Genomic DNA, 57,671 nt, shown 5'->3' with positions numbered 1-57,671 from the left:
TCCTTTAATTTCTTGTTTCGTTACGACAGTTGTAATTGCAATTTTACTAAAACTAACAAACGTAAATTCTTTCTCAAACGCATTGACGCTTGGACTTTTGACAGGTGTAGGTTTTGCAACTGCAATTGTATTTACGACAGCAACTATTCCGACAATGAAAAAGCCATTAGTATTTGGAGCAATCACAGGGACAGCGCAAGCATTGGGAATAACTATTATGACGCTAATAATTTACGCAATATCAACATAGACGACAAAAAAGCCAAACTGTAACATCGGTTTGGCAATATGTCGGCTGAAGTGCTAAATTCAAGTTCAGTTCTTCGATTAAACTTTTGTGCAAAATTGAAGATTTGTGCTTCGATTACCCCGAAACCTTCACAGCAATAAAACAATGCATTAATTTGCAAAGTTTTATATTTTCATTTCAAAATTATAGATTAATTTAATGTCACATAGAGTTTATATATACAATGCTAAGAAAGTAGCTGAAGCCCAAAAAACAGATATTATGTTTGTAGAATGGGGTTACGAAGTTCCATTGCTTTTACAGCCTTTACTTTTTGGTGATGCCTTTATTGCAGGTAATATTTACAATACCCATACCGAGCCCGAAAATTATGGAATATATTTCGAGGCAAAATCCGGTTTGTCACAAATTCAACTTTTCTACAATTTTATAGAACAACACCAAGATGAATTGATAGACAATGTAGATGCTTTCCTCAGTACTAAAGAAAAATTATTTGCTTATTTAATAAAACTTAAACACCCCTATTTTCATGTAGATGCTTGGGATGTTTTTAATATGAATGACGAGGGGCATGAAAGTCAGGCAAAACAATTATTGGCTAACATTCAACAAAACAATGATGCAATTAATAAGGCCATAGAAAATGACGATATATCCTTTCTAGATTTTAAATATTTTGACAGAGGGGCAACTTTAGGGTTTAACAGTTTTAAAGAGCTGTTAAACTATCCCGACTATAATTTCGGTTTAGGTCATATTTTCGATTTGGATGAAGAAGATAGCAGCCAATATAACGACGTTGAAATTTATGAAGAAAATAAACTTTGGGGGTTAAAATCTGCTAATGGCGATCTTTTGATGAAACCTTTTTTTGATGAATTCTATGGTTTTGAGTACGGAACTTTAGCTGTAGTTTCCAAAGCTGGTAAATACGGACACATCAACAAAAAAGGTGAAATTGTTATTCCTTTAGTGTATGATGATGCTTACGATTTTGAAGGAGATTATGCTATTATTAAACAAAATGAAAAATATGGTTTAATTACCGCAGATGGTAAAATAAAATTGCCTGCTAAATATGAGAATTTGTCACCGATCGGGTCGCCTGGATCCTTTTATAGTGCAAAGTTAAATGGTAAATTTGGCGTTATAAATTTTGACGACACTTTAATTCTCCCATTCGATTTTGATAACGAATTTGAAGGAGAACGATGGGATGAAATGTACTATGTAAAAGAAAATGGAACAGGTGCTAAATGGATTTATTCTGATAGTTTTAAGTTTTTGGGCAAATTTTCAACCAAATTTATATCTCCAATTTTAGACAATAGTTCGCTGCCAATTCATTATTTAGTAAATCACCATAAGTATCAAAAGACAAATTTGCTGTTGGCAAATACGGGCGAAGTTTTAGTAGATAATTTTGAGAAAGTTATAGTAAACGAAACTAATTTTCTAATCATCAGAAAAAATAAAAAACTAGGCTTGTATCATAGTAAAAATGGATTGGTTTTGGATTTTGAATATGATGAAATTACAGAGATAACGACAATTTTAGACGTATTGCCAAATGTGTTTTTTAAAAATATACATGCGGGAGAAGAGTCAGGGCGCTATTACATTTATAAAATAGTAAAAGATAATTTATGCGGACTTTATTTTTTGATAGCAAATTTCGAAACCTGGATTTGTGCTGTTAAATATCAGGACGTTAAAGCATTAAGTAAAGAATTTTTTGCTGTACAGGAACAAAACAAATGGGGTGTTATAGATTTGACCGGGCAGGAAATAACTAAAGTAGAATTTGATGAAATAATACCCGTAATTTCATACAGCGGTATTGGCTATGGTTTTTTTGGCGATGATGTGTATCTTATTGAAAAAGAAGGAATTGAGTTGGCAGACAAATTGCACCTGAAAGATTATGTAGAGGCAAACGGCGAGTACGGTTACTATTATTTCAGCAATGAAATCCAGAAGAAAATTGAAACATATATCGCTAAAAATTAGATCGTTTTAACTTTTTATTTAATTCGTATATAATTGAAAATTAAAAAAATAAATATTTTAAAGATTGTGTTTTCAGTGATTTTATTGATGCTGATTTTAAACAACTGTTCAAAGAATTCATCATCAGAATTTTGGAAAAATTTTCATGCTGATTTAATTGATAAAAAATCAATTTCTGGAGGCTTATTCAGTGGAAGAAGTGAAATTGACTGGATTAATCTAAATGGAAAATTAAAAAAAAATGACTTTTTCAATTATGCAAATGAAAATGATTGGGTTTTAGTTGATAGTATTGAAATTAATAACAGACGAATTCCAAAAGACGAATTAAACAAACTTGACAAAGTTGCGATAAAAATAATAGGCAATAAAATTATTACTAATTTACCAACGAATAATGCAAAGCTATATATTTTCTCAACTGAACAAACCAAAATACAATCTGGAAATGAAACCAAAATTAAAAAAAATGGTTTTCTAATTGTTGAAAACGGAACTCAAAACTTTAAAATAGTCCATATTTGGGGTGAATAAAAAACTGTAGCTAAAACGGTTTTGCAAAATGGCGAGTAGGGTTACTATTATTTTAGTAAGGAAATCCAGAAAAAAATTAAAGCTTATATTGCTAAAAATTAGATTGCTTTAGCATTTTATTTATTTCGTTTACAATTAATGACATCAATTCATCGGTAGCGTAAACTTCGTGCGTCCAAATGTCAATATTTTCAAACAGATAATATTGGTTATCTACTAGTGTTAATGTAGTTTTTCCTTCTATTCCTATTATACTATCTACAATTTTTGATTTGTATTTTTCTAACAATAATTTAATCACTACATCATAAGCGTAGCGTATCATTTCTTCCTCCCATTCTTTGCCTAATAGATCTGCAAGTTCAAGAGAATTAGTTAAATTTCCTTTTGCTAGATATTCCAGTTTTAAATTGTTCATTTTAGTTTAGTAATTAATGCCACACACATACATTTTAATCATTTAGGCTTTCCATTTACTTTAGCAATATTTTGGCTACCATATCTATAACGCAATGAAAAATAAGATCAGTTGATCAATTATATGATGAGTTACGGATTAGTAATAATAGTGGAACTTATTGTGATTATAGCCTGAATGCATAGCAAAACTGGTTTTAAAGATAAGAAAAAGGAGTTTCATAGCTGTTTATTCGCCAAAAACACTAATTTTAATGATTAGCAAGTAAACTTACAAAGGCTTTTGCACCAGGCGGGTTAACTGCAAAATCAACAGTAGTTTTTCAATTGACTTTTAGTAATGACATAGACTTTTGTGCTTCAATTTCCCGACCGGCATAACCCCCAAAACATTTAGCAGTCATTGTAAGGAACGACAAAAGCATAAAACATAATATTGACAAATATGACAAAGACAGAAATAGCAAAAGCTTTCTCAAACGGAGAATTTGAAAAGACTAACAAGTTCATTTCGGAAAACGCAGTTTGGACGGTTGTCGAAGAAGACACTTTTATAGGTAGGCAAGCAATCATTGATAATTGTGAACAAGTCGGAAATTATTTTCAATCAGTAATTACTGACTTCAAAACGCTGAACATTATTGCTGAAGGAAATAAGGTAGTTATTAGTGGAACTGCCGAATTTTTAAGAGACAAAAAACGAATTTCATTTGTTTCAGCTTGTGATATATACGAGTTTGATGACACCAATCAAATCCAAAGTATTACTTCATATTGTATCCAATCAAAATGAAAAACAAAATTCAGAAAGTAATTGCAAATTTTTTAAACAGCAGTTCTTCAATTGAACTTTAGTAATAATATCGGCTTTTGTGCTTCGATTTCCCGCCCGAACGCAAAGCCCAAAACGTTAGTGACAACCCTAACGACACAATTGCTAACTGAAATAGCCTATCGAAAGTTTGCTACTGTTTGACACAATTTTATAAATTTGCAATCGTTTGAAAAACATTACCACCATACAAGACTATTGCAAGGAAATCAATATTCCAAATCCTAAACATTCGTTTTTTGACATACGGAAGTTTGAGGATAATATGAAAACGGTGAATGCAAAACAACCACCTTTCAGACACGAATTTTATGCACTTGCATTAAGAAATTCGGGCGATAATAAAGAAGTAAACGGTAAATTTCTCGACAGCAATTTGTTCTTTAATTCACCTTACCAAATCATAACGTGGGACATAAAACCTGATTGGAAAGGTTGGTATATCATTTTTGACAAAGCATTTTTGGAATTAAATCCAAGTTGGAAAAACTTTATTATTGACTTTCCTTTTTTCAGGCTCGACAAAGCTTTGCCTATGAATTTACAAACGGAAGATGCAAATTTTGTAAATAATCTCTTTCAACAGATTTTTGAAGAATACCATTCTGAAAACAAAGACAAGTTTCTTTTCATTCAGTCTTACACACAACTTTTGCTTTTGATTACGAAACGTTGCTTTGACAACTTACCGTTAAATAGTGAAGGAAATCAAGACAATCGAACAGCCGATATTCTATTGCTTTCTCGTTTTCAATCTTTAATTGAAACCTTAATGACAAATGAAGATATTAATCCTGAAATTCGACAAGCTTCATTTTATGCAGATAAACTAAATGTGCATCCTAATCATTTGAATGCAATTGTAAAAAGGATTACAGGAAAGACAACCACAAGCATTATTCAAAATCAATTGATTGCTTTGGCAAAGTCTATGCTTCGTCAAACCGACCTTTCTGCAAAGGAAATTTCCTTTAAACTTCACTTTGTAGAACCCACTCATTTTAATTCATTTTTTAAAAAACTAACAGGATTTACACCTCAGCAATATCGGGTAAATCCCATTCTTTGAATTTTGTCATTCTTGCTTTGAATTGCGTTACTACTAATTTTTTACGTGGTTGCATCTTTGTATTGTTAATTAAGAAAACAAAGTACAATGAAAAAGATAATCACAACAGCAGTTATATTCCTTAGTGGATTAAATGCAATTAGTCAAACCAATTCAATAACTAAAAATTCAAATAAAATGGAACAAGAAAAAATTATTCAAACAGTTACAAATCTGTTTAATGGTGCAGACGAACACAATTGGACAAAAGTTGAAAATGCAATGAAAGAAAGTGTTTTGCTTGACTTTTCTTCTATGACGGGCGAAGCTTCATCAATTAAAACAGCAAAACAAATAGCTGAAAATTGGGCAGCATTTCTTCCAGGTTTTGATAAGACACGTCATCAACTTTCTAATTTTCAGGTAACACAGAACGGAAATACAGCAACCGTTCATTACAACGGAAAAGCCGACCACTTTATAGGAAATGATGTTTGGACAGTTGAAGGAACATACGATACAGAACTTTCAAATACAAATAATAATTGGTTTATAACGAAACATAAATTAAATTTTACAAAACAAAGCGGTAATACAAATCTTCCTGCAAAAGCTATTGAAATAATGAAATCCAAATCAATTCGCAAAGTTAAGTTTATTAGTGAAGGACTTATATTAAAAGGCAATCTTCATCTGCCCGCAGAATTTTCTGAAACAAAAACTTATAAAGGAATTATTGTAACAGGAAGTTGGACAACTGTAAAAGAACAAATGCCAGATTTGTATGCCGTTAAATTGGCAGAACAAGGTTTTGTAGCATTAACTTTCGATTTTCGCAACTATGGAGAAAGTGAAGGACAACCTCGTAATTATGAAGTTCCTGAAATGAAAGCACAAGACATTTTAAATGCAACTAATTATTTGCAAACACTTTCCTTTATTGACAAAGAAAATGTTGGAGGTTTAGCCATTTGTGCAAGTTCAGGTTATATGGCATTAGCATTAGCAAATGGTGCAGATTTGAAAGCAGTAAATTTTGTAGCACCGTGGCTTCATAATGCCGAAATTGTAAAACTAATTTATGGAGGAGCTGATGGAGTTAATGAAAAAATCAAAAAGTCGGAAAATGCCAAAACAGCGTTTGCACAAAACGGCAAAATAGAATATGTTCCGGCAAGTAGCACAACTGATAAGGAAGCTGCAATGTTTGGAGACTTCGACTATTATCTTAACCCGAAAAGAGGAGCAATAAAAGAATGGGGAAACCAGTTTGCGGTAATGGCGTGGAAAGGTTGGTTACAGTTTGACCCAATACAATATGCAAGCAAAATAAATATTCCTGTTCAGCTAGTTCACAGTCAATCGGCAGCAGTTCCAATGGGTGCAGAAGAATTTTACAAAAACCTTAACGGACCAAAGAACATTATTTGGGTAGACAAAGCCAGTCAGTTTGACTTTTACGACCAAGAACCTTTTACGACAGATGCTACAAATGATGCTGTAAAATGGTTTAGAAAACAGCTGTAGTAAATATAGAAATTATTTTACGAAAAGGGTTTTGTTGTAAGACAAGACCCTTTTTGACGCCTCAAAATTTTTTGAAAAATATTTTTGCGTGACAGAGAAAAGGGCAGCCGATAACAAGGTATTGCCAAAAGCGGGGCTGAACGGCTTCTATCAAACTTTTTTGATATATTTGATTTGGTATTTACCTTCGGCGGATCTTAGATTTCTATTGAAGTTCGGTGCTAAAAATCCCCGCCTTCGGCAATACTCAATCGCTAGTGGTCATTGTAGAGCCGACCTCTCAAAAACAAACATAATGATAAGAACCGAAACAATAATAGCAGTAAAGAACATTCCTGAAAGTTCTGAATTTTATCAAAACTTATTAGGTTGCAAGAGCGAACACGGAGGAGAAACTTTCGAAATTCTAACAAATGAAAGCGTCGTTATTTTGTGTCTTCATAAATGGGGAGAACACGAACATCCGACTATGGAAAACCCAGAAAAAGAGATTGGAAACGGATTGATTTTATTCTTTCGAGTTGATAATCTAGACCAGATATTTAAAAATGCTAAAAAACTAAACGCAAACATTGAAAGAGAAATTCATTACAATGAAAATTCGCTTAAAAACCAATTTACATTAAGAGACTTAGACAACTATTACTTAATAATATCTGAATAAAACAACGAAATGCCAACAGGCATTTAATCTTCACCTTAAAATTGAGCTTTCAAAAAAAAATTTGGTTCAGATGAATAATTCATTAAACCTTATAACAATATCCTGAAATTTTTATCCGCCCAAAGCATTATAATCGTTAATATGCACATTGCTAATGCATTATAAAAATGACTATATTATTTATGAGCCATATGAGCGGTAAATACACCAATTGCAAAAGGGATCAAGCAAAAAAGTTAGGAGTTATTAAATATTATTTAATTTTGTAGATATGGATACCTATCGCTTCCATTTTAATAACAGCAAGAAAACATCAACTATTCTGTTTTGGTTTTTTGCCACGTTGCTGACTATTTCACTAACAGCCATTATTTTATTTGTGCATCCGCATCAACTTTTCCCGACCTGGCTATTACTGATCTCTTTCCCATTAATGTTAATGGCCATTTACAGGCTGTTTAAAATGGCCTCCGAAAGACGGTCGGCAGAAATTGTTTCGCTAAGTAATGAAGGCATTACCAGTTCCTGTTTCGGTTCTGTTTTGTTTTCGGAAATACACTCCATTAGGGTTCCTGTAAGAGAAATAGGGTTATTGGGAGGAATACAGCTCGACTATTACAAAAAAACAGATATTGATTTTCCTTACCTAGAATTTTCGATCATTGCTCGGGATGGAAAAATGTTAAATTGGATATTGAATGAGTGGGGTGGGCTTTATAACTCAAAAGAAGAATTTTCAATTTTCTTTAACCTTATCACAGCGATAACCGATGAGCTGTATCAACTTTATCACCCTACCGAACCATATAACAGCTATTTAAAAATTCTTGACGAAAAAGGTTTCTGGGAAAAGCGTGGTTAATCTGGAAAAAGGACACGAAGAATTGCAGTTAATTATGAAAACTGTTATGGCTAAATTTACAGATGAAACAACTTTACTAATTCAAGGCGTGAAAGGTAAATTTGATGAACAAGGAAGTATTACAGACATTGAAACACACAAAAGGTTAGACTATTTTATTAATGCTTTTACGAATTTAGTAAACAAAAAACCGTTAGCCACCATTTTAAAGACCAGCAATTAAATAAATCAAAAAAGACCAATCAATGAAAAAATATATTTCATCTACAGACAACGTAAATATTCACTATACAGAAACAGGGGAAGGAAATACTTCCATAGTTTTTGTGCACGGTTGGCTCGGAAATATAAATTGGTGGAACAGTCAAGAGGCTTTCTTAAAGGAAAAGTATAACATTGTTAAAATTGATTTAGGTGGTCACGGAAAATCGGATAAAACAAGACAGAATTGGACTGGCGAGCAATACGCAGACGATATAAAAACGGTTATAAATGAAATTAACACGCCCGAAATTATACTTGTTGGTCATTCAATGTCTGGAGCATATGTGCTTGAAGCATCCCTTAATTTTCCTAAAGTAAAAGCTATCATTTTAGTAGATACTTTAAAAGATTTAGACCAAGATTTTACTCCAGAGCAAGCCGAACAGTTTATGTTTAGTAATTATCGTAAAGATTTCAAATCAGCGGTGGAGCATATTCTACCTCAATATCTTTTTGTGGAAGAAACTCCTGCAATTATAAAAAATCAGCTTCAAAACGAATTTATTCAAAATGATGCTGAATTAGCAATAAATGCTCTTAAACCTTTATATGAAATGGATATTAGAAAAATAGCAAAACACATAGACATTCCCATAAGAGCAATTAATTCTGATGCACAGCCCACAGAAATAGACAACAATCGAAAATATTTTAAAAACTATAATTATAACGTAATTACTGGCACAGGACATTATCCAATGCTGGAAAAACCAGACGAATTTAATACAATATTGAGCGAAGTAATAGAAGAATTAACTGCTGAAAAATAAAAAAATGGTAGTTAAAATCGGCTTGGTAATATGGCAACTTCGTATTTTTATGAGACATTTGTACATTCTACAAACCCTCGAAATCACGACAAAATGAATTTTCAAAGCATCATTCCCGACAAATCTGTTTCGCTTTTTGTGAAGAATATTTGGGTGTTTGAAAGTGAAGAGAAAGATGCAAAAACCAGTTTACCATTTTTTGCAGATGGATTTCCGGGATTGATGTTTCAGCAAACCGAAAATGGATTGATTGTGAAACCACACGATAGAAAAATGCCCGAAATATTTCTTTACGGACAAACTATTAATCCAATTGTGATAGAAATTTCAGGGACATACCTCATCATCATTTTTCAGCTGTATCCATTTGTGCTACGAACTTTTTTTGATGTGCTTCCACAGAGCATTAATGACAATTGCTACTATTTAGACAACACAGATGGCGAGATTTCGAAGCTTAATCTGCAATTGATTTCTTGCAAAACTTTGAATGAAAAGATTGACCTTATTTCCAATTTGCTTTTACATTATTTTGAAAATAAAAAACAAAATCTGGATTTAGAAATACGAAAAATTATTGTAGAAATTATGGCTGCAAAAGGACAGGAAAATATTAGAGCCATTGCAGAAAAACAAAATCTCAATTTGCGAACTTTTGAACGAAGATTTTTAAAAGAAACGGGACTTCCACCCAAACAGTTTGCAAAAATTATACAATTTCAAGCTTCGCTAAAACAATTATCCATAAAGGATTATACCAAAATGACAGACATTGTTTATGAGAATGGATTTGCTGACCAATCTCATTTCATCAAAGTATTCAAAGCCTTTACTGGTAAAACACCAAAGAATTTCAGCAGATAATCTAATTGTCGTTTTTGTTCTATTTTTTAAAATTTACCCATCGCACCTTTGTATCATTAATTTAAAAAATGATACGAAATGAAACTAATTATTTTTGGTGCAACAGGCACCGTTGGAAAAGAACTTGTAAAACACGCAGTAGAAAATGGCTATGACGTTACAGCCTTTGTTCGCCATCCAGAAAAAATGCAAAATACCAATAACCCCAATTTAAAGATTTGCAAAGGAGACGTATTGAATATTGTGGATGTGGAAAATGCTTTAAAAAATCAAGAGGTGGTTTTGTGTGCATTGGGCGATGGCAATGTAGGAAAAATAAGAGCTTTGGGAACAAAAAATATAATAGAAGCAATGCATAAATCAGGACCAAAAAGATTGATTTGCCAAACCACATTAGGAATGGGCGAAAGCTATGGAAACTTAAATTTTATTTGGAAACACATCATGTTTGGAATGTTGCTAAAAAAGGCATTCCGAGACCATCAATTGCAAGAACGATATATTTTAAACTGTAATTTAGATTATACCATCGTGAGACCAAGTGCATTGACAGATGGCGATATTACGAAGCAATATAAAATTGGGTTTGATGGGAATTTCAAAAAACTCAAATTAAAAATCTCTCGGGCAGATGTTGCTGATTTTATGTTACAACAAATTGCAACATCTCAATTTACAAAAAAAGCAGTGAGCATCTCCAATTAATAGACAATGAAATTCACAGACCTTACACTTATTTCAACGGCAATTTTTACTGCTTTAATGGCTGGTTTCTTCTTCTCTTACTCCGTTTCGGTGAGTTTGGGATTAGGAAAATTGGGAAACAAAGAATTCCTAAATGCAATGCGAAACATTAATAGAGAAGTACAAAATCCTCTGTTTTTTATTTGTTTTTTTGGTAGTTTGATAATGCTTTGCTTTTCTACTTTTTACTACAAAAGCAATACATTTTTTTCTTTTTTGCTATGTGCATTTTTAATTTATACGATAGGTGTTTTTTTGGTTACCATTTTAGTTAATGTTCCATTAAACAATAAACTTGACAATTTTGACCTTGCAAATGCAACAGAAATAACTATAACACAAATGAGAAACACCTTTGAAAACAGATGAAATTTTTGGAACAACATAAGAACACTATCATCAATATTGAGTTTACTTTTTGTAATTTTGGCCTGCATTCAAAAAACTAAATGACAAAGAACTACTGCTGATAATTTTAGCAGTAATGCTATGAAAAACACCGTAAATATTGACAAAATGGAAACAATAATAGTTATTTGTGGACTTTATAATATTGCATTTGCACTTTTCCACTTTGGGTTTTGGAAAATGTTTCAGTGGAACAGCGAGTTGAAAAAATTAAGTTTTGCAAATAGAGGAATAATGCAAATTTTAAACATTCAAATTAGTTACTATTTTATATTTACGGCAACGATTTGTTTTATTTTTCCAACAGAACTTTTGACAACCAAATTAGGAAATTGGTTTCTAATAGGAACATCTATATTTTGGCTAATTCGGACAATACAACAGTTCATTTTCTTAAAAGCAAATCATTATAAAATACATATTTTGACATTTATTTTTTTAATAGGAACTATTTTATTTTTATTGCCTACTTTATTAAAACACTAAAATAATTCTTCTAATAAGACCGAATTGACAAACGCATTTCACTAATTATATAGGAAACCAAGTTTCTCTCTAAAAGAAAACACGAGCTAGAGGTTTCTTATTGTTTTAAAAACATTAATTTATAAAATGAATAAAAAATTGAATATTATTAATTACTTACTTTTAACGAAATATAACTTAAAAAAAATGTTGTAAAATGTTTGCTCCAAGTCTCCGCTACACCTGCAAGCTGACAGAAAAACTATTACCAAAAGAAAATTACGACAACGAACAAACTGAAATTTCTTTACCATCAGCATGAGTTTTTCCCCAATCGGAAAGACTTTCTAAAATCGGAACTAAATCTAATCCTTTAGTAGTTAAGATATATTCAATCCCGATAGGAACAGTTTCGGGAATTTCTTTTTTGACAATTATTGCGTGAGTTTCCAATTCTTTAAGCTGACGACCTAAAACTTGTTCAGAAATATTTGGCAATTCCTTTTTCAGTAAATGAAAACGATTGTTTCTTTGTGAAATAGAATAAACAATAGTGGTAATTATAACGAACCAGAAACGACTATGAATACAGAAAAAATATTTGACGAAAATGGACAAGGTTTTACTAGGATTTTTTCTACTGACAAAGTAGAAAAAGTAAATCCTGTTGAATATTATAAATCGTTTGAACTGGAAAAACGTGCAATTTCACTTCGTGATTTACTGAATACTAAAAATCCGTTTTTTACTTCTCTATTGGACGATAAATTCTTTATCAAAAAGGCAGAAGAAACTTTGGTTGGATTTTTTGGACAGTTTGAACAAACAAAAATTCACGGGAATTTTATTGAATTATTAAAAACAACACGAAAAAAAGACCAAATAAGCTTACTTAAAGAGATGTCCTTAAAGACAGACGAACTTATGTCTTTAATTTTTATAGCTCATAATGAATTTGGATATTTATATAGTAAATACCTTTTTGAAAACTTACCAGCTGGTTTAGAAGGGAAAAAACTTCCGAAATTATTTCACATTAAAGAAGATGGCACAATTGAAAAGGTTGGCGAAACAGATTTAACAGATGGCGAGTTAAAAAATGTAATTGAACACAGAAAAGTCATTGTTTCTCATTTTTTTGAGAAAGATGATTTCTGGCATTGTTTCTTTCTGACATACAATAGTATCGGAGGAAAAGAAAATTGGAAAAATGGACAAGCACATTTTCATTATATTTCAAGTTCGTTTGGAATTTCAAAAACTGACTTTGTAGAAAGTATGCGTAATGGAAAATACAAATCAACATCAATCCATATTGACTTATTAGGTTATGGAAATCAAAGCGGAGAATAAAATAACTACGCTAAAAGTGCTTTACATCCATTGGACTGATTGCAAAATTCAACAGTAGTTTTTCAATTAAACTTTAGTATCAACGTTGGGAAGGCTGTTCCGTTTTTACCTCAGATTGTTTTTTCTCTTTTTTCATTTGCAAATACGACCAGATGAAAAGAACACCGATAATAATCAAAGCATAAGCAACCCACTTGCCAATACGTTCTATAAAACGTGTAAATACAGATGCTTCAAAGCTCGAAAAACCTTCTGCACCCATAGCATTACGCCTGTAAAATTTCCTGCGGCTTATCCAATAAACAAGCCCTATCCCGATAACAAGCGGAATAATACCAAGTGCCAATTGAGCAGTAATCGCATCCATACTCATTCAAATTATGTTTCAAGTAAATTTAAGAAAAATTGCCTTTATCCGAAAACCGAAAAGCAAAAAAACCGACTTTACAGGTCGGTTTTTGCCTTAATTTAAGTTACTCTTAATCACTACTATTGAACTCAAAGCTCAACTGCTTTTCGTTCCCAAAGCTGTCCGAAATCCAAACCTCAAAAGATTGTGATACGGCAGATGCCGACGTGTAATACAACCTGAACTCCTCCGTAGGCAATGGGTACAAATCGTTTGGCACATAAGGGGCTTCATCGTAATATCGAAGTGTGCCTTGTCCATCAAATTGGAAATAGCGGATAAAATACTGCGTGTTGCTGTAATTACCGTTTCGTTGTATGGTAAAGCGCATTTCTACGGTCTGTCCATTGGCAACGTCTTTCGGGACAGGCATTACTTTGACCTCAAAAGGAAAATCGTTCTGTATTTCGAGTTCATCATCTTTGCTACGAGATACCAAAGAGACCGAAGCTGTGAAGATTGCCAGCATTACATATATCGGCAATAATCCTATTCTGAATTTGTTAAATATTCCTATCATTTTTTCTGTTTTTTAAAAGTTAAACCTTAATCCCACACCTGCGGACGGACGGAATTGTTTCATATCTGTACTCCACAAAACCTTTGTTCTTCCTGCAAGAACCAACACAAATCGGTCTGACAAATACGTTTCAAAAGTAATTCGTCCGCCAGCTCCGTAGATGAAGTTGTCTTCGCTCAAAATCTTCGCACCATCATACAACATCGGTTCGCTACGGTTGATGCTTTCGTAACCGACTACGCCTGTTATTCCTAAGTTTAGCGTGAAGTTTTTACGAGCATCGCCTAATAGAAATAAACTGTAACCACCTTCGGCAGTAAAGGTTTCTTGCGGAATGCGGATGTCTTTATAATTGTGGTATTGATGCGTATATTCCAATGCCCAAAGTTGGTAATTCCCGTTTTTACCGTTCACAGTCATTCCAATGTTGAGGTAATAATCATTGCCGATTTTATCTTTGGATAACACGCCTGCATTCAGTTCAATTCCTTTTTGCTTTGGGAGCATTCTTTGTGCCTGTGTAACCGTGATGGCCATCAGAAGGAGCATCACGGTATAGATATACTTTTTCATATAATTGCTTTAAAAAGTTATTAAAATTTCAGGTGCATATCGTTTATCAATCGGGCTTTTATTAAATCCGAATTTTCTATTTGAAGCGTTTGATGTCTGCCACCGTTTTTTTCGAAAATCTCAATCAGCAAAATTTTGTCATCATCAATGGTAAATTGGTCTAATAGAAACACATTTTGTTCGGTTGTTTTTCCGCCAATTTCATCCAATGGCTTGTAAATTCTAAGCGGTATCATAGGTCTTTCCTGCACTACGGTGCGTTTTGCCACTTTCTTATCTACGACTTTGAAATTGATAAAATCAATCTGGAAAGGCACATTGGTACGGTTTCTTAATTCTGTATGGAAATAGTATTTGCCGTTATGAATGTAAATTCCTTTCAAAATAAACTGAATGCCGAAACTTTCAGCACCAATATGTTTTACAATGCGTTTGTCATTTTTGTAAATGGTTTCTAAAAGCATACCTGCCAAAGAAGGCGAATTATTGCCCAATTCTTCAAAAAGCACATCGTTTCCGTTGGCTTTATCTACTGCTTTTTGCATTGTTAAAAGGTCATAGCTCAACACTTCGGGATAAGAACTGTAATACACATTGAAGCTGTAAAAACGTCCGTCATTGGTAATTACTGAAAAATTAGTTTCAGGTTCAAAATCCTTTACCGATGCTTTTATACGCAGTACGTTTTCGGCATCTTCTGCTTTCCCTGCAATCAGGTATTCGCTACCCAAGTCCACGTAACGAATGGCAGTTGGGAAAATCAGATGCGAAGTCTTATCGTAAGTAACTTCCATTTTGTAAGGTTCTATCTTGCCCAATGCAAGCGGTGTTCTGATGCTGTCTTGCGCATAAGATTGTACGACAAAGCCGAATATCAGGGCAAATGCCCAAAAGGTTTTTAAATATTTTTTCATTGTTTTATTAATTTTAATTCAACATTATTTTTTAGATACAAGCAAGACTTGATGACCTGCCTTTAGGGTAACTTTTGGCGTTCTTACTTTTTTGGCGAAATAACCCGAAATACCTTGTACCGCACTTTTGCTGAGGTCGGAAGCAATTTGTTGTCCCGTTGAAGAATTCATACTAAAGCTCGAACCTGTGGCACTGCCCATATTGCCCACAATATCCGTAACCGCATTTCTTTCTGGCGAGTACGGAACGAACAATCCTTGTTGTCCGTCCAAATCGTAAATGCTTATTTCAAAAGGAATAATGTTGCCTTCCAATTCTATGGAAGTAACTTTTAATTGTAACCTGCCATTCTGAAATTTGGCATTAGCCGTTACAATAGTTCCTTTCGGAATGGTACGTTGTGGCGTTTGAGCAGGCTCTAACAATCGTAAACGAACATCCGTTTCGCCAATAACCGTTTGAGCTTCGTGTACACAAGCTTTGATGCTGTTTTTTGGTTGTGCCATCTGCTCAACAGAACCAGTGGTATAAAATCCACGGTTTTTTGTTTTGCTCCAATCGGCTAAAAAAGCACTGTCCGTAGGTTCCCGATACAAAGCAGATACGGTGTTCTTTCTTGCAGGCGTAAATGCTACAAAACTCTCTTTTTGGTTAGCACCCGAAACCTCTGTTTTAACATCGGCAGGAGCTGTATTTCCAGTATTCGCATTTTGCGGAAGATATTTTGCTGCCATCTGATAAGATTTCTCCATCAAAGACAATTGGTCATCTACGGTTACAGAGCGAGGCACATCTTTTTCAGCCAGCTTTTCTTTCATATCGTCCAGTTGCCTGCGGAGTTCCATAGTTTCCGAATTATCATTCTGATAAAATGAACCCAATGTACTTTGTGCATTGCGATAACTAATCAATGCAGGATTGCCGTTTTTTCCCAAACTTTTGCCACTGCTATTATTTTCATCTTCTTCAGGAAGCATTTCTTTACTGGTCTGTGTACTGTCCGTATTCCAATAATCTGAAAGTGTTGTAAGTGCATTGCGTTTTTCCTGCTCTTTACTTTCCAGCATATCTTGCTCGTAAGCCCTGCCTTTGTTGGCTGGCATTCCTGCGTCCGTAGCCTGTGGTACGGCATCGTTCAGCCCAATATTCTCCAGTGCATTTTTATCTTCGCCAGGTTTAAATATGAGGTACATACAACCCAAGAAGACAATTCCCATTAAACCGATAATGAGTGGCTTTTTTAGCTTTTCTGCTTTATTCTGTGTGCCATCTTGTGGTACATCAGCGGTTGTTGCCGGGTTTCCTTCCGTTACCCGAACAACCGATTTTTTGTTATCATTTTCTTTCATAAATCTTATTTTTTAGAGTTGTTGATAATGTGTCCTGCAATCTTGCAGGGCTTTCACTTTTTTTGAGGACAGGGTTTTCAATATGCTTAATAACCATATCGTTTTCGGACTTTGAGGTATCATACCAAACTTTGCAGATAACACCTGCGGTAAGTAGCAGATAACCCACAAAGAAGTACAGCGTATATTTGTGCTGTTTCCGCAATGGTAATGCCTGCCAACGTTCATCAAATTTTTCAAAGTATATGTCCAGAGTTGCTCTTAATTTTTTCATAATCTGTGTTTTTAGCGTTCGATGACTTCTATATCCTTGTTTTCAACCACTGCAAACTTTTCAATATTAAAGCCCTGCGGATTGTTGTCTGAACGAACAGAGTTCACGAGATAGCAGGAAGTAACCAGGCTACGTCTGGTTACGTTGCTCGAACGGATGATGAATTGTTTGGCATAGGTTCGTACCGCATAAGGATGGGTGTTGAAGTTGCACACAACACTATCCACCTCGATACGTTGCTGTACATTTCCTGAAATGATACGGTTGTAATACCCTTTTTCCGATAGGTCTTTGTAATAATCAAAGGCACTTTTATCGGCAAGGTTGAATGCCCTGCTCATATTACTTTCGATAGCGTTTTTATCGGGAGCAAGTGTAAAAAACAGCTCGTGAAAACGTCGAACGTGTTCCCTTGCTTCCACAGGACGGTTGATACTTGCATCTTGTGATAAGGCAAGTATCAAAGATTTACCATTATCCAATACATAGATTTTTTGGCGTTGCTCTTCTGCAAAGCGGTAGGACTGCCATACGGAAAATCCTACCACGCCAATGCAGAGAACGGCAAACATAATGGCATACAATCGTATCTGCCGAAAGCTGTTTTCTATATTTCTTAGCGTTTTAAATTCCATTTTTATAAATGATTAATTGTTTATTTATTCATTAGCTTGCCACCAATGTTTCCAATGGTTGAACCAGCCCCAGCTCCGGCAATATTTCCGGTTTTCATTGCAGCTTGATTTACATTTCGGGTAAAGTTTCCTGCTCCGCCTGCCTGTATTACCCAGCCCGCTACCGTTGGGATTGTGAAGTAACCCACGATGCCGATTATCATAAAAATGATATAGACCGTATTGCCCGTATCGGGTATGTAAGTTGGGTCGGCAAGCATTTCAATATCTTTTTCGATAATGAGGGATTGTATTTTGGCAAGCATAGAGCTGAACAAATCAGCTATCGGAAGCCACAAGTAAACGCTTACATATCGGGTAAGCCATTGCGTGAGCGTAGATTGAAAACCATCCCATACGGCAATAGCAAAAGCTATTGGCCCGAGTATGGACAGAACGATGAGAAAAAACGTCCGTATGGTATCAATAACCAAAGCTGATGCCTGAAACAGTACCTCTAACAGATTGCGAAACCAATTCTTTACAGACTGCTCCACACTGTACATACCACGTTCCATATACATCCCGGACATTGTTGCCAAATCGGAAGGCGACCAGCCCAATTCTTCGAGTTTTTTGTCGAACTCTTCATCCGAAATGAGGTAAGCCGTTTCGGGATTTCGTAGCATTGCTTCCCGTTCCAAGAGGTCTTTTTTAGCCTGCAAATCATTAAGGTCAAGCACCTGGTCTTCAAGGATGGCGTGTGTACCCTGTACCACCGGACTTAATACTGCATTGATTGTTCCCAATACGATAGTTGGGAAAAACATAATGCAAATCCCTAAAGCGAACGGACGAAGCAATGGATACATATCAATAGGTTCGGCTCTGCTCAAAGCCTGCCATACTTTTATAGCGACATAGAACAATGCTCCCAAACCTGCTACTCCTTTAGCCACTGCCGCCATATCGGCGGACAGTGGTAACATCTCATCATATAATGAGCGTAGGACTTCGTGAAGATTATCAAATTCCATAATTACCAGTATTTTTGGTTAGGAGTTCCATAGAGGTCAAGCACTCTTTTGGTATTGTTTTGTTTTTTCGCTCTTAAAAAACTCACGGAGATATTTTTATTGGTGTAGTAGCGTACCAAGTTGTGGTATTCTTTTACCTCTTTGTACACACGGTCAATAATATCCATACGTTCTTTATCGTTCAGCGACAAGCTGGAAGTATTTACAATCTGCTTCAATTCTTTCAGCAGTTCGGTACTTTCATTCAGCAATGCCGAGTACCCGTTGGCGATAGCCGTTAGTTCCTGAGCGGAGAAATTCGGGTCATTCATCATTTTACCGAAATTCTGTACATACATTTCTGAAACATCGCCTACCAAGAGTACCGTTTGCTGCACCTTTCGGGCATCCTTTACGAGATTGTTTACCGCTTTGAGCTTGTCGTAATATTCTTTGCCTTGCTCATATACTTTCTTCACTTCGTTGAAGTTCTTAACGACATTACTTACCGTTGAAGAAGTTTGTACGATTTCATTCGCACTGTTGAGAATGCCCGAAGCCAAATTTGTAGGGTCGGTTACTACAAATTGTGCATTTGCTGATGGTGCTACGGCTATCATTAGTGCCGTACATACCAAGTACATTAATTTTTTCATTGTTCTTGAAATTTTAAAATGTTAATTGACTATTGATTTACATTATCACGTCGCTGCATAGCGATGTGCTTGATGGCGAGTTCTACATTGCCATCCAATTCGGAAGCGAGCTGCATCACTTCCAATTTTTCGGTTTCTTCCGTGGTGTATGCGAGATATTCTTCCAAGCTAACTTCGGTGGCATAAACTGCCGAATGCGTACCACCTAAACCTATCCAAACCTCTTTGTACAGTCGGCTTGCATCATTATTCATATTGATGGAAAGCACCTGTCCTTTTTCCTTGTCGGTAAGCCCCAACATCGCCTGTATATCATCGAATTTGTTCATATACTTGCGTTGGTCTAAAAGGATTTTACAGTCGGAATTATTGATGATACTTTCTTTCACAATCGGCGATTGGATAATGTCATCAACCTCTTGTGTCACAACAATCGCCTCTCCGAAGAACTTCCTAACCGTTTTAAACAAATATTTAATGTATTCTGCCATTCCTTCTTTGGCAATAGCTTTCCACGCTTCTTCAATTAGAATAAGTTTTCGGATACCTTTAAGCCTTCTCATTTTATTGATGAAAACTTCCATAATGATGATGGTTACAATCGGAAAGAGGATTTTGTGGTCTTTAATCGCATCAATTTCAAACACGATAAAGCGTTTGGAAAGCAGGTCTAATTGTTTATCAGAATTGAGCAAATAATCATATTCGCCACCTTTGTAATAAGGTTCGAGAACGTTCAGAAAATTGGCAATATCAAAGTCTTTTTCCCTTACTTCTTTTACTTCCAATACCTTGCGGTAGTCGCCTTTTACATACTCATAAAAACCATTGAAAGATGGATAAACATCATTCTGTTTAATGCGTTCAATATATCCGCTTACGGCATTAGAAAGGGCAACTTCTTCCGAACGAGTTGGTGGTTCATCATCACGTTTCCAAAGCGTCAATATCAAAGTTTTGATACTTTCACGTTTCTCGATGTCGAACACACCATCATCGGTGTAGAAAGGATTAAAAGCAATCGGATTGTCTTCGGTGTAGGTAAAGTAAACACCATCTTCGCCTTTGGTTTTACCTTTAATGAGTTCGCATAAACCTTGATAAGAATTTCCAGTGTCCACAAGCAAAACGTGTGCGCCTTGCTCGTAATACTGCCGTACGATATGGTTTGTGAAGAATGATTTTCCGCTTCCCGATGGACCGAGTATAAACTTATTCCGGTTGGTAATAATCCCACGTTTCATCGGCAAATCCGATATATCCAAATGGATAGGTTTTCCGGTCAATCGGTCAGCCATTTTTATCCCGAATGGCGATGGAGAATTGTGGTAATTGGTTTCTTCCGTAAAAAAGCACAAAGCTGGTTCTATGAATGTATAAAAACTTTCCTCACTCGGAAAATCGCCTGCATTGCCCGGCATTCCTGCCCAATACAAAGTGGCTACATCAGTAGTGTTATGACGTGGCTTACATTCCATTAACGCCAATGCACTACCGCAATCATTTTTCAATTGTTTCAGTTCCGCAGGATCTTCCGACCACGCCATAATGTTGAAGTGCGCTCGAATGGAAGACAACCCGAAGCTATGTGCTTCGTTCAGGTATTTTTCTATCCATTCTTTGTTAATCTGATTGGCACGACTGTAACGAGCCAAAGAGTGCATATTCCTTGCGGATTTTTCAAATTTTTGCAAGTTGTCTTCACTGTTATCTAAAAACAAATATTGGTTGTAGATATGGTTACAACTTAACAACAAGCCCACAGGTGCAGCAAACGATAAACGACAGTCGCTTCGGTCGGTTGACAGCTTTTCAAATCGGGTATCTGCCGATACCGTTCCGGGCAAATCGTCCGTATCAGACAAGGTATGCAGGCTCAATCTTTTGTTGCCAATACGGACTTCTTCTGTTCCGAGTGCGATGTCCTGCATTGGCGTTCCTACTTCCCTCGAAAGTGTAAGATACTGTTCCAATAATCCCTGTTTTTCGTCCGTTCCGATGATGTCATCTTCGGTTAGGCGTTGCAGGGTTATAAATCCGCTATCGTTCACAATACGTTCAAACTGTGTAACGGCTTCCATAAATCGGTGTATCGTTTCCTTGTTCCTGATTTCCTTTGGTATCAACGAACCTTTGCAAAGCGAACTGAAGTTGCTTTGCATACGCATTCTTTCCTTAGAGGTTTTGGTAAGAAATAGATAGCAATAATGATTTAGAAACGGTCGCTCGTTGAAGTGACGTTGATAAGATTTAGCCAAAAAACTCTGGTCTTCTTTTGCCAAATCGGGAGCATAATTTTCCTTGATGTACCAATCTTGTTTGTGGATGACCGTAAAATCCGGCAAGGTCTTGATGGCTTTGTGCCAAGCGGAATGAATAGCCTCATATTCCGCAGAAGCTACTGTAAACAATTCCGGTAAACGCACTTCAAAACAGGCGGTAATGTCTGCATCTTTAGAAAGAATGCAGTTATTTTCTACTGCCAGCAAAGGAAATTTGTTTTCCAATGTTGAGGTCTTGGCTACATTTCTCATACGGCATTTTGTTTAGGAGTGAATTTTAGATAGCGGTGTACAGGCTTGCGACAGATGATATGTCGGGGATGTCTTTTTCTTGCCCCGATTTTCATTAATCCGTGTTCTCCATACTTTTTGTTAAGTGAAAAGGTCTGCCACACAATCAGCGTAGCACCGCCTGCTCCGATGAACAAACAGATGTAAGAGTTTACGCCTGTCATATACAGTATCATCACGAGGGTGAGCGTACCGAGCAGTCCACCAGTGAAAATGAACAGATATTGTGCTTTCAGCCCTTTAAATTCTACCGTTCTTCCGATGCCTTTGTTGATATTGTAATTCATAAGGTAAAGGATTAAAGGAAGAATGAACGCAGAACGGTAGCTGCAACAATCAAGAAGATACACGCACCGAACCAGCTTGCCGCCGTTTTACTTGTATCGGGGTCGCCAGAACTGAATTTGTTGTACACCTTAACCCCTCCGATTAACCCGACGACCGCACCGATGGCGTAAATTAATTTGGTTGCGGGGTCGAAATAGGAAGTTACCATTTGGGTAGCCTCGTTGATACCTGCCGTGCCATTTCCCTGTGCGAACACACCAATTCCTGACAGCATTGCCACTGCTGCCAGCAAAACTTTTTTTCTTTGTTTTTCCATAATTGAAACACATTATTTTGTTTAGTTATCCCGCACCTTGCGGAATTCTGGGACAAAGGTGTTTCGGAAATCAAGGCGTTGTAACAAAGTGGTAGTCAGAGGAATTGTTTGGCTTTGGGTGGCGGGATTAAAACAAGAAAAGGGGGCTGTTTCCTATAGAAACAGCCCCCTTTTCATTATGCTTGTTTTTCCTTACTTAATCAACATATTATTAAAAATTAGAAAATAGTACTTAAAAAACTTATTATGACTTAAATAATTCGATAAAATAGGTATGAAGATTTATAATGAATTATTATCTAATTTTCCTTTAACTTGTCTTTCGTAGATTTCTTCAAGATCGCGACTTATTATCTCAATTTTTCCTGGATCTAGGTCTTTTTCTATCATCATTTTTACAGAAGAAGTAATTGTACTCCAAGCCAATTTTGGGTTGCCAAAATCACTAATTGGTTTTGCTTGATATGGTAAAGCTGAAAACCGTTGAAGATTATGCGGATTCTTTCTACCCCAATCGTAGAACTCTAAAATTATTGGAACAATTTTGATGCTCTCACCATTGTCATATCTATCAATAGCAGTTTTAATTTCGTGATCAATTATATATTTAGTGCTGTAAAAATATTCACTAATCATGAAAAATATAATGTCTGCTTCTTGAAATTTATGTTTGATTTTTCCATCCCAATCATCACCAGGATTTAAACTAGTACAGTACCATGGTTCTTCAATTAGTTCGGCATCTACTAAAGGGCGTAAATATCTCTTCAAAGTATGAATCTGTGCTACATCTTTTTTGGAATAAGATATGACTACTTTTTTCTTTTTAACAGGGTTGTCTATAAATTCCATATAATCTTTTAGTTTAAAAAGCTTTTGTTGTTCTGATTTCACAGGTTCAGATAATTTCTTTTCTGAAAAGACATGCTTACCTATTTTGGCATTCTCTTCAAGTAGTTCTTTTGATATATAATCAATCCCATCCAAGGTAATCATTTCTTCTAATTCATAACCTTGATTAACATCTCTAATGAACTTGAGCACGTCATCTCTGAATATAGGCTTCTCTTTTTGAGATAAATCATAAATATCAATACAAGCATTCCCATTTTCATTACCGAGATGAAATCTTATCATTATAATTTCGTCTGTGTTTGGATTCTTTATTATCAATCCGTCTTTCCAATAATAAAAAATATCTATATTCTTATCAGAAGAAAAAAGAGTTCCAAATTTCTGAAATATACTTAAAATAACATTTTTATGAATGAATCCTTTGAACTCAAATCTTCGATATGTAATCTGACTTTCATTAAGAAACAACTTAATTTTTCCATCAGGAATTTTAGGTAGATAAAGTGGCGCAATATATATATCTGAATAAGGGTTTTTGAAAATAATCTTAAACTCCTCCATCATTAACAGTAAATCATCAACTTTACTGTCATCATTACCAAGAATTCTTACAACATAATCTCTTTTAAATTCTCCTTTCTTATCCACAAGTTTTTCAAGGACTTTATGCATATTCTCAATAACCCATTTCTTATCAATGTATATCTTTTCATCCATGTCTTTACTTGTACATAACACAAGTCCAACTTGTTCTAAATATTTAACTAACCTTTTAGCTTGAGAATCATCAATAGGATTTTTAATTATTCCATTGCAATAACTTACAAATTCAAAAAAAGTTAGCACAGGCTCTCCTTTATAAGAATTTATGCTGTTCTTTATTGTCTCATAGAACTTAGGAAGAACAGCTCCAATAATATTCATCTTGTTAAGCATCTCCAAAAACAAACTATCAAAATGATCTAAATTTCTTTTGGGCTTAAGGGAAATATTAATCATATCATAAATAAATGAATAGTCATTTTTGAGAGTTTTATTATCTTGAAATACAATTTCGGAAGCATTGTCAACCTTATTCTGAATTAAGAGTAGTGGGCTGTCATAAGTGACATCTCTTTTAATTTCAAATTCAAAATTATCTGCTTCAACATCTTTGGTATAAAACTTTACAGAATCTAACCAATATCTTATAGGGTAATCTTGAGTTTCAACTTCTATCTCTAAGTTTTTTCTGCTTTTCTGCAGAATTTTTCTTGAATTTAAATTATTAGTTTCTTTATCCCACAATAGGAGATAAATTGTATTGGTACTATAAAACAAATGATGAGTATCATGATAATAGTCGTGTCCTCCAAAATCAAATATGTGTAACAAACACTCTTCTCCGATGGTATTAACCGAATACTTACTGTTTATAATCTTCTCTTCCATCCAAAGAGTAGGAAGATGTTCATCTTCTAGACCATTTTCTTTATCGAGATATTTTACCAAGGTAGATTTACCAACCTCGCTATTACCAACCAGAATAACCTTAATATCTTTATTGACATAACGACCTCTTTTTTCTATATCATCAAGTACACCTAGAACTTCTTCTTTGCCTAATGTTACTATTTCCATTGGTGGTAATTCCAAAGGATTATTTGCTATGTTTAATGTATTTATTTCCCACTTATCATTACTAATCCCAATATTTTGAATGATTTTTATGATTGGTCTGAGATCTCTGATAATATTGTTGTGTAAATCTACTGTCTCAATATTGACTAATCCACTAATAAAATCTACCGTTTTAATCTTGTTATTGCTAAGATATAGCTCTTTAAGATTGCTTAACTCATTTAAAAATTCAACTTTTGATATTTCATTATTATTTAAATGAACGATTTTAAGTAAAGTTAACCTCTTTAGACCTATTATGTTAGTTAGCTCATTATTACTTAGATTTAGGTATTCTAGCTTTTTTAGCTTAGAAATAGAAGTAATAGAAGTAATACCCCACCTGTTCCATTTTTGGTTATTGTAATCGTTCCAATCGCCCCCACAAACTAAGATTTTTAGCTCGGAGAATTTATTCATTGATTCCGGCAAAGATTCAATGTTATTTCTATTCCCTTTGTTTTTACTAGTGAGTTTTCTCCATTTGCCATTTTTATATTCAGCCCATTCATTACTTAAAATCAATACCTCTATATGAGTACACTCGAAAAGTTCAGGTATAATCTCCAAATTTCTTAATCCACAATTCCCTAAATCCAATATTTTTGAATTGGTTTTTAAACATTGCTCAATCAGAAAACTTGCCGTTGATAAGTCGGTATATCTTAGATTATCTTCTAGATAATGATCCTTTGACATGCTCTCATTCCAAATAGGTTTGACAAATGGTAAATAAAGAATACGACTACAAAGGGCGCCGAAGTTTTCAGGGTTTTGGGTTTTTAATCCTAATCTTTTAAAAAAAATCAGTATTGTTTCTTCAAACCTATCATTATAAATTCTATCATGGAAAATATTCTCCAAAACTTTCTTTCTATGATTTTCAGAAAGCATTGTGAGATTATTACTAGGAGATTTCAAGTAAGCAAATGCATTTTTGATACTTGGACTCAGAGAGCTATGCTTATTGGTCAGTTTAAACTTGACAAAATTCAAAAACCAATCATTCTGACGGACTGCAGATTTAGCTAATACACGTTTATCTGGATATCTATTCCATATATTTTTATGATATGCATTAAAATCAATGTAAGCGATTAATTCTCCACAAAGCATCGTGAATTCATGTTGTTCTTTAGATAAATCCGAATTGATGAATTCTTTAAAGGTAATTCCAGAAGACTTAAATTGATTCGCCAATTGCTCATAAAAATTTTTGGGCAATTCATGTTCGATAAACTCATTAAATTTTCTTTCAGCTAATTCATAATAAAACTCTTTATCATACTGAATTCTTTCTACCAATTCATTGACGTGAATATTTGGAATTTCAGCTTCAATAACTAATTGGCCGCTGGGAGTGTCAATATCTAATGTATGATTTCTTACAGAATAAAGTATCTCTTCATCCGGAGTACAAAAAGTTAATCGAATACCTTCTACATTTTTGTTTTCATAAAATGCAGAACGCATAATGTTCAGACTCAGATGTGGTTGAAGTTTACCAGCTCCTGTTCCTAATATTGGACTAGCTATTTCTCTAATATCTTTTAATTCTGTTACTTTTTCTGCCAGCCTTTTTCCTATTAATCTAATTGCATAATAAGCACCATCATATCCATCGACCGTACAAACAAAAGCTATGAATTTTCTCTTTGATTTTTCAGGTAATATTCTAACATCACCAAGTTCATAATCCTTATTCTCCCAAAGATCTGTTGCAATATTCATTTCTTCTAAACCGCTTCTAAAAGAATTAGAAATGGTGCCAACTGTTGAAATTGGTATCAATAATAAATCACAATCGACATCAAAAATATTATCGTTTAAAAAATCATTCATGAAAAACACTTTATAGTTCTAGTTCAACGAATCCTTAATCATTCTAAAATTAGACAAAGCACTTTCAATATTTTCAATAATATCATCAATCAGTACTTCAGGATCGGGCAGATTATCTAAGTCAATCAGATTGTCGTCTTTGAGCCAGAATATATCCAAATTTGTTTTATCCTTTTCAATTATTTCCTCATACGAATATTTACGCCAACGACCAGTTTCATTATCTTGACTCCAAGTTTCTTTTCTTTTTGAAATATTATTTGCATTAAAGCACTTTATGAAATCTTCTAGATGCTCATTCTTTAATGGGTTCTTTTTTGGAGTATGCCTGATATTTGTCCGATAATCATAAATCCAAACCTCTTTAGTTGCTGGTAACTTTAATTTAGATTTTTTTTGAAAGAAAAGTACATTTGATTTTACTCCCTGAGCATAAAAAATCCCTGTAGGTAGTCTAAGAATTGTATGTAAATTTGTGTTTTCAAGAAGCTTTTTCCGAATTGTTTCACCAGCCCCTCCTTCAAAGAGTACATTATCTGGAAGAACGACGGCAGCACGTCCATTTTCATTTAACATTGTTACTATGTGCTGTAAAAAAGCTAGTTGTTTGTTACTTGTCGTTATCCAAAAATCTTTCCTTAGAAAATATCCGTCTTTTTCTGCTTGTTTTCTATCTGTTGTTGGTATATCACTACTACTTACGCCAAACGGAGGATTAGCAAGTACTATGTCAACTTTTTCCGATTCCAACACCTCTCCATTAGCTCTTTTTAAGCTATCTGTAACTTCTATTTCAGGAGTTTCCTTTAAATCTCCAACTCCGTGTAAAAAGAGGTTCATTAAACATAGCCGAGCAGTGGCTTTTTCAATTTCCCACCCTTTGAATGTATGAAACTTCAAAAACTCTTGCTCTGATTTATTAAGCTTAATTTTTCTTAAATGATTAAGCACACCTAAAAAGAAGCCACCTGTACCACAAGAAGGATCTGCAACTTTTTCTTTTGGTTTAGGTTGCACACATTCAACCATAGCAGTAATTACCGATCTCGGTGTGAAATATTGACCCGCTCCACTATTTTCAGCATTCTTTTGCAGTAAGGATTCATAAATCTCTCCCTTAACATCTATTTCATGTGATGTCCAGTCTTCTTCATCTATTAGATTGATTAATCTCTTTAGCTTAACAGAATCATGTATTTTGTTTAATGCTCCAGCAAATATTTTGCTCAGCATTCCACCTGAATTTGAGAGCTTTTTTAATATTGATTCGTAACTTTCAATTATTTGATTTGACGATTTTAATTCTTGCCAGTCACATCCTTCAGGAATTTGATATTGGTTTTTATTTTCGTCCGCCATTTTGAGAAACAGTAAATAAGTTAGCTGTTCTAAGTAATCCCCATAGCCTAAACCATCATCACGCAGGGTATCACAGAATGACCAGATTTTTGCTACTAATATATTTGTTGATGCCATTATTTAAAAATTTATTATACTAATACTCGTTCTACATCTTTTAGCCAGCCATATTCATCGTCCTTAATTTTTTCTTTTACAAAATTTCTTACAATCATAGAATAAGGTTCTGTATATTTTGAGTAATTATGAAGAAGAAGATAGCATTCATCTATTTTTTCATCTCTCCGTACTGGATCATTGATGTTGTTTTTTATGTAATTATGTGCTTTTTTCACTACCATTTCACAATTGGACCAAATCTTACTTCTTCCCCTGCGTAGGGGTGTGTGATCTAAACCATAAAACCTTATAGAAAGGGTAGCTTTTTTATTATATAAAGGATTATCTTCTTGACTGTATGTAGGATATGGATCTCCATTTTGATCAAATGATATCAACGTTACATCTCTTGGTTTTATGGGGTCAATAAGAAGTGGCCTTTCGCAATCACATTCTTCATCATCTGTTTGAGCCAAACCATCTCCATCTAATGGAAAGAAATTTCCTTTACCATAAACCGCATTTCCTGAATCAAATCTATCTTTCCTAAGTTTATTGACTAAGGAGCCTGCAAAACGAAAGTTACTCCAACTATATGAAAGCCACCAATAACCATCTTCAAGAATTACAGCACCATTTTCAGATTTAGATTCTGCTTTAGGTCGGAAGTGCTCAATCTCCCATTCGCCAGAACTTTCTGGAGCTTCAGAATACCAACATTTATGACCCGATAATTCAGATAATGCAGGATACAATTCTGACCAAATATTATTTCTAGACCAATAGTCACTTCTTTGCTTTTTGGTCATTGGACGAATATCCTTTAAACACTTGTCTGCACGTTGAACCCAATCATCAAAACTTCCAGGATGTTTGCCTTCAAGACTATCGAATTTAGCTTTTAAATCAGATAAATTTATCACTCTCATGTTAATTCATCTTTTTGAATTAGTTTTAAAACGCGTTCTGCGGCTTTAGTACTTTGTTCAGACAATAATTTTTTTTCAGATTCTGTTAATTCAGTTTTACCAAAAGCTTCTAGTTTTGACATTTCACCTAAATAAGCTTTAAACCACTTATCTTCAACCTCTTCATAGAATCCATAATCTTCTAATTCTGCCTTTAATTTTTGATACTCATCATATTCAATTTCATTTAATTTTTCTCTCATTAAACGACCTTGTAAATATCTTTTCCTATTCAATTTTTCTTGAGTCTTTTTATCCAATATCGTAGGAAGACCGAACAAAGGACTAGTTAATATCCCTGCTACACCAAGACCTTTTGGGCTTACATCTGGCTCCGTTACTTCGGTTTTATAATTGGCATCTCTTTTAAATACTCTGACCTGCTCTTTTTCCATACCACCTATAACTAATGGGTCATGTGTACAAAAAACAATTTGAGTTTTAGCAGATTTACTCACTACATTTTCCAAAAATTCAAGGTATTTCCATTTCCATAAAGGATTCAAATGAGTATCTGGTTCATCAAGTAAAATAAGTGCTTCATCATCCTTTGTAAATTTAAGTAGACCAAGCACTGTAATTAATTGCTTTTCTCCTTCACTAAGTTCCCCCATAGCTAATTCACCTTCAACATGCTCTTTGAGAACTTTTATCCTGACATCTTGGTCTTCCACTAATTCCGAATAATGAAGACTGCATAAGGCATTAAACAAAGTAATTTTGTTTTCATATTTCATTTCAACAAATGCTCTGATTGCTTCTTTGTCTTTTAAGAAAAGAAAGAGCCTGCTTAATGTTTCTCTTTTGTTTAAGGCTCCTCTTACGGTTTCCTTATAGAACATTGGCACAATCGAGAAATTCCACAAGTCTTCAATGAACCTGCGGACTAAGCCAGCAGTATTCCAAAAGTGATCTGGATCTTTACGAGATTTAGACCAATTGGGTTGCTTCAACATAAAAAGAGCTGAACCAAAATCTACTATGTTAAGTTCTCTTTTCAAAAAATCTATCGTTTCTTTCTCTCTTTCATCAAATAAATAAAAAGCAATTAAAGCAAAACTCGCATGGATTGGCTCTACTAAAAAAATTCTAGGCATTTCTTTAAAGTCTTCATATTTTGATGTTGGATCCATCATTTTCTTAAATTGCTGAAGTTTATGATCTGCATACAAAGATCTTAAGCGTTCGCTTAAACCCGAGTAGTAAACAAAAACATGACTAGGCAAATACTCATTTTTGTTTTTGAAAAACTGTGCTTTTGATTTTAATTTCTCGCCATCAATTGAGAAGGAATATCCTTGTTTGACGGAATAATCTACTTCTATACTTTTATCCCGACAGGTATAAGTAATGTTATATTCAAATGCTTGACCTTGCTTATATAGTATTGGAGCTCTTTCTAAATCTAAATCTCTAAAGATTATAACTAATGCTTCCATAAAGTTAGACTTGCCTGTAGCATTCAGCCCAAGCAATACTGTCTCCATAGAACTTTCTCCAAAATCAAAATAAAAATCCTCTAGATTCTTAAATCTACCCTTTATATGGACGTTATTTATTTTCATCTTTTAAAGTTAAAAGTGATTCTGTTTTTGATTTTAACTCATCTATCTGATAGTAGATTTCTTTTATTTCACTGTAGAATTGTTCTATATCTCCTTCACTTGTAGATTTTTCCCAAAGTTCCTGAGCTGATATTGGTGAATTAGATTCCTTTAAAATTTCAAGGATGGATTTCTTTTCTTCCATTTGTTTCTTTTGTTTTGGTTTACTACGACTCAGTTCTTTTTGATTTTCAAAATATAATATTTTTTCTTCTTTTATGTCTTTTAATAAGTTTTCCACAGATTCATTTGAAGTATAGTTAACCAATCGGCCCTCAAATGCCTTTTTTAAGATAGAATGTTTTAAAGCAATAATTTCATTTAAAACATTTTCAACCGTCTTTTGTAAATTATCAACTAAAGTAAATCTCGACTCTATAATTGCAACTATTTGTCTTTGTTCATCAAATGAGCAATACGGCAACTCGATATTCTTAATAATAGTAGTATTCAAGTTTGGTTGAGTTGCACCCATACTAATATCTCTTAGTTTTTGAGTGTTTAAAAGAAAAAAGTAATATAAATAATAAATACTTCTCTCGTCAAGATCTAAAAATGCTGCAATACCATCATTTATTGTTGAATCAATCATACATATTTTAGGAATGCCTAGTGTAGCGCCACTATTTGATAGAAGTAGAGTTTTTGGTTTTATTTTTCTTGTTTTAATCAAGCCAGCCTCTTTAATTGTATACTCAAATGTAGTTAGGTGTACTTTTGAATCTTTAGTTATGTCTTTTACTTTCAAAAACGGAATATTACCTTCATAATACCTACTGTCTCCTGCTGGTCTTGGAGAACCTCCTCTAACTACATTTGAAAGATCTGAAACTTTGACGATCCTCCAATCGATTGGTAATTTATCTGCTGTTAGATCTTTGTTCGTCAACTTACCAGCAAATGCATTTTTCAACAATGCCTGTTTATATATTCTTAAGTGTTTTTCAGTCTTTTTTAATCCAGACTCCGCTTCATCAAGCTTACTAAAAATTAACTCTATTTGAGATACAATCAACTTTTGTTCGTTTAAAGTGCATAGAGGTAAAGGTAAATTTGAAAAATTTTTTGCAGACAATTCTAAAAATGTAGTTCCGCTCGCTACTTTTTCTGCTTGAAATTTTAATGTGGAAAAATAATAATATATATATTCACTATCAATCTGACTCATCGGGATCAAGTTTTTAAATCCCTGACTGGTAGATAAATCATTTTTAGCTATTACAACATATCCTATAGGAGCTCGTGAAGAAAATAAAATGGAGCCTTTAGATATTAATTTAGCTGAAGAATAATCCAATCCTATCTGAGTTATATTCCTACTTCCTCTTACAATATATTTTTCATTATAATTCGAAAGATCAGCAGGTGTAATCCAAGAAATATCTCCTCCCCAAAACTCTTTATTTTTAGTAGGTGGTGTGCCTCCACTAACTACAATACCAATATCATCAATCGTGACCCAAACCCAACCCTCGGGTAAATCATATTTTTCTTGTTGCTCTTTCATTTTAAATCTTTTCCAAAAGATTTGTTTTTACAAATTCATATACCTCATTTATATCGGATAGCATATTGTTTTGCAATAATCAATCAAAATGGTACTTAGTTAATTTTGTTTTGTTGAATTCAAAAGTTCTTTAATATCCACTTTTAAAAGCTTAGCTATTTGCGCTAATGTTTCTACAGATGGTTGTATTTCATTTGTACACCATCGAGATACCGTACTTTCACTTTTATCCAGTTCTTTGGCTAACCATTTACTAGTCTTATATTGTTCTGCCAATATAATTTTCAATCGATTTATTTTCATATAATGCTATTTAATACGCATTCTATGCGAATTTAATGTTATTAATAACATTAACAAAGGATATAGGGGAGATTTATAAAATTAGGTGCTTAGTGTCGTAAGATTGAGAAGATTAAAAAAGGGAGCTTGCTCACACAAACTCCCCAATGTCAAAATCACTCAAATCACTTTTCCGCAAAGTGGAAGAACTATCCTCAGTTTCAGATGAGAGAGTGCTATCCAAAAGCTCGGCAATCTTTTTTGAAGCACCCTCGATGGAATTTTCCAGTAGGCTGAATAATTCAGTACCCTGCAATCTTTGAACTATCGCTACCGCTGTTTCCTTTTGAGATTGTTCCAAATTTTCTTTTTGGAGCAAAACCCCTATGGAGCTTAGTTCGTCATAGGTAACCCCTTTGGCAAGACTGTCATCGCCACCGGATATTCCGTACCTGTTCCATTCTTCTTCCTCTTCATCCAAATCAGGCATATTTCTGAAAACTTCGTTCAGCTCTTCCTGCGGAATTTGAATACCTACAATTTCATTTTCGTCGTATTCTATGTCTAAATTATCAGGATTTATTTCGTCTTCTTCAATTTTGCTTTCATTGGTAGTATTTGGCACTAAATGGCTTCTTACTGGCTTAGGCTGACCCATAATATCGGGAAGATTTGGATTAATTTTTCCTTGTGTCGGTTTTTGTTCCGACCTTTTTTTGATGATGATTTTATCCTGTACGAGCAAGAAAATTACAATCAGCAAGCATATCACAATTACTATTTCCATAATCAAATGTTTTAAAAAATGGGTTTAAACTTTTCGTTGAAATCATCTGTGATTGCTTTTTCAAACATTTCAAAATGATGCTGCAATATATTATCGAGGTAGGCATAAAGCGGTATCTCATCTTTACCAATGACTTGCACAATTCGGCATAACCGTTCGTGGTATTCCTGCCGGATATAAATGCTTTTATCTCCACGTTTCGTCATCGAATGGGTTTTCAAAAAATGGTCTCCATAACTTCCGTCAAGGCTTTTCTTTAGGCGGTTCCGTTCCCGTTGTACAGGTTTATTTTGTTGTAATTCTTCCTGTTTTACTTCGACTTTTACCATTTCCTTTTCCTGCTCTTCGACGGGAAGCTGTATGCCGTCTTTTTTAATGCCGTCAACCATTAGGTTCATCATCAACTCTTCGTTGATTTCCGGTGTGACTTTTCTTTTATTATCTTTTTCCATACAGCTATAATTGAATGATTTTTAAAAATTCGCTGATGAACAAATCTAACTGACAAGCTTTCATCAAACGTTCATCAGGTGGCATTACGGTAGAACGAAATACGGTTTTGCTGTCCACTTCGCTTTCTTTGCGAAAACGAGTACTGTTCTTCACTTGGCTTTGCATCAGACTTAATCCCAGTTGCTCGATAAGTTGGTTGTACACGCCATACAAAGACGTACTTTCTCTGCCATCTACTTGGTTCCAAAAGAGATTAATGGTTTGTATGGAAGTTTCCCCTTTTTTCATAATCACATCCTGTAAAAGCTGCGTGAAGATGAGCGTACTTTCCATTACCACACGGTCTGCTGTGATTGGCGTAAAAATGTGGTGCATTCCTGCCAACGCTTTCAGAATACCGGGCGTGTTCACAGTTCCTGGCAAGTCAAAAAATACCACATCCACAGGAACGGAAGAAGTATTTACAAATTCGTGAGCTACTTCCAATACACTATCCGCTTTGTGTTGCATAATCGGATAGGCTTTTTTGTTGATGGTGGTAAATTGTTTGTACGCCAGCTTTTTCAATGCTTCATTTTCCATTACCATTGCCAAATCCCTTGTCTTCATTTTCATCAAACTATGCTGCGGAAAATCCGCATCAAATACGGCTACGTTGTAGCCTAATCGATAATGCATCGCACTGGCAATAAGTGCTGTAAATGTACTTTTGCCTACACCGCCTTTTTGAGAAGAAAAGGCAATAAACAGAGGTTTCTTTTTTGTGTCCATATTTTAAAAATTTAAAGTTTCTACTTATTTGCAGTCCTGCGTACAATCAGTCAGGCATTCCTGCTATCGTTCAGGCTTCCTTGAAGGATAACCAACAGGCTTTCTTGACTGAACTCGTGATTTCCTGCTTGTCTGCGATATAGCAGGATGGTACTCATTCCTAAATGCTATCAGGCAGGATAGCCATCATTCTTGCGTTCCTATAATCCTGCATTCAGGAAAGCGACCTTGATTGATTGCAAGCCGTCACGCTATCATTCTTTCATCCTTGCAATTCTACCGTCAGGATTGTTTGCATTCTTGAATGCTGTCAATCTATCATCCCTGACTGAGTTCCTTCCATCTTTCAAATACAAAGAACCAATCAATTGCATTAGATTGTATACCTGTGGCAGTGTTTGGCGGTCAGAGGCAGTGTTTGGCACTGCGGCACTGTACAATGCTTTCGTAAACAGGGCTTTACTTTGTACAATGATTTTTATTAACGGATTTATGCAAAAGTCTTTTGACAAAATGGAGGGTAACAGCAACGGCATCGAGCCGTTTTTCCCTGTTACATTTAATCCGTCCCGCAGGGCGGATTTTTGTGTTCAACAGAACACGGCAAGTTGTGTTTTGAGGCACTCAAAAGTGAGTTAGTGCCTCAAAACAACTTGCCCTGCTGGGAGCTGAAAAAACCACTCCGAAGTCGAGGTTTTGTGTGAATTAAGATGGATTTGTGATGAATGAGAATAATATTAGAAAACAAAATAAGGGCGGACGAAAGGCAAAAACCGACCCAAGTATCCACCGCCACGTTTTCCGTCTTACAGATGAAGAAAATGCCAAACTTTTATCGCTTTTTGAAGTATCGGGAATGCCCAATAAAGCAAAGTTTATCATTTCCCTGCTGTTTGGTAAGGAAATGAAATCGGTCAAAATTGATAAAGGGACAGTTGATTTTTATATGCGATTAACCTCGTTTCACAGTCAATTTCGCTCTGTGGGTGTCAATTATAACCAAATTGTGAAGCTGTTGTACAAGAATTTTTCTGAGAAAAAAGCCGCAGCATTCTTGTATAAATTGGAAAAACAAACGGCTGAAATGGCGGTTTTGTGTCAAAAAATCATTCAGATAAGTGAAGAATTTGAAGCGAAATATCTAAAAAAATAGTTTTAGAAATGATAGCAAAAATCGGAAGAAGCGGTAATTTATACGGCGCATTAGCATACAATCATCTGAAAGTGGAGAATGAAAATGGACAGATTTTGTTCGCTAATAAGATGATTGAAACGGCTAATGGTCATTATTCAGTTGCTCAATTAGCCCAATCTTTTGCGCCTTATCTAATTGCTAATCGTAATACCGAGAAACATACTTTGCATATTTCGCTCAATCCCGACCCGAAAGATGAGGTAAGCAATGACAAGTTCAGGGAAATGGCAGAAGAATATATGCGTGAAATGGGTTACGGCGAACAGCCTTTTGTAGTTTTCAAACATACCGATATTGACCGTAGCCATATTCATATCGTATCGGTTTGTGTGGATGAAGAGGGCAAAAAGATTTCGGATAAATTCGAGAAAATGCGTTCTATGAATGTGTGCCGAGAACTCGAAAGAAAACACGGATTGATACCTGCAACAGATAAGGAGCATCGGAAAAATGACAAGATTTTTAGTCCCGTAAATTACAAAGCTGGCGATGTGAAAAGTCAGATAGCTTCGGTTATTCGTCATTTACCGAACTATTACCAATATCAAACTTTGGGAGAATATAACGCCTTGCTTTCCTTATTCAATATTACAACCGAAAAAGTAGAAGGCGAATTACAGGGGCAGCTGCGACAAGGTTTGTTGTACATTCCTTTAAATGAAAAAGGAGAAAGAGCAGGACATCCGTTCAAGGCTTCCTTGTTTGGGAAAAGCGCAGGACTTCCGGCTTTGGAATTGCATTTTGAGAAGAGCAAAACAGCTTTGAAAAACCATCCAAGCCAAAAAACTTTGCAATCAGCCGTTGCCATTGCGTTGCAATCTACAACTGATGAATTGAGTTTTAAGAAACAGTTAACTGAACAAGGCATAAATGTGGTGGTTCGTAGAAATGATGCAGGGCGAATTTACGGAATAACTTTTATTGACCATAATTCTAAAAGTGTTTGGAATGGTTCACGGTTAAGCAAAGAACTTTCTGCCAATACTTTTAATGACTATTGGAACAACAATATTAAACCGGAAATTAAAGAGCCAGTTCTTCAATCACAAGCAAAAGTGCCACAGTTAAACGATACGGAAGATTTACCTATGGAAAAACCTCATTATTTATTCGACTTTTTAAATACCGAAAAACACGAAGATGGTTTGATAGAAGCATTGGGCGGTTTGCTTCCCGAAGCACAGGGCGAAGATTACGAGGAACAGGATTTTGCCAGTAAAATGAAGAAGAAAAGAAAAGTCCAGAGAGGTCAAAAATAGAAATCAATTAATCACTCTTATAATTAAACGGAAACTACATAAATTAATTTGGAACGATTGGTTTAAATTGTATATTTGCATTATGCCAAGAAATAAAGAATTTGATTATACCGAAAAGTTAGAGGTGGTTCGTAACCTTTTTTGGGAAAGAGGATATAATGCTACTTCTATGCACAATATTGTGGCTTCAATGAAATTGAACAGAAGTAGCATTTACGACACTTATGGCAACAAACACGATTTATTTTTAAAGTGTCTGTCAAATTATGCTTCTCTAAAAGAAAACCAATATTTGAAAGCCTCAACGGTTAAAGATAAAGGTATCGATGCGTTGGAATACGTTATCCGTGATGTTGTCAATCAGACATTAACAGACAATAAGGCTTGTTTAATTGTGAAGACTATTTTTGAAGTAGCACCTGCGGACGAGGACGTGAAAAATCTACTTTTGATAAGAGGTCGTACTTTACAGTCAATTCTGCGAAATCTTGTAGCACAAGCCCAAACAGAGGGAGATATTAAGAGTAAAAGTAACCCTGCCGTTATTGCCCGATATATCCTTTCATCTTTTAGTAGCTATTGGAGCCATTATATTTTGAGCAAGAACAAAAAGGAAGTTCTAGAGATGGTTGATTTTTTAATGGAACAAATAAAGAGATAAAAAAAATTTATCTCATTTTGGAACGATTGGTTTAAAATAATTAAAAATAAATATATGAAACGAACAATCCTAATTGCATCATTAGCTTTCCTATCGGTAGGCAATGCTTTTGCACAACAAAAACAAATTGGTAATGACAATAAAGAAACGACAATGGTAATGATAAATGAAATTCAAAATAAACAAAGAGCCAATGCGGAGCTGTATTTTAGAAAAGTAGATGCTGGCGAATTTGACGGCGGTTACTACAACCTGTTCACGGAAGATGTCGAACTGTATTTTCCAAAGTTTGGGTTTAGCAAAGGTAAAGAGGGCATTAAACAATTTGGTGTAGCAATGTCTGGTTTCCTCCAAGGACTTACACATGATATAGAAAATTTCAACTACATAGTTTCAAACAATACTGTTGTCGTTGAGGGTACTGAAAAAGGCATAACCATTGACGGTAAGCCATGGCCGGACAATGTTACTACGTTTGGTAAATTCTGTAATGTTTTTGAGTTTGAAGGGGACCTAATCAAACGTGTACATATCTATGTTGACCCCGATGTCACTTCTGAAGATGTGGTAAGGATGGCAAGGTTAAATCAAGACCATAAAGAAAAAGATGTTAATTTGATTGAACGGGATACAAGAACCGTTGTAGAGGAATTTTACGAAATACAATCCGGAAAGAAAGAGGGCGGTTTGGCAGAACTGTTTGCTGATAAGGTTGATTTTGATTTAGCCGGGAATGAGGAAAAATTTCCGTGGGTGGGAAAACGACATACAAAGAAAGAGGTCGAAGACTATTTTAAAGTCCTTTATCAAAATATAAAATCCGAAAAATTTGATGTAGAATTTATTTCTATTAATGGAGAAGATGCTGTGGCAGTGGGACAATTATCATCGGTAATATTAAAATATGATAAGGTATTTAATGCCCAATTTGTAAACATTTTCAAAGTTCGAAACGGCAAAATCATAAAATATCATTTTATGGAAGACAGTTATAGGTTAAATGAAGAAATGAAATAAGCAAAAAGGTACCAACATATGCTGACAAACACCGCCACTCAACGTCATTGACTGCCACATTCTTACACCAATCTTCACAGCCTTTAAATTCACGCCCGAACATTAAAACTAAAAATAATGCAGGGAGAAGACGATTTAAGAGGGCTTGCCAAAATAGTGGCTTTTATGCGGGCTGTAAGTATCCTTTTAGTACTGATACACCTTTATTGGTTTTGCTACGGGTTCTTTATGGAACGTGGTTGGACGTTGGAAGTTATCAATAAGATTTTAGGCAATTTCGACCGAACTGCGGGTTTGTTCTCGCATACCTTATACACCAAAGTTTTTGCTTTGGTGTTATTGGCATTGAGTTGTTTGGGAACAAAAGGCGTGAAGAATGAAAAAATAACCTGGTCTAAAATTTATTTGGTTTTGGCAATTGGCTTTGTTTTATTTTTTCTGAATACGCCTTTATTAAAATTATCACTAATTACCGCTACATTTCTTTACATTCTTACCACAGGTTTAGGATATATCGCTTTGATGGTAGCCGGAGTTTGGATGAGCCGTTTGCTTCGTACCAATCTGATGGATGACGTTTTCAACAACGAGAACGAAAGTTTTCAGCAGGAAACCAAGCTGATGGAAAACGAGTATTCCGTTAACCTGCCCACAAAGTTTTATTACAAAGGAAAATGGAACAATGGCTGGATTAACGTAGTCAATGTTTTCAGGGCATCAATTGTGCTGGGCACGCCTGGTTCGGGAAAGAGCTATGCAATCGTAAACAACTATATAAAGCAACAGATTGAGAAAGGCTTTGCAATGTACATTTACGATTTTAAGTTTGACGACCTTTCTACTATTGCTTATAATCATTTATTGAAGCATCAGGATAAATACAAAGTACAGCCTAAATTTTATGTGATCAATTTCGACGACCCACGCAAGAGCCATCGTTGCAATCCATTAAATCCTGATTTTATGACGGATATTTCTGATGCTTACGAAGCTGCTTATACCATAATGCTGAACCTGAACCGTAGTTGGATACAGAAACAGGGCGATTTCTTTGTGGAAAGTCCGATTATTTTGTTGGCAGCAATTATTTGGTATTTGAAAATCTATGAAGATGGAAAGTATTGTACATTTCCACACGCTATTGAGTTGCTGAACAAAAAGTATTCAGATGTTTTCACGATTTTAACTTCTTATCCTGATTTGGAAAACTATTTGTCGCCTTTTATGGATGCGTGGCAAGGTGGAGCGCAAGACCAATTGCAGGGGCAAATTGCTTCGGCTAAAATCCCTTTGTCAAGAATGATTTCTCCGCAGTTGTATTGGGTAATGACTGGCGATGATTTTTCTTTAAATATCAATAATCCTAAAGAACCGAAAATTTTGTGCGTTGGTAACAATCCCGACCGTCAAAATATTTATTCCGCAGCTTTGGGTTTGTACAATTCGAGGATTGTAAAGCTTATCAACAAGAAAGGGCAATTAAAGAGTTCTGTAATTATAGATGAGCTGCCTACGATTTATTTCAGAGGGCTGGATAATTTAATTGCAACTGCAAGAAGTAATAAAGTCGCAGTTTGTTTGGGCTTTCAGGATTTTTCGCAATTAACCAGAGATTACGGCGACAAGGAAAGTAAGGTTATTCAAAATACGGTAGGTAATATTTTCAGTGGTCAAGTAGTTGGCGAAACGGCAAAAAGCCTTTCGGAACGTTTTGGGAAAGTATTGCAGAAACGCCAAAGTATATCCATCAACAGAAATGATACTTCAACTTCCATTTCTACGCAATTAGACAGCTTGATACCTGCATCCAAAATTTCTACACTTACCCAAGGTATGTTTGTCGGTTCTGTATCGGATAATTTTGATGAACGTATTGAGCAGAAAATATTCCACGCAGAAATTGTGGTGGATAATGAAAAGGTTGCCGAAGAAACTAAAGTATATCAGAAGCTACCACAAATTTTATCTTTTGTAAATGAACAAGGAGAGGATAAAATGAAACAGGAAATTGAAGCCAATTACCGAAAAATTAAACAAGATATTGTACAGATTATTGGGGCAGAATTAGAACGGATTAAAAATGACCCGGATTTACAGCATTTGGTGCAACAGGGATAATTATAAATGATAGCTATAAAGTGAAGAATTGGATAATGTTGTATGTTTAAATAACATTTCGGAATAGTGCATTATCTATTAAGGAATGCGGATTGAATACGTGAGCAAATTCCTCGACCATTCTTCTATTCAGCAAACACAGGTGTGTGCAAAAATTGTAAGCGAGGAATTAGATAATGCGGTGGACAAGTATATTAACAGATAGTAGTATGTTCGTTTGTTTGAATTTCATAATTTTACAAAATGAAAACAAGGGAAACATTACAGGACTTTTATATTATGCACGGACAGGATTTTTCAAAAGCCGGGCAGTTTAATGTATTTGAAAGAGGCGGCTTTGCTTGTAGTGCGACTTCAATGTTGCCGAATAGAAGGGATTTTTACAAAATATCACTCATATTAAAAGGCAGCGGTGTTATTGGTGTGGCAGACAAAGCAATGAATATTGATGGTAACGCTTTGCTTTTTATGAACCCGATGGTTCCTTTTTCTTGGGAAGCGAGTGAAGAAGAGCAAACCGGCTATTTTTGTTTATTTACCGAAGAGTTCATTAATCAAAATCTTAAAACTGAAAGTCTTTCACAATCACCTTTGTTCAAAGCCGGAGGTAACCATATCTTTTTCCCCGATGAGGAAAGTATTGATTTACTTGCAAGTGTATTCAGGAATATGATAAAGGAAATGCAATCTGGCTATGTAAATAAATATGAATTGCTAAGAAGCTACATTCAGATTATAATGCACGAAGCAATGAAAATCCAGCCTGCGGAAGCTTTTTACAAACCTGTAAATGCTTCGGAGCGTATTACCGGTTTATTTTTAGAATTATTAGAAAGACAGTTTCCGATAGATGCACCTGACCAGGTTATTGCTTTTAAAAACGCCAATGAATTTGCTGCTCAAATCAATGTACACACAAATACACTAAACAGGGCTTTAAAAGAAAGTACAGGCAAAACAACTACCGAAATAATAGCCGATAGAATTTTAAAAGAAGCCAAGGCATTATTACAATTCAGCAATTGGGATATGGCAGAAATAGCCTACAGTTTAGGTTTTGAACATTCATCAAATTTTATTATTTTCTTCAAGAAGCAGACGGATAGTACACCTTTGCAATTCAGGAAAGAAATCGGAGCAAATAATATCCAAATAGCAAAGGAAACCGTTTAAGATAATGAGTAAGGAATTAAACCAAGATACAGAAGAAATCCAAATCTACTTAAAGCACATAAAGCAGGTTTGCTCCGAATTAACAGAAGAAGAACTTGCAAAATTCAGCGAAAAACTAACTGTTACTTATCTTGCTAAAAATGATATTTACATCACTTCTGGACAAATTCAAAAACAAGGCGGGTATTTGGTAAAAGGGCTTATTCGTGCTTTTCATACAGATGATTTTGCAAATGAAAAAAATATCTATTTCATTCCCGAAAACGAATATACATTTCATTATGCCTCGTTTATGGACAAAAAACCAAGCCCCCTTACATTCCAATGTTTAGAACCTTCAATTGTAGTTAATTTCCCAATGGAACATCTTCACACCGCTTATTTGCAAATACCTAAGTTTGAAAAATACGGGAGATTGATTGTAGAAGCTAAACTTAAAGTTCAACAAGAACGATTAGAAAGTCTTTTGTTTCAAAATGCCGAACAACGATATTTTGATTTTGTAAACCAATACCCTCAACTATTTAACAGAATAAATGTTTCCCAGCTTTGTAGTTATCTTGGGGTTGAACGTCAGACATTGACAAGGATTAGGAAGAAATTATCGCGAGTAAAATGATTTTGGCACAAATGTGTCAGGACGAACCAAAATAGAACATTCATTTTTGCCAAATAACAAAATAGTGCAGAAATGAATAGTTTATATAACCAAGAAGACGTTAAAGAGATTTTAAAGCGTATCGAGAAATTAACTCCAAACGCACAAAGGCAGTGGGGAAAAATGAACGTCAGTCAAATGCTGGCTCACTTAAACATTTCTTTGGAGACACCATTGGGAATAAATTTTCCTAAAAGAGCATTTTTAGGAAGAATAATAGGAGGTATTGTGAAAATAGGGCATTTATCCAAAAAGCCCTTGCCAAAAAATGCTCCTACAGACCCAAACTATATCATACGAGATAATCCTAATTTTGAAAAGGAAAAAAGCAGGGCAATCGAACTTATAAACATCTTTTATGAAAATGGGGCAAGTAAATGTTCCAGACACCCACATTCATTTTTCGGAAAACTTACACCTCAACAATGGTCTGTCCTGCAATGGAAACATTTTGACCATCATTTAAGGCAGTTTGGGGTTTGATAAATTTTTAAAAAGCTTTACAGTTTAAACCATATTATAGGTTCTGTTCTGCAGAAATAAATTCTCCTTTTTCACTAACAACCTCATTACCCCATTTTGTAATAGCTTCCAGAACAGGTACAAAACTTTTACCGAAATCAGTTAAACTATAAATGACCTTTACAGGTGGTTTTTTACCATATACTTTTCTTGATAGCAAACCGTCTTTTTCTAATTGTTTCAGTTGTAAACTCAAAGTCATTTCAGTAACAGACGGCATTTCTTTACGAAGTTCGCTATATCTTTTGCGTTCGTCCTTTAAATGGTACAGGATTACAGTTTTCCATTTTCCACCTATCAAATCCATTGTTAGGCTTACCGTACAGGGATACGTTTTTCCATTCAATTTTACAAAATCACCAAGACATTCTGTTTTCATATTGCAAGTTTTTTGAACCTATCCATTTTGATAGTTATTGCAAAAGTAGTCTACTAAAATTAGTTTTGCAACTATAATTATTATAGTTTATTAATTTACTAAGTAGAAAAGGAATGGTATTAAATTTAAAAGAGAATAAAAGCATGAAACAGGATAAACCGCTGATCACTATTGTTGGAGTTTTGGGTAAACAAGGTCTTAGTGTCGCACGTACCTTGTTGGAGAGTGGACATTACCGAGTACGAGGCATTACGCGTCGTATTAATTCACCAGAAGCAATTAATTTGGCAGAGCAAGGGCTTGAACTTGTAGATTTACCACTTGACCTCGGGTATAAAGAAGCCTTTGTAAAGGCTTTCCGTGGTTCAGATGGGGTTTTTATGATGACACCCAATATTGCACCACCTGCAACCCACGAACTGGAATTAGGCAAACAACTTGCAGATGCAGCCGTTGAAGCAGAAGTACAACATATTGTATTCAGCAGCTTGGAAAATGTGAATAAAATTACCGGGGGAAGAAAGTTTGCCCCTCATTTTACAGACAAGGCCAAAATTGAAGAATACATTCGGAGGCTTCCTGTTACAAGTTCATTTATTTATATGTCGTTCTTTTATACCAATTTGATAGAATTTTATACACCTGTTATGAAAGGTGATACTCTTGTGTTTCCAATTTATTTGCCAAAGGATTTTCGCGCACCATTTGTTGACCCTCTTACTGCCACAGGTCCCGCCGTTTTGGAAATTTTTTCAAATCCAAGCAAATATGCTTGCAAGTCTTTGCCAGTAATCGGGGACATTATCTCACCGCAGGAAATGGTGAATAAGTTTATTGAAGTAACAGGCAAAAAAGCTGTTTACAGTTCTGCATTTTCACAGGAGGAATTGATTAATCATTTCCCCGAATTTGGTTCAAATGAAACTTTAATACGTGAAGTTTTAGGGATGGCAGAGTATGTCGTTGAATATGGGTATTTTAGAAAAGACCGTGATTTGATGTGGAGCAAACAGATAAATCCCAATACACTCACCTGGGAACAGTTTCTATATACTACTGGCTGGAAAGGAGAAAAGCTTTCGTACTGACCCGTTCACAAGATTACTGTAGGATCCAATAAAGAAGAGGGTTAAGTATGCCCTATTTTACAAATGATATTGTTCGGTTGCATTTCATAATCATTTGTTTGATTAGCATAATTTTTCAGAGATATCTCTTTCTAATTTTGTTTCATAAAATTTTTATTTATGAAAGCAATACAATTAGAAAATTACGGCATCGAATATCTTAAACTGAAAGAAGTTCCTACACCAACTATCAGTGATAATGAAGTCTTAGTAAAAACAACTGCCACTTCTCTACAATATCTCGACCTTTTACTTACAGAAAATATCGCAGGTTTCAATATTCCCTTGCCTTTCATTCCTGTTTCCGAAGGCGTAGGCATTGTTGAAAATGTTGGTAAAAATGTAACCCAATGGAAAAAGGGCGACCGTGTCATCATCCCTTTCATTATCCGATGGGAAGCCGGACAAACAACACCTTATCATAACGAACTGAGAACCGGAATGCAGACTTCCGGAACCCTGGCGGAATATACGGTTCAACCTGAAAATACTTTAGTCCGCACTCCAAAAAATCTTACCGATGAAGAAGCCGCAGCTTTACCTGTTGCCGGACTTACCGCCTGGGCAAGTTTAGTGTCACAAGCCAACATTAAAGCCGGGCAAACTATCCTTGTACAGGGAAGCGGTGGTGTTTCGCTATTTGCTTTACAGATTGCCAAAGCGTTTGGACTGAAAATAATAGCTACTACCGGCAGTAAAGAAAAAGAACAAAAATTGAAAGAACTAGGAGCCGATGAGGTTATCAATTATAAAGATTTCCCTGAATGGAGCAGCGAAGTAAAACGACTGAACAATGGCGTTGGCGTAGATGTAACGCTTGATGTAGCCGGTAATGAAACCATTAACCAAAGCATACTTTCTGTAAAAGAGCACGGCTATATAGGTCTTATCGGGATGATGTCCGGTACAAATCTTTCCATTAATGTGCTTCCGCTGATTATGAATTATATCCGCCTGCAAGGCTATTCTGTTGGCAATGCACAGGAACTGAAAGAACTCGTCAATGCTATTGAAAAGAACAATATAAAACCTGTAGTAGACAGTGTCTATTCAATTGAACAAACCCAGGAGGCCTTCCTAAAACTCAAATCAGGTAAGGCTTTCGGGAAAATTATTATCAAATTTTAAAACACCATAAAATGAAGCTTAAAAGCATATTCGCATCCCTTATGATGTCTATAAGCTGTGCGGTATTTTCACAGCAAACTATCAATGGTTTTTCGATGCCCGAAAGCGTAACGTCAGACGGTAAACGATTTTTTGTTTCCAATCAGGGACAGGACGTATTTACTAAAGACGGCGATGGTTTTATCAGCGAAATATCAAAAGAGGGCAAAATTATTCATCAAAAATTTCTTCCCCAAAACGGCGTACTCAATGCACCCAAAGGAATGACGGTTGCTGAAAATGTTTTGTACGTGGCAGATTTAGACAGGATTATAGGTTTTGATTTGAACACCCGGAAAACTGTTTTGGAAATCAATATTCCTGAAGCAAAAGTATTGAACGATATTTGCCGTCTGGAAAAAGATTTTATTGCTGTTACAGAAACCGTATCTGGTAATATTTACAAAGTAAATACGACAACAAAAAACTTTGAAATCATCGGAAATTTACCTACTGCAAATGGAATTACCTATAATCCAAATACAGAACAGTTAGTAGTTTGCACCAATGGAAAAAGCTACGGAGATGGGAGTATTTACTTAAAATCTAAAAACGAAAATTTTAAAGAATTGCCCAATATCGCCAATGGTTTTTTTGATGGTATCGAATTTACCGATGACAATAATTTATTGATATCAGATTGGGTAACATTTCCAGTAAAGGGTTTCGGTAAAATATGGACTTATGACTTACAAAAGCAGCAAGCAGATTTTCAGTTTATGGAAGAGAGTGCTGCGGATTTTTTTTACGACGATACTTCGGATAAGATATGGATACCACAAATGTTTCAGAACAAAGTGGTGATTAATTCAAAGCAACAACTGTTTGCAATGACACACAGCAAAACGAACGTTTTATACAACTATGGCATTATTGACGCTTTTATCGGCGGTGTGTACAAAGGAACATTACCTATTAAAGATTTGAAATTAAAAGGCGATTTCGGTATTGGTGCACCTGATATGCTGGACGGAGAATTAACGATGCTTAGCGGAAAAGCATATCAAACAAAAGCTACCGGTGAAACAGTTGTAATAGAAGACGACCATAAAACATCATTTGCTTCTGTGACTTTTTTCAAAGCAGATACCCTGTTTTACATTGATGGCGATACAGACCAAAAAGCTTTATTGAAAATTGTAAAAAGTAAGCTTACCAATAAAAATGGGAAGTACGCCATCAGGATTACGGGTACATTCGATTATGTAAAAACAAGGGCATTTCCACCTGTGAAAGAGAAGCCTTTCCCAGTGCTTTCTACCATTTTGGACAGACAGCAATTCTTTGAACATCAAAGCACCACAGGAACTTTTGTGGGCTTTCATCTCCCGGAATACCTCAACGGTATCAATGCAAGCGGCTTCCATTTTCATTTTCTATCAAAAGATAAAAGCCAAGGCGGTCATATTCTTGACTTTAAAGGAAAAAATCTAAAAATAGAAATTGCAGAATTAAAAAGTTTTGAATTAGAAGTTCCTACGGATGCAGATTTTCAGAACTTTCATTTTAATAAAAAACATAATGAAGATCTGAAGCGGGTGGAACAAGGCAAGTAAAAAAAACTATGCCAAAATTGTAAGCGACGAATTGGATAAAGCGGTGGACAAGTATATAAATTAAGTCCGGTTGCACATTGCTTTTTTTTTGCAAATAAAGAATAATATTTTAAAACAGACAGACTTGTCTGTTTGTTTTCGTAGCTTTGCTCTATGGAAAATTTATCACCCAAAGAAAGAGTTTTAAAAGCTGCCACTCAGCTCTTTCATCAAAACGGATATAATGCAACAGGTATCAATGCCATCATTGAATATGCTAAAGTAGCTAAGGCAAGTTTCTACGACCACTACAAAACCAAAGATGATTTAGGTGTAGTCTATCTCGAACATCGTCATAAATTTTGGTTTGAAGGTTTAACCACAGTTGTCGAAAAACAAACTACATCTAAAAAGAAGGTTACCGCCGTTTTTGAATATATCAAAGAAATGAACATCAAAGAAAATTACAGGGGGTGTGCATTCCTGAATATGTTGTCAGAAATTCCCCGGAATGATACAAAGATTTATGAGGTTATTCACCGACATAAATCGGAACTGCAAACATTCTTTCAGCATCTCGTAAATAATAAAGAACAGGCATTTATGATATATATGCTCTTTGAAGCTTGCCTTACAGAAAGTCAGTTGTATCAAAACCAGGATTATATCGATAAAACCATTAAACTACTATCTAAAAATACGTTTCAGTAAGATGAAAAATTATATTACAAAATTCAAAACTGCCGATACAAGTCCTAAGTCTGCTACCATTAAATTTTCGGCCTATTCAGCTCTCGGCGGTTTCATTGCCATTACAGCAGTTGCTTTACTTACCAAAAATCTACAGATGCCTTTTATTATGGCGCCATTTGGTGCTACCTGCGTGCTGGCATTTGGTGTACCGGATAGTCCATTGGCGCAACCTAGGAATATCATCGGCGGGCATTTAATATCTACTTTCATTGGACTTTCCTGTTTTTTTTTATTTGGTAATGAGTGGTACACACTTGCTTTAGGTGTTGGATTGGCTATTGCAGTAATGCAGCTCACTAAAACAACACATCCTCCTGCTGGAGCAGACCCTTTGGTCGTCATATTAGGTGCTTGTCATTGGGACTATTTAATAAACCCTGTGCTTTCTGGTTCAGTCATCATTACTATTATCGCTCTGCTATTTAATAATATTAGTCGATTTAGAAAATATCCTAAATATTGGTGGTAAAAAGGTCTTCTTAAAACGATGCTATCCGAAAACTAGAAATAAATACAGCAAACAGTTCAACTCACAGAACAAACGGCTGTTCCAACAAAGCATCCCGAGAATGCTTTGTTGGATATTTATAATTGATTGAACATTTATTCAAACACAGTTCTCAATGAGTTACAAAGAATTTACTCCTGATGTTAAACTTTCACAATATATTGATTGCTTTTGGTTTAGTAATCATCTTGCTGAAAATATAAAATTAAAGAAAATCATTCCAGATGGATGTGTTGATATCATTGTCAATCTTGGCGACAAATTCAATATTATTTCAGAAGATTTTAAAGTGGAAAACGAACAAGTGATATTAGCTGGTCCTATGACCAAAATAAAATATTCAGAATATTCAAAATGCCATAATTTGATAGGAATTCGTTTCAAACCTTTTGGATTACACGCTTTTTTTAATTTTGAGGAACTAAGCAATTTTCAAGATGCAACTATTCAGCTTGAACCCAAAATATTTGTACCTGATTTCAAAAAATTGATTGCCATTGATTGCATCAAAAATCTAACTATTTTTTTTCATCAGAAATTAAAAAACAAGTCTCATTACATCCAAAATATTATTCATAATTTAAATTTTTGCAATCCATTAGAGATATCAAAAATTGCGAATGAAAATTTTGTTACAGAAAGAACAATGCAAAGACATTTTTTAAAATATGCTGGAATATCGCTAAAATGTTATTATTCTATTATGAAAGCACAAAAAGCTAAAGAACTTATAACAGCAAATACTTTCAACGTTTTATCAGATATATATTACAATTTAAATTATTATGACAATGCACATTTTACTAAAGAATTTTTTAGAATAACTGGCAATACGCCAATAGAATATTATAAAAATGTCGTTTTGTTACAAAAGAGAGAGAGACCAACTGAATAACTTTGTAAAAAAAAAATTATGAAACCAAGAATTTCAGTATTGACATTAGGCGTGGCAGACTTGGAAAAGTCGGTCGAGTTTTATCGGGACGGACTTGGATTATCAACGGAAGGAATAATCGGAAAGGAATTTGAATATGGCGCTGTCGCATTTTTTAATTTACAAAGTGGATTAAAATTAGCACTTTGGCCTAGAAAAAGTATGGCGAATGACACGAGTATTCCTTTACAAAATCCCTCTACATTAGAATTTACTATCGGACATAATGTTGCCAGTAAAGAAGAAGTAAATGTAGTAATGAAACTTGCAGAAAAGGCAGGAGCGAAAATTATTAAACCTGCCGCAGAAACTTTTTGGGGCGGTTATGGCGGTTATTTTCAAGACCCTGACGGACATCTTTGGGAAATTGTTTACAATCCGGATTTTATTCCAGAAGATTAAATTAAGAAAACAGTTCAATTCACAGAACACACGGCTGTTCCAAAACAACAGTCCGAAAATGCTTTGTTATATATTTATAATTTCTCGACTACTCATCCATCCAACAAACGCAGGTCTATGCAAAAATTGTAAGCAAAGAATTAGATAAAGCAGTGGATAAGTATATCAATTAAAGATAAATCCATCATAAAATATAGCAAGTTTCGGATTTTATGACTGCAATATAGTTCTGAAATTTGCGATGTAAAATTTAGAAACAATGAACGAACAACAACATATAAATTACAACCGAGTTGCCGAAGCGATTGAATACATAAAAAACAACTTCAAAGAGCAACCCAATCTTGACGAAGTTGCCGAGCAGGTACATTTAAGTCCGTTTCATTTTCAGCGTTTGTTTAGCGAATGGGCAGGAACAACACCTAAAAAGTTTTTACAATACACAAGCATTGAACACGCCAAAAAATTATTAACAGACAACCAAGCTACGCTTTTTGACACCGCTTTTGAAACAGGACTTTCAGGAACAGGACGACTACACGACCTTTTTATCAACATTGAAGGAATGACACCAGCCGAATACAAAAACGGAGGCAACAATCTTTCCATCAATTACAGTTTTGCAATAAGTCCGTTTGGAAATCTGATTGTAGCTTCTACACCCAAAGGGGTTTGCTATATGGCTTTTAATGATGATGAAGCCATCGCATTAAACGATTTGAAAGCGAAATTCCCCAATGCAACTTTTCAGCGAAAAGTTGATTTAATACAACAAAATTCACTATTTATTTTTCAGAATGATTGGAACAAATTACCTGAAGTTAAATTGCATTTAAAAGGAACAGATTTTCAACTGAAAGTTTGGGAAACGCTTTTGAAAATCCCTATTGGAAACCTTTCCACTTATGGCAACATTGCCGAGCAAATAGGAAAGCCAAATGCTTCCAGAGCCGTTGGCACGGCTATCGGAAGCAATCCTGTTGCGTTTCTTATTCCTTGTCACCGTGTCATCCAATCATCGGGTAACATTGGCGGTTATATGTGGGGCAACACAAGAAAAACTGCTATCATCGGTTGGGAAAGTGCCAAAATCGATATTTTGGAAATGTAGCAAGTTTCGGGTTTTCTGACACAGCATACATTGCAATCTTTGTATCAGAATTTAAAACAAAAAACAATGCAAAGATTTAAAGACAAATTCGCACTCATTACAGGCGGAACAAATGGAATGGGTTTTGCAACAGCCCAACAATTCATTAACGAAGGCGGTAAAGCAATCATCACAGGAAGAAGTGACGAAACAGTAAATAAAGCCGTAGAAAAATTAGGAACAAATGCTTTCGGAATTGTTTCAAACGCAGGCAATATGAAAGACATTTTGCTTTTGCAAGAACAAGTAAAACAATACACAGACAATATTGATTTACTGTTTGCCAATGCAGGTTACGGAAAATTTGCACCCATTGAATATGTTGATGAAACGCATTTTGATGAGTTGTTTAACACATTGGTAAAAGGTACTTTTTTTACGGTTCAGCAAATATTGCCATTGATGAAATCAGGAAGTGCAATCATACTCAATACATCGGTAGTTACAGGAATGGGTATGCAAAATTTTTCTGTTTATTCGTCAGCAAAATCAGCAGTTCAATCATTCATTAAAACTTTTGCTTCGGAGCTTACCGAAAAAGGTATTCGTGTAAATGGTGTTAGTCCCGGACATATCAAAACTAATATTTTTAACAATACAGGTTTGAATTCTGAACAAATTGAAGGAGCAGTACAAAGCATTATCCCAACCATACCATTCAAAAGATTTGGCGAGCCTTCCGAAATTGCCAATGCGGTATTATTTCTTGCTTCGCAGGAAGCATCATACGTACACGGAACGGAATTAACGGTGGACGCAGGAATTTCAGTTATCAGATGATAAAACAAAAGTTACAAGAAACAGATTGGGAAATTGTTGCAAATGAAATGCACCAAAACGGTTTTGCCATTCTTCCCAATTTGTTGTCAGACCAACAATGTGAAGCATTGAAAGCAGAATATAACAACCCAACGGCTTACAGAAAAACGGTAGTAATGGAACGCTACCGTTTTGGTTTGGGCGAATACAAATATTTCAATTATCCATTGCCCGACATTATTCAACAAATAAGGACAAACATCTATCCGAAACTTGCACCTATTGCCAATATGTGGTTTAAAGCGTTGAATATTGACAAACAATTTCCTTTGGAACACGCAGAATTATTGCAACAATGCCACGCCAACAATCAGCAAAAAGCAACTGTTTTGATTTTGAAATATGGCAAAGGCGGTTTCAACACATTGCATCAGGATTTATACGGAGATGTTTATTTTCCTATTCAAACCGTTTTGTTTTTGAACGAACCCGACAAAGATTTTACAGGCGGAGAATTTGTATTGACACAGCAAATTCCAAGGGCACAATCCAAAGCGATTGTATTGCAACCAAAGAAAGGCGATATGCTGATTTTTACAACCAACTTCAAACCCGAAAGAGGAACGAAAGGTTATTATCGGGTAAATATGAAACACGGTGTTAGCGAAGTTAAAAGCGGAGAACGTTACACTTTGGGCATTATTTTTCACGATGCTTTAAGTTAACAATGATAAGGCATAGCGAAATGTCAGATGACGATTTATGGAGTAAAATCAAACACCATAAAATCCGTTTTGGAGGAAACCTAAAACTGAAAATTTACGGCACTTTGTCTTGTAAATCGGGTAAGAAAATGAAACGGGAAAACCGTGTTTTTTTCTCATCAGAAAAAGAAGCTGTTGTAAACGGTTTTCGTCCTTGCGGACATTGTATGAAAGTAGAATATAAAAAATGGAAGAATGGATTTATTTAACCAAGCCATAGACAAAACAAAAAATTGGTTGCCACAAGACGGAACAGTCAATTATTATGGAAAACTTTTAACGGAAGAACAAGCAGATTTTTATCTGAACAGGCTATTAGAAAATATTGAATGGCAAAATGACGAGGCGATTATTTTCGGTAAGAAGATTATTACTAAACGCAAAGTAGCTTGGTATGGCGAAAAGCCTTTTGAATACACTTATTCCAAAACAACAAAATATGCGTTGCTTTGGACAACAGAATTATTGGAACTCAAAAATATCATTGAAAAAGAAACAGGCGAAACGTTTAATTCCTGTTTGCTCAATTTGTACCATAACGGAGACGAAGGAATGGCGTGGCACAGCGATGGAGAAACTGATTTGAAAAAAAACGGAGCAATCGGCTCTTTTACTGTTGGAGCGGAACGCAAGTTTTTATTTAAGCATAAACAGAGCAACGAAAAAGTAGAATTTATTTTAGAACACGGCAGTTTATTGGTAATGAAAGACACCACGCAGACACATTGGTTACACAGGCTTCCACCAACTAAAAAAGCTTCTATTCAACAAACACAAGATTTACCCTGAAATTGTAGTTGAAGAATTGAGCAATAGGTGGATAAGTATGTATTTAATCTAAATGAAAATTCATTTGAATTAAACTCTAAGTTCTATTCAGATTCTAGCAACTCACTTTGTCGCTCAATCACAAATTCCGAATGAACTGTACCCCATTTATCAATTTCATTTAAAATAGGTAAAATAGATTTGCCAAGTGATGTTAGCCGATATTCCGTTTTTTTAGGATAAATATCTTCATCAGTGCATTTATCTATGACTCCAAAAAATAAAAGCTCAGCTAATTGCATTTCTATAACTCTTAGAGTTGAGTTTACAATACTTTTATGAATTTCATTAGGGCGAGCAATACCTCTATTGATAGCATCTATAATACATAGTTTCCATTTTCCACCAAACATTTTAAAAGCCACGCGAATTCCACAATCTAGCTCTTCATCCATTTTTTTATTGTACATAATCGTAATTCTTTATAACAAAAATAACTAATTAAAAGTAGCCAATGAAGTAAATCTATACCGAATCTTTTTTCGGTTATTGCGTACGCATTGTACAAGAAAGACCTTTGTTGAAAATTAATTTCAATAATGCAAGGAAGCAAAATTTTTAGAATTAGCACAAAAGACATAAAGCCCATTTTTATTTGGCTTTTAGTCTTCTTCGTGACGTGGACTTTTATGCACGGTGCAAACCATTTTCTCAAACTAACACCCGAGGCAATGGGAAAATACTACAATTATAAATGGATTTTGATTGTACATATTACCGCTGGTGGTGGTTCATTGATTTTGGGTATTATACAATTTTGGAAAAAACTAAGAAGCTATAATTGGAAACTACATAGAATAATCGGGTTTCTTTATCTGTTAGCAGTTCTTGTAAGTAGCTTTTGTGCGGTAATTTTGGCATTTACGACTTCTTATAAAGTGAATTTACCTTACGCATTTTCTCTGCAAATCTGGGTAAGTGTTTGGATAAGTTCTACTTTTTTCGCCTATTATTTTGCCGTAAAAAAGAAATTCAAATTGCACGAAGAATGGATGACGAGGAGCTACATCGTGACAATGGCTTTTGTGGTTTCAGGATTGACCTATAAAATTCCTTTCGTTCAAAATTTGGGAAGTTATGAAGATATAGTTCCTTCTCTATTTTGGATGGGATGGTCTGTACCACTTTACCTATACGAAATTATCAGAAGTAGTAAAAACAACATTAATAATCTAAAATCAAAATAAACAAATGAAAAATATAAGTATAATCGGTACTGGTGTAATGGGTAGTTCCATCGCCAATGCCTACATAAAAGCGGGTTTTCATACTACTATTTGGAACAGAACGCAGTCTAAAACGAAATTACTGGTTGATTCTGGAGCAAAACTGGCAAAAACAGTAGAAGATTTAATTCTCGCAGGAGATATCATCATATCTGCTTTGGGTACCTATGAAAATCTTTTAGAGATTCTTGATTCAAAGAAAATTGATTGGAAGTCAAAAATATTAGTAAATGTAAGTTCCGGTACAGTAAAACAGGCAAGAAAATTTGGAGAAATGGCGAATAATAAAAAAATACCTTATTTAGATTCGTCGGCAATGAGTGGAGTAAAACTTGTCGGGCATAAAGATTGCCTTTTTCTATTCAGCGGAGACAAAAATGATTTTTTAAAAGCAAAACCATCTTTGGAGGTTTTAGGTATCGCCAATTATTTGGGTGCCGATTTTGGTTTGACCCCGATTTATGATACTGCGTTATTTACACTTGCTTGGGGAAGCCTCATAGGCTTTTACCACGCTTCGGCATTGCTACAAACCGAAAATCAGGATTTGGAAAAATTTGCTGTTCTTGCAACGAAGCATACAAAATTCATAACCACTTTATTTAAACAACATTCCATCGAAATTAAAAACGGAAAATACAATAATGATGATGGAAACATTGATATTCATTTATCTGCAATGGAGCACGTACAAACAGTAAGTAAGGAAAGCAATCTTGCCACCGATTTCCCTTCATTTATCATCAATATGCTGTCAAAAGCACAAAAAATAGGCTTTGGAGATAACGGTATAGCAAGCACAGTTGAAACTATAAAAGGAAATTATGAAAAATAATTTAAAAAATATCGGCTTAATCGGATTAGGAAAAATGGGTCAATTGATTGGCACAATTTTACTTGACAAGAATTATAAAATTAGTGTTTGGAACAGAACCAGCACTAAAACCGATAAATTGAGTGATAAAGGTGCGACGGTAGAAACGGGCATCGAAAATATAATAAAAGGAAACGAATTAATTATAATCACGCTAAGTAATTATAAAAATATTTATGAAATATTTAAAGAAATTGACAATTTTAACAAGGCTCATATTGTGAATTTAACAAGCGGTTCGCCTACTGCCGCCAATGAACTTTCAAAATGGATTACAGACAAAAATGGAAATTATTTAGACGGAGCAATGTTGGCGATTCCCGAAACATTGGGTACTGACGAAGCCAATTTAATTTTTAGTGGAAATAGTCAAAGTTTTAAAGAAAACAAATCCGAACTGTCACTTTTAGGCAATACACACTATTTAGGTACATCGCCCGATTATGCCGAAATGTACGATACAGCTTTATTAAGTGCCTCATATGGTGCCTTAGCTGGATTTTTCAACGCAACTTTAATCGCTGAAATCATAAACGTAAAACCCACTGATTTTATAAAATTATTGGTTCCGTGGTTAACCAGTATTGTCCAATTTATGCCTCATCTCGCAAACGAAATTGAACATAAAAGCTATAACAATGGCGACTCGAACATTGACATAAACCAAGTAGCAGTCGAACATCTGATACATTCCAATTTACTTCACAATATTCCGACAAATCTTCATAAACCACTAAACAATTACCTGCAAAAGCAAGTTGAAATGGGTAATGAGAAAAAAAGTTTTTCTATAATTTATGAGTCATTAAAAAAAGAAAGAAAAGCATTAATTGATAGTCAAAGTTCGACCAATTATTTAAAGGAAGACTTATATTAAACGAAAGACTACGAATTTTGGATATGGGTGCAACACGAATTTAAGAGATTTTAAAATATGGTATAATGATGGAAAAATGTTATAGCTATAGAAATAGTCTTTGTTTATAAAGATTACTTAAAGAATATTTTGATGTAAAAATTGTTGGAAATGGCGAAAATGATAAAATTTCTCAACTATTTCAATCATTATAATGAATAAAGATAATCATCAACTAAGGCAAAGATTTCAATTTTCCGAGCAAAAGATTGTTCTAAATGTTTTATTTGATATTTATAATTACTCGACCATTCTTCCATCCAGCAAACACAGGTTTACGCAAAAATTGTAAGTGATGAATATTCTATATAGCAGTCTAAAAGACATCAAGAACAATGTAATAAATGGATGAATTTTATAATGAAATACTAAATAGATTGGAAACTGCAATCCACGAATTAGAAATTGAAACTAACTGTCCGATACAACGGATAGAAACAGTTATAAGACTAATCGTTCAAAGTCTTTCAGAATTAAAGGAGTTTCTCTTGAAAAGAGATTTTAAGAATATTGAGGAGGAAATTCTTTTTTTCAAATATCAAAAACCTGTTATCGTTTCAAAGCTGATTTACTATAATGCCATTTATAAAATCGAAACTAAAAAACCTTACGGTGCAAAACCTATTAAGAAGTACCTTAACAATGAATTGAGAAAACTCAAAAGATATTTTGACAACAATCTTGAATTTTATAAATACTACCGAACCAATAACTCTTTTATTGACGAGAAGCTCTTTGTACGGGGCAAGTTCGATATTAAGCTAAGCTTAGACACCTTTTATTTTGAGGCAGATCATCGCTTTTCCACTTCCCACGATTACAAGGTCGCAAAAATTATAGCCAACGACCTGATACAAGTTTATATCGAAGACAAACTAAATAATAACAATCAAAAAAAGGCATCTGATAACTCTGCTCTTAATTGGACGGGAAGCAAGACTGCATTAACAGAACTGGTTTATGCATTACATTCACAAGGTGTTTTTGATAATGGAAATGCGGACATTAAAGTTATTGCTAAAGCCCTTGAACTTGCCTTTAA

Annotated in this window: 65 protein-coding genes (1 of these 65 running past the window's edge); 39 read left to right on the top strand and 26 right to left on the bottom strand. The window is 34.8% G+C overall.

The window, feature by feature from the left end:
- The 3 genes from FA047_RS10975 to FA047_RS10965 form a co-directional block, all read left to right on the top strand.
- On the top strand, positions 1 to 250 hold the 3' portion of the coding sequence (locus FA047_RS10975) for a DUF1761 domain-containing protein (RefSeq protein WP_136836122.1). Its footprint begins 173 nt before the window's first position; only the last 250 of its 423 coding nucleotides appear in the window; the start codon falls outside the window, past its left edge; the stop codon is at positions 248 to 250.
- Positions 251 to 448: 198 nt separating this feature from the next.
- Positions 449 to 2,263 (top strand): WG repeat-containing protein, encoded by a 1,815-nt coding sequence (locus tag FA047_RS10970; RefSeq protein ID WP_136836121.1) that lies wholly within the window; start codon positions 449 to 451, stop codon positions 2,261 to 2,263.
- A gap of 33 nt (positions 2,264 to 2,296) precedes the next feature.
- Positions 2,297 to 2,797 (top strand): hypothetical protein, encoded by a 501-nt coding sequence (locus FA047_RS10965; protein WP_136836120.1) that lies wholly within the window; start codon positions 2,297 to 2,299, stop codon positions 2,795 to 2,797.
- Positions 2,798 to 2,888: 91 nt separating this feature from the next.
- Here FA047_RS10965 and FA047_RS10960 read toward each other — a convergent pair whose 3' ends face one another.
- Complete coding sequence (locus tag FA047_RS10960) at positions 2,889 to 3,215, bottom strand: hypothetical protein (protein WP_136836119.1); 327 nt, start codon at positions 3,213 to 3,215, stop codon at positions 2,889 to 2,891.
- A 444-nt stretch (positions 3,216 to 3,659) separates the two neighbouring features.
- On the opposite strand from FA047_RS10960, the gene FA047_RS10955 reads away from it, so the two are divergent.
- From FA047_RS10955 to FA047_RS10905, 11 genes are all read left to right on the top strand, one after another.
- A complete protein-coding gene (locus FA047_RS10955) occupies positions 3,660 to 4,007 on the top strand; it encodes a nuclear transport factor 2 family protein (protein ID WP_136836118.1) in 348 nt (115 codons plus the stop codon).
- A 208-nt stretch (positions 4,008 to 4,215) separates the two neighbouring features.
- Positions 4,216 to 5,115 (top strand): AraC family transcriptional regulator, encoded by a 900-nt coding sequence (locus tag FA047_RS10950; RefSeq protein ID WP_136836117.1) that lies wholly within the window; start codon positions 4,216 to 4,218, stop codon positions 5,113 to 5,115.
- 87 nt (positions 5,116 to 5,202) lie between these two features.
- Positions 5,203 to 6,621, top strand: a complete 1,419-nt coding sequence (locus FA047_RS10945; protein WP_136836116.1) for a nuclear transport factor 2 family protein — start codon at positions 5,203 to 5,205, stop codon at positions 6,619 to 6,621.
- A gap of 88 nt (positions 6,622 to 6,709) precedes the next feature.
- On the top strand, positions 6,710 to 7,285 hold the full coding sequence (locus tag FA047_RS20820) for a VOC family protein (protein ID WP_225872704.1): 576 nt from the start codon (positions 6,710 to 6,712) through the stop codon (positions 7,283 to 7,285).
- A 271-nt stretch (positions 7,286 to 7,556) separates the two neighbouring features.
- Positions 7,557 to 8,147, top strand: coding sequence for a hypothetical protein (locus FA047_RS10935; protein WP_136836115.1), 591 nt, complete (start codon positions 7,557 to 7,559; stop codon positions 8,145 to 8,147).
- The gene (locus FA047_RS20665; protein WP_205943297.1) at positions 8,113 to 8,370 is read left to right on the top strand and encodes a hypothetical protein; all 258 of its coding nucleotides are present in this window, start codon (positions 8,113 to 8,115) and stop codon (positions 8,368 to 8,370) included. Before FA047_RS10935 ends, FA047_RS20665 begins: the two co-directional genes overlap by 35 nt.
- Positions 8,371 to 8,392: 22 nt before the next feature.
- Complete coding sequence (locus tag FA047_RS10925) at positions 8,393 to 9,181, top strand: alpha/beta fold hydrolase (RefSeq protein ID WP_136836114.1); 789 nt, start codon at positions 8,393 to 8,395, stop codon at positions 9,179 to 9,181.
- Positions 9,182 to 9,274: 93 nt separating this feature from the next.
- Complete coding sequence (locus tag FA047_RS10920; protein ID WP_136836113.1) at positions 9,275 to 10,045, top strand: helix-turn-helix domain-containing protein; 771 nt, start codon at positions 9,275 to 9,277, stop codon at positions 10,043 to 10,045.
- 78 nt (positions 10,046 to 10,123) lie between these two features.
- Positions 10,124 to 10,750 (top strand): NAD(P)-dependent oxidoreductase, encoded by a 627-nt coding sequence (locus FA047_RS10915; RefSeq protein WP_136836112.1) that lies wholly within the window; start codon positions 10,124 to 10,126, stop codon positions 10,748 to 10,750.
- A gap of 6 nt (positions 10,751 to 10,756) precedes the next feature.
- Complete coding sequence (locus FA047_RS10910; protein WP_205943296.1) at positions 10,757 to 11,158, top strand: anthrone oxygenase family protein; 402 nt, start codon at positions 10,757 to 10,759, stop codon at positions 11,156 to 11,158.
- Between the two features lie 120 nt (positions 11,159 to 11,278).
- The gene (locus FA047_RS10905; protein ID WP_205943295.1) at positions 11,279 to 11,683 is read left to right on the top strand and encodes a hypothetical protein; all 405 of its coding nucleotides are present in this window, start codon (positions 11,279 to 11,281) and stop codon (positions 11,681 to 11,683) included.
- A gap of 258 nt (positions 11,684 to 11,941) precedes the next feature.
- Here FA047_RS10905 and FA047_RS10900 read toward each other — a convergent pair whose 3' ends face one another.
- On the bottom strand, positions 11,942 to 12,280 hold the full coding sequence (locus FA047_RS10900) for a winged helix-turn-helix transcriptional regulator (protein WP_136836110.1): 339 nt from the start codon (positions 12,278 to 12,280) through the stop codon (positions 11,942 to 11,944).
- Between FA047_RS10900 and FA047_RS10895 the strand changes: the two genes are divergently transcribed.
- Positions 12,245 to 13,015 carry a hypothetical protein gene (locus tag FA047_RS10895; protein ID WP_136836109.1) on the top strand — a complete coding sequence of 257 codons (771 nt, stop codon included), beginning with the start codon at positions 12,245 to 12,247 and terminating at the stop codon, positions 13,013 to 13,015. The genes FA047_RS10900 and FA047_RS10895 overlap by 36 nt on opposite strands.
- Positions 13,016 to 13,094: 79 nt before the next feature.
- Here FA047_RS10895 and FA047_RS10890 read toward each other — a convergent pair whose 3' ends face one another.
- From FA047_RS10890 to FA047_RS10785, 22 genes are all read right to left on the bottom strand, one after another.
- Positions 13,095 to 13,382 carry a molybdenum ABC transporter permease gene (locus FA047_RS10890; RefSeq protein WP_136836108.1) on the bottom strand — a complete coding sequence of 96 codons (288 nt, stop codon included), beginning with the start codon at positions 13,380 to 13,382 and terminating at the stop codon, positions 13,095 to 13,097.
- Positions 13,383 to 13,494: 112 nt separating this feature from the next.
- On the bottom strand, positions 13,495 to 13,944 hold the full coding sequence (locus FA047_RS10885; RefSeq protein WP_136836107.1) for a DUF3872 domain-containing protein: 450 nt from the start codon (positions 13,942 to 13,944) through the stop codon (positions 13,495 to 13,497).
- A gap of 12 nt (positions 13,945 to 13,956) precedes the next feature.
- Positions 13,957 to 14,517: a conjugal transfer protein TraO gene (locus tag FA047_RS10880; RefSeq protein WP_136836106.1), complete on the bottom strand. Its 561-nt coding sequence runs from the start codon at positions 14,515 to 14,517 to the stop codon at positions 13,957 to 13,959.
- A 20-nt stretch (positions 14,518 to 14,537) separates the two neighbouring features.
- Positions 14,538 to 15,431: a conjugative transposon protein TraN gene (gene traN, locus FA047_RS10875; protein WP_136836105.1), complete on the bottom strand. Its 894-nt coding sequence runs from the start codon at positions 15,429 to 15,431 to the stop codon at positions 14,538 to 14,540.
- A 24-nt stretch (positions 15,432 to 15,455) separates the two neighbouring features.
- Positions 15,456 to 16,781, bottom strand: a complete 1,326-nt coding sequence (gene traM, locus FA047_RS10870; RefSeq protein WP_136836104.1) for a conjugative transposon protein TraM — start codon at positions 16,779 to 16,781, stop codon at positions 15,456 to 15,458.
- Positions 16,768 to 17,055, bottom strand: coding sequence for a nitrogen regulatory IIA protein (locus FA047_RS10865; RefSeq protein ID WP_136836103.1), 288 nt, complete (start codon positions 17,053 to 17,055; stop codon positions 16,768 to 16,770). The genes traM and FA047_RS10865 overlap by 14 nt, the downstream gene beginning before the upstream one ends.
- 11 nt (positions 17,056 to 17,066) lie before the next feature.
- A complete protein-coding gene (gene traK, locus FA047_RS10860; protein ID WP_136836102.1) occupies positions 17,067 to 17,690 on the bottom strand; it encodes a conjugative transposon protein TraK in 624 nt (207 codons plus the stop codon).
- 20 nt (positions 17,691 to 17,710) lie between these two features.
- Positions 17,711 to 18,706 carry a conjugative transposon protein TraJ gene (gene traJ, locus FA047_RS10855; RefSeq protein ID WP_136836101.1) on the bottom strand — a complete coding sequence of 332 codons (996 nt, stop codon included), beginning with the start codon at positions 18,704 to 18,706 and terminating at the stop codon, positions 17,711 to 17,713.
- 2 nt (positions 18,707 to 18,708) lie between these two features.
- The gene (locus FA047_RS10850; RefSeq protein WP_136836100.1) at positions 18,709 to 19,341 is read right to left on the bottom strand and encodes a DUF4141 domain-containing protein; all 633 of its coding nucleotides are present in this window, start codon (positions 19,339 to 19,341) and stop codon (positions 18,709 to 18,711) included.
- Between the two features lie 29 nt (positions 19,342 to 19,370).
- Positions 19,371 to 21,875, bottom strand: coding sequence for a TraG family conjugative transposon ATPase (locus FA047_RS10845; RefSeq protein ID WP_136836099.1), 2,505 nt, complete (start codon positions 21,873 to 21,875; stop codon positions 19,371 to 19,373).
- Positions 21,872 to 22,201: a DUF4133 domain-containing protein gene (locus FA047_RS10840; RefSeq protein WP_136836098.1), complete on the bottom strand. Its 330-nt coding sequence runs from the start codon at positions 22,199 to 22,201 to the stop codon at positions 21,872 to 21,874. Before FA047_RS10840 ends, FA047_RS10845 begins: the two co-directional genes overlap by 4 nt.
- Before the next feature lie 11 nt (positions 22,202 to 22,212).
- Positions 22,213 to 22,518, bottom strand: coding sequence for a DUF4134 domain-containing protein (locus tag FA047_RS10835; protein WP_136836097.1), 306 nt, complete (start codon positions 22,516 to 22,518; stop codon positions 22,213 to 22,215).
- A gap of 282 nt (positions 22,519 to 22,800) precedes the next feature.
- Positions 22,801 to 26,874, bottom strand: a complete 4,074-nt coding sequence (locus FA047_RS10830) for a leucine-rich repeat domain-containing protein (protein ID WP_136836096.1) — start codon at positions 26,872 to 26,874, stop codon at positions 22,801 to 22,803.
- 18 nt (positions 26,875 to 26,892) lie between these two features.
- Positions 26,893 to 28,350, bottom strand: coding sequence for a type I restriction-modification system subunit M (locus tag FA047_RS10825; protein WP_205943294.1), 1,458 nt, complete (start codon positions 28,348 to 28,350; stop codon positions 26,893 to 26,895).
- A gap of 14 nt (positions 28,351 to 28,364) precedes the next feature.
- Complete coding sequence (locus tag FA047_RS10820; RefSeq protein ID WP_136836094.1) at positions 28,365 to 29,261, bottom strand: hypothetical protein; 897 nt, start codon at positions 29,259 to 29,261, stop codon at positions 28,365 to 28,367.
- Entirely contained in the window at positions 29,258 to 30,865 is a 1,608-nt protein-coding gene (locus tag FA047_RS10815) for an AAA family ATPase (RefSeq protein ID WP_136836093.1), read from the bottom strand. Before FA047_RS10815 ends, FA047_RS10820 begins: the two co-directional genes overlap by 4 nt.
- Positions 30,852 to 32,411, bottom strand: a complete 1,560-nt coding sequence (locus tag FA047_RS10810) for a restriction endonuclease subunit S (protein WP_136836092.1) — start codon at positions 32,409 to 32,411, stop codon at positions 30,852 to 30,854. Before FA047_RS10810 ends, FA047_RS10815 begins: the two co-directional genes overlap by 14 nt.
- A 99-nt stretch (positions 32,412 to 32,510) precedes the next feature.
- Complete coding sequence (locus FA047_RS10805; protein ID WP_136836091.1) at positions 32,511 to 32,714, bottom strand: helix-turn-helix transcriptional regulator; 204 nt, start codon at positions 32,712 to 32,714, stop codon at positions 32,511 to 32,513.
- A gap of 130 nt (positions 32,715 to 32,844) precedes the next feature.
- Positions 32,845 to 33,480, bottom strand: a complete 636-nt coding sequence (locus FA047_RS10800; protein WP_136836090.1) for a conjugal transfer protein TraD — start codon at positions 33,478 to 33,480, stop codon at positions 32,845 to 32,847.
- A gap of 11 nt (positions 33,481 to 33,491) precedes the next feature.
- Positions 33,492 to 33,932: a DUF3408 domain-containing protein gene (locus FA047_RS10795; RefSeq protein ID WP_136836089.1), complete on the bottom strand. Its 441-nt coding sequence runs from the start codon at positions 33,930 to 33,932 to the stop codon at positions 33,492 to 33,494.
- Between the two features lie 4 nt (positions 33,933 to 33,936).
- On the bottom strand, positions 33,937 to 34,704 hold the full coding sequence (locus FA047_RS10790) for a ParA family protein (protein WP_136836088.1): 768 nt from the start codon (positions 34,702 to 34,704) through the stop codon (positions 33,937 to 33,939).
- A gap of 254 nt (positions 34,705 to 34,958) precedes the next feature.
- Positions 34,959 to 35,240 (bottom strand): hypothetical protein, encoded by a 282-nt coding sequence (locus FA047_RS10785; protein WP_136836087.1) that lies wholly within the window; start codon positions 35,238 to 35,240, stop codon positions 34,959 to 34,961.
- 185 nt (positions 35,241 to 35,425) lie between these two features.
- On the opposite strand from FA047_RS10785, the gene mobA reads away from it, so the two are divergent.
- The 8 genes from mobA to FA047_RS10745 all read left to right on the top strand — a co-directional run bounded on the left by mobA (position 35,426) and on the right by FA047_RS10745 (position 43,268).
- Complete coding sequence (gene mobA / locus FA047_RS10780) at positions 35,426 to 35,857, top strand: conjugal transfer protein MobA (RefSeq protein ID WP_136836086.1); 432 nt, start codon at positions 35,426 to 35,428, stop codon at positions 35,855 to 35,857.
- A gap of 8 nt (positions 35,858 to 35,865) precedes the next feature.
- Positions 35,866 to 37,158, top strand: a complete 1,293-nt coding sequence (mobB, locus tag FA047_RS10775) for a conjugal transfer protein MobB (RefSeq protein ID WP_136836085.1) — start codon at positions 35,866 to 35,868, stop codon at positions 37,156 to 37,158.
- A gap of 82 nt (positions 37,159 to 37,240) precedes the next feature.
- Entirely contained in the window at positions 37,241 to 37,819 is a 579-nt protein-coding gene (locus FA047_RS10770; protein ID WP_136836084.1) for a TetR/AcrR family transcriptional regulator, read from the top strand.
- Between the two features lie 54 nt (positions 37,820 to 37,873).
- Positions 37,874 to 38,836 carry a nuclear transport factor 2 family protein gene (locus FA047_RS10765; protein ID WP_136836083.1) on the top strand — a complete coding sequence of 321 codons (963 nt, stop codon included), beginning with the start codon at positions 37,874 to 37,876 and terminating at the stop codon, positions 38,834 to 38,836.
- A gap of 117 nt (positions 38,837 to 38,953) precedes the next feature.
- A complete protein-coding gene (gene mobC, locus FA047_RS10760; protein WP_136836082.1) occupies positions 38,954 to 40,954 on the top strand; it encodes a conjugal transfer protein MobC in 2,001 nt (666 codons plus the stop codon).
- Between the two features lie 243 nt (positions 40,955 to 41,197).
- Positions 41,198 to 42,127, top strand: coding sequence for an AraC family transcriptional regulator (locus tag FA047_RS10755; protein ID WP_136836081.1), 930 nt, complete (start codon positions 41,198 to 41,200; stop codon positions 42,125 to 42,127).
- Between the two features lie 4 nt (positions 42,128 to 42,131).
- On the top strand, positions 42,132 to 42,746 hold the full coding sequence (locus FA047_RS10750; protein WP_136836080.1) for a Crp/Fnr family transcriptional regulator: 615 nt from the start codon (positions 42,132 to 42,134) through the stop codon (positions 42,744 to 42,746).
- A gap of 72 nt (positions 42,747 to 42,818) precedes the next feature.
- Positions 42,819 to 43,268 carry a DUF1569 domain-containing protein gene (locus FA047_RS10745; protein ID WP_136836079.1) on the top strand — a complete coding sequence of 150 codons (450 nt, stop codon included), beginning with the start codon at positions 42,819 to 42,821 and terminating at the stop codon, positions 43,266 to 43,268.
- A gap of 34 nt (positions 43,269 to 43,302) precedes the next feature.
- Here the strand turns inward: FA047_RS10745 and FA047_RS10740 are convergent, their stop codons facing one another.
- On the bottom strand, positions 43,303 to 43,686 hold the full coding sequence (locus FA047_RS10740) for a winged helix-turn-helix transcriptional regulator (RefSeq protein WP_136836078.1): 384 nt from the start codon (positions 43,684 to 43,686) through the stop codon (positions 43,303 to 43,305).
- 113 nt (positions 43,687 to 43,799) lie between these two features.
- Between FA047_RS10740 and FA047_RS10735 the strand changes: the two genes are divergently transcribed.
- The 12 genes from FA047_RS10735 (at position 43,800) to FA047_RS10680 (ending at position 53,574) form a co-directional block, all read left to right on the top strand.
- On the top strand, positions 43,800 to 44,774 hold the full coding sequence (locus FA047_RS10735; protein WP_205943293.1) for an NmrA/HSCARG family protein: 975 nt from the start codon (positions 43,800 to 43,802) through the stop codon (positions 44,772 to 44,774).
- Between the two features lie 159 nt (positions 44,775 to 44,933).
- Complete coding sequence (locus FA047_RS10730; RefSeq protein WP_136836077.1) at positions 44,934 to 45,941, top strand: zinc-dependent alcohol dehydrogenase family protein; 1,008 nt, start codon at positions 44,934 to 44,936, stop codon at positions 45,939 to 45,941.
- 11 nt (positions 45,942 to 45,952) lie between these two features.
- Entirely contained in the window at positions 45,953 to 47,536 is a 1,584-nt protein-coding gene (budA, locus tag FA047_RS20660) for an acetolactate decarboxylase (protein WP_205943292.1), read from the top strand.
- A 153-nt stretch (positions 47,537 to 47,689) separates the two neighbouring features.
- Positions 47,690 to 48,226: a TetR/AcrR family transcriptional regulator gene (locus FA047_RS10720; protein ID WP_136836076.1), complete on the top strand. Its 537-nt coding sequence runs from the start codon at positions 47,690 to 47,692 to the stop codon at positions 48,224 to 48,226.
- A gap of 1 nt (position 48,227) precedes the next feature.
- Complete coding sequence (locus tag FA047_RS10715) at positions 48,228 to 48,737, top strand: HPP family protein (RefSeq protein ID WP_136836075.1); 510 nt, start codon at positions 48,228 to 48,230, stop codon at positions 48,735 to 48,737.
- Positions 48,738 to 48,891: 154 nt separating this feature from the next.
- Positions 48,892 to 49,671, top strand: a complete 780-nt coding sequence (locus FA047_RS10710) for a helix-turn-helix domain-containing protein (protein ID WP_136836074.1) — start codon at positions 48,892 to 48,894, stop codon at positions 49,669 to 49,671.
- Between the two features lie 18 nt (positions 49,672 to 49,689).
- On the top strand, positions 49,690 to 50,112 hold the full coding sequence (locus FA047_RS10705; RefSeq protein WP_136836073.1) for a VOC family protein: 423 nt from the start codon (positions 49,690 to 49,692) through the stop codon (positions 50,110 to 50,112).
- 259 nt (positions 50,113 to 50,371) lie between these two features.
- Entirely contained in the window at positions 50,372 to 51,223 is an 852-nt protein-coding gene (locus FA047_RS10700; RefSeq protein WP_136836072.1) for a bifunctional helix-turn-helix domain-containing protein/methylated-DNA--[protein]-cysteine S-methyltransferase, read from the top strand.
- A 66-nt stretch (positions 51,224 to 51,289) separates the two neighbouring features.
- Entirely contained in the window at positions 51,290 to 52,042 is a 753-nt protein-coding gene (locus FA047_RS10695) for an SDR family oxidoreductase (RefSeq protein ID WP_136836071.1), read from the top strand.
- Positions 52,039 to 52,746: a 2OG-Fe(II) oxygenase gene (locus FA047_RS10690; protein WP_136836070.1), complete on the top strand. Its 708-nt coding sequence runs from the start codon at positions 52,039 to 52,041 to the stop codon at positions 52,744 to 52,746. The genes FA047_RS10695 and FA047_RS10690 overlap by 4 nt, the downstream gene beginning before the upstream one ends.
- A 2-nt stretch (positions 52,747 to 52,748) precedes the next feature.
- Entirely contained in the window at positions 52,749 to 52,994 is a 246-nt protein-coding gene (locus FA047_RS10685; protein WP_136836069.1) for an Ada metal-binding domain-containing protein, read from the top strand.
- Positions 52,981 to 53,574, top strand: coding sequence for an alpha-ketoglutarate-dependent dioxygenase AlkB family protein (locus FA047_RS10680; protein ID WP_136836068.1), 594 nt, complete (start codon positions 52,981 to 52,983; stop codon positions 53,572 to 53,574). Before FA047_RS10685 ends, FA047_RS10680 begins: the two co-directional genes overlap by 14 nt.
- 83 nt (positions 53,575 to 53,657) lie before the next feature.
- On the opposite strand, the gene FA047_RS10675 is transcribed toward FA047_RS10680, so the two are convergent.
- A complete protein-coding gene (locus FA047_RS10675) occupies positions 53,658 to 54,023 on the bottom strand; it encodes a winged helix-turn-helix transcriptional regulator (RefSeq protein ID WP_136836067.1) in 366 nt (121 codons plus the stop codon).
- A gap of 261 nt (positions 54,024 to 54,284) precedes the next feature.
- Between FA047_RS10675 and FA047_RS10670 the strand changes: the two genes are divergently transcribed.
- The 4 genes from FA047_RS10670 to FA047_RS10655 all read left to right on the top strand — a co-directional run.
- Positions 54,285 to 54,800: a DUF2306 domain-containing protein gene (locus FA047_RS10670; protein ID WP_205943291.1), complete on the top strand. Its 516-nt coding sequence runs from the start codon at positions 54,285 to 54,287 to the stop codon at positions 54,798 to 54,800.
- A gap of 4 nt (positions 54,801 to 54,804) precedes the next feature.
- The gene (locus FA047_RS10665) at positions 54,805 to 55,674 is read left to right on the top strand and encodes an NAD(P)-dependent oxidoreductase (RefSeq protein ID WP_136836065.1); all 870 of its coding nucleotides are present in this window, start codon (positions 54,805 to 54,807) and stop codon (positions 55,672 to 55,674) included.
- Positions 55,664 to 56,590, top strand: coding sequence for an imine reductase family protein (locus FA047_RS10660; RefSeq protein ID WP_136836064.1), 927 nt, complete (start codon positions 55,664 to 55,666; stop codon positions 56,588 to 56,590). Before FA047_RS10665 ends, FA047_RS10660 begins: the two co-directional genes overlap by 11 nt.
- 383 nt (positions 56,591 to 56,973) lie before the next feature.
- A partial coding sequence (locus tag FA047_RS10655; RefSeq protein ID WP_136836063.1) for an RteC domain-containing protein occupies positions 56,974 to 57,671 on the top strand: 698 nt, incomplete at its 3' end.

It is taken from the genome of Pedobacter frigoris, assembly GCF_005116445.1.
In the GTDB taxonomy this organism is placed as follows: domain Bacteria; phylum Bacteroidota; class Bacteroidia; order Sphingobacteriales; family Sphingobacteriaceae; genus Pedobacter; species Pedobacter frigoris.
The sequence above is the reverse complement of the archived record's forward strand: the minus strand, read 5'-3'. Positions and strand labels throughout refer to the sequence as shown.

Bases quoted from the DNA above. Each gene is read 5' to 3' on its own strand.
- FA047_RS10970 (WP_136836121.1), top strand. From the start codon at position 449: ATGTCACATAGAGTTTATATATACAATGCTAAGAAAGTAGCTGAAGCC.
- FA047_RS10745 (WP_136836079.1), top strand. From the start codon at position 42,819: ATGAATAGTTTATATAACCAAGAAGACGTTAAAGAGATTTTAAAGCGT.
- FA047_RS10690 (WP_136836070.1), top strand. From the start codon at position 52,039: ATGATAAAACAAAAGTTACAAGAAACAGATTGGGAAATTGTTGCAAAT.
- traM (WP_136836104.1), bottom strand. From the start codon at position 16,781: ATGAAAGAAAATGATAACAAAAAATCGGTTGTTCGGGTAACGGAAGGA.
- FA047_RS10830 (WP_136836096.1), bottom strand. From the start codon at position 26,874: ATGAATGATTTTTTAAACGATAATATTTTTGATGTCGATTGTGATTTA.
- FA047_RS10820 (WP_136836094.1), bottom strand. From the start codon at position 29,261: ATGAGAGTGATAAATTTATCTGATTTAAAAGCTAAATTCGATAGTCTT.
- FA047_RS10740 (WP_136836078.1), bottom strand. From the start codon at position 43,686: ATGAAAACAGAATGTCTTGGTGATTTTGTAAAATTGAATGGAAAAACG.
- FA047_RS10715 (WP_136836075.1), top strand. From the start codon at position 48,228: ATGAAAAATTATATTACAAAATTCAAAACTGCCGATACAAGTCCTAAG.
- traJ (WP_136836101.1), bottom strand. From the start codon at position 18,706: ATGGAATTTGATAATCTTCACGAAGTCCTACGCTCATTATATGATGAG.
- FA047_RS10695 (WP_136836071.1), top strand. From the start codon at position 51,290: ATGCAAAGATTTAAAGACAAATTCGCACTCATTACAGGCGGAACAAAT.
- FA047_RS10915 (WP_136836112.1), top strand. From the start codon at position 10,124: ATGAAACTAATTATTTTTGGTGCAACAGGCACCGTTGGAAAAGAACTT.
- FA047_RS10680 (WP_136836068.1), top strand. From the start codon at position 52,981: ATGGATTTATTTAACCAAGCCATAGACAAAACAAAAAATTGGTTGCCA.
- FA047_RS10705 (WP_136836073.1), top strand. From the start codon at position 49,690: ATGAAACCAAGAATTTCAGTATTGACATTAGGCGTGGCAGACTTGGAA.
- mobA (WP_136836086.1), top strand. From the start codon at position 35,426: ATGAATGAGAATAATATTAGAAAACAAAATAAGGGCGGACGAAAGGCA.
- FA047_RS10770 (WP_136836084.1), top strand. From the start codon at position 37,241: ATGCCAAGAAATAAAGAATTTGATTATACCGAAAAGTTAGAGGTGGTT.
- traK (WP_136836102.1), bottom strand. From the start codon at position 17,690: ATGGAATTTAAAACGCTAAGAAATATAGAAAACAGCTTTCGGCAGATA.
- FA047_RS10845 (WP_136836099.1), bottom strand. From the start codon at position 21,875: ATGAGAAATGTAGCCAAGACCTCAACATTGGAAAACAAATTTCCTTTG.
- FA047_RS10890 (WP_136836108.1), bottom strand. From the start codon at position 13,382: ATGGATGCGATTACTGCTCAATTGGCACTTGGTATTATTCCGCTTGTT.
- FA047_RS10960 (WP_136836119.1), bottom strand. From the start codon at position 3,215: ATGAACAATTTAAAACTGGAATATCTAGCAAAAGGAAATTTAACTAAT.
- budA (WP_205943292.1), top strand. From the start codon at position 45,953: ATGAAGCTTAAAAGCATATTCGCATCCCTTATGATGTCTATAAGCTGT.
- FA047_RS10895 (WP_136836109.1), top strand. From the start codon at position 12,245: ATGAATACAGAAAAAATATTTGACGAAAATGGACAAGGTTTTACTAGG.
- FA047_RS10905 (WP_205943295.1), top strand. From the start codon at position 11,279: ATGAAAAACACCGTAAATATTGACAAAATGGAAACAATAATAGTTATT.
- FA047_RS10945 (WP_136836116.1), top strand. From the start codon at position 5,203: ATGAAAAAGATAATCACAACAGCAGTTATATTCCTTAGTGGATTAAAT.
- FA047_RS10730 (WP_136836077.1), top strand. From the start codon at position 44,934: ATGAAAGCAATACAATTAGAAAATTACGGCATCGAATATCTTAAACTG.
- mobC (WP_136836082.1), top strand. From the start codon at position 38,954: ATGCAGGGAGAAGACGATTTAAGAGGGCTTGCCAAAATAGTGGCTTTT.
- FA047_RS10835 (WP_136836097.1), bottom strand. From the start codon at position 22,518: ATGGAAAAACAAAGAAAAAAAGTTTTGCTGGCAGCAGTGGCAATGCTG.
- FA047_RS10800 (WP_136836090.1), bottom strand. From the start codon at position 33,480: ATGGAAATAGTAATTGTGATATGCTTGCTGATTGTAATTTTCTTGCTC.
- FA047_RS10850 (WP_136836100.1), bottom strand. From the start codon at position 19,341: ATGAAAAAATTAATGTACTTGGTATGTACGGCACTAATGATAGCCGTA.
- FA047_RS10805 (WP_136836091.1), bottom strand. From the start codon at position 32,714: ATGAAAATAAATCGATTGAAAATTATATTGGCAGAACAATATAAGACT.
- FA047_RS10810 (WP_136836092.1), bottom strand. From the start codon at position 32,411: ATGAAAGAGCAACAAGAAAAATATGATTTACCCGAGGGTTGGGTTTGG.
- FA047_RS10670 (WP_205943291.1), top strand. From the start codon at position 54,285: ATGGGAAAATACTACAATTATAAATGGATTTTGATTGTACATATTACC.
- FA047_RS10700 (WP_136836072.1), top strand. From the start codon at position 50,372: ATGAACGAACAACAACATATAAATTACAACCGAGTTGCCGAAGCGATT.
- FA047_RS10750 (WP_136836080.1), top strand. From the start codon at position 42,132: ATGAGTAAGGAATTAAACCAAGATACAGAAGAAATCCAAATCTACTTA.
- FA047_RS10910 (WP_205943296.1), top strand. From the start codon at position 10,757: ATGAAATTCACAGACCTTACACTTATTTCAACGGCAATTTTTACTGCT.
- FA047_RS10795 (WP_136836089.1), bottom strand. From the start codon at position 33,932: ATGGAAAAAGATAATAAAAGAAAAGTCACACCGGAAATCAACGAAGAG.
- traN (WP_136836105.1), bottom strand. From the start codon at position 15,431: ATGAAAAAATATTTAAAAACCTTTTGGGCATTTGCCCTGATATTCGGC.
- FA047_RS10955 (WP_136836118.1), top strand. From the start codon at position 3,660: ATGACAAAGACAGAAATAGCAAAAGCTTTCTCAAACGGAGAATTTGAA.
- FA047_RS10665 (WP_136836065.1), top strand. From the start codon at position 54,805: ATGAAAAATATAAGTATAATCGGTACTGGTGTAATGGGTAGTTCCATC.
- FA047_RS10675 (WP_136836067.1), bottom strand. From the start codon at position 54,023: ATGTACAATAAAAAAATGGATGAAGAGCTAGATTGTGGAATTCGCGTG.
- FA047_RS10710 (WP_136836074.1), top strand. From the start codon at position 48,892: ATGAGTTACAAAGAATTTACTCCTGATGTTAAACTTTCACAATATATT.
- FA047_RS10815 (WP_136836093.1), bottom strand. From the start codon at position 30,865: ATGAAAATAAATAACGTCCATATAAAGGGTAGATTTAAGAATCTAGAG.
- FA047_RS10885 (WP_136836107.1), bottom strand. From the start codon at position 13,944: ATGATAGGAATATTTAACAAATTCAGAATAGGATTATTGCCGATATAT.
- FA047_RS10765 (WP_136836083.1), top strand. From the start codon at position 37,874: ATGAAACGAACAATCCTAATTGCATCATTAGCTTTCCTATCGGTAGGC.
- FA047_RS10685 (WP_136836069.1), top strand. From the start codon at position 52,749: ATGATAAGGCATAGCGAAATGTCAGATGACGATTTATGGAGTAAAATC.
- FA047_RS10925 (WP_136836114.1), top strand. From the start codon at position 8,393: ATGAAAAAATATATTTCATCTACAGACAACGTAAATATTCACTATACA.
- FA047_RS10825 (WP_205943294.1), bottom strand. From the start codon at position 28,350: ATGGCATCAACAAATATATTAGTAGCAAAAATCTGGTCATTCTGTGAT.
- FA047_RS10880 (WP_136836106.1), bottom strand. From the start codon at position 14,517: ATGAAAAAGTATATCTATACCGTGATGCTCCTTCTGATGGCCATCACG.
- FA047_RS10840 (WP_136836098.1), bottom strand. From the start codon at position 22,201: ATGAATTACAATATCAACAAAGGCATCGGAAGAACGGTAGAATTTAAA.
- FA047_RS10720 (WP_136836076.1), top strand. From the start codon at position 47,690: ATGGAAAATTTATCACCCAAAGAAAGAGTTTTAAAAGCTGCCACTCAG.
- mobB (WP_136836085.1), top strand. From the start codon at position 35,866: ATGATAGCAAAAATCGGAAGAAGCGGTAATTTATACGGCGCATTAGCA.
- FA047_RS10920 (WP_136836113.1), top strand. From the start codon at position 9,275: ATGAATTTTCAAAGCATCATTCCCGACAAATCTGTTTCGCTTTTTGTG.
- FA047_RS10935 (WP_136836115.1), top strand. From the start codon at position 7,557: ATGGATACCTATCGCTTCCATTTTAATAACAGCAAGAAAACATCAACT.
- FA047_RS10790 (WP_136836088.1), bottom strand. From the start codon at position 34,704: ATGGACACAAAAAAGAAACCTCTGTTTATTGCCTTTTCTTCTCAAAAA.
- FA047_RS10785 (WP_136836087.1), bottom strand. From the start codon at position 35,240: ATGCCGTTGCTGTTACCCTCCATTTTGTCAAAAGACTTTTGCATAAAT.
- FA047_RS10755 (WP_136836081.1), top strand. From the start codon at position 41,198: ATGAAAACAAGGGAAACATTACAGGACTTTTATATTATGCACGGACAG.
- FA047_RS10660 (WP_136836064.1), top strand. From the start codon at position 55,664: ATGAAAAATAATTTAAAAAATATCGGCTTAATCGGATTAGGAAAAATG.
- FA047_RS10865 (WP_136836103.1), bottom strand. From the start codon at position 17,055: ATGAAAAAATTAAGAGCAACTCTGGACATATACTTTGAAAAATTTGAT.
- FA047_RS10735 (WP_205943293.1), top strand. From the start codon at position 43,800: ATGGTATTAAATTTAAAAGAGAATAAAAGCATGAAACAGGATAAACCG.